The sequence below is a fragment of the Pseudomonas sp. GW821-FHT01E05 genome (genome assembly GCF_059422425.1).
Map to the genome: position 1 here is coordinate 461,374 of NZ_JBWKWW010000002.1, position 56,150 is coordinate 517,523.

The window sequence follows — 56,150 nt, forward strand, 5'->3', positions numbered from 1 at the left end:
CGCGCCTACGATGTGACCGGCGGCGAAATCCTTGGTCGGACGAATGTCAATTACCACGCCTGCGTCTTTGTTGACTAGCCCGGTCAGTTCACCGGTGCTCAGGCTGCGGCCGCCGCCTTGCATCTGATAAGCGATCAGCAACGCCAGCAGTACGACGAAGATACCGACGAGCAGATAGTGGTTAGTGGCAAATTCAATCAGGTGAGCAACCATCGAAGGAGGTTCCAGGGCGTTAAAATGTCGGCCAGTATACACAGCCGCCTTGGCCGACCACACCCCGCCCGGCGGTGACGCGGTCGGAACTTAGCTTTAAACTGCCACTCCCTTTTCCATCGCCTCTTTCAATCCAGCCACGAGTGGAATCTATGACTACCACGCCTAAACCTTTGGTCCTGATGATTCTGGATGGCTTCGGTTACAGTGAAAGCCAAGAACACAACGCCGTCTATTCGGCCAAAAAGCCAGTCCTTGACCGTCTGTGCGCCACTGTCCCGAACGGTTTGATCTCGGGCTCAGGCATGGACGTCGGCCTGCCGGACGGCCAAATGGGCAACTCGGAAGTCGGCCACATGAACCTTGGCGCCGGCCGCGTGGTGTACCAGGACTTCACCCGAGTGACCAAATCGATCCGCGACGGCGAGTTTTTCGAAAATCCGACCATCTGCGCGGCGGTAGATAAAGCCGTGGCCGCTGGCAAAGCGGTGCATCTGCTCGGCCTCTTGTCCGAAGGCGGAGTGCATAGCCATCAGGACCACCTGGTGGCCATGACCGAGCTGGCGTTCAAGCGTGGCGCGGAGAAAATCTACCTGCACGCCTTTCTCGACGGCCGTGACACTCCGCCAAAAAGCGCCCAATCGTCAATCGAACTGCTTGATGAAACCTTCAGAACCCTTGGAAAGGGCCGGATCGCCAGCATCATTGGCCGCTACTTCGCCATGGACCGCGACAACCGTTGGGACCGTGTGTCCCAGGCCTACGAGCTGATCGTCGACGGCAAGGGTGAATTCAACGCGGCCACTGCTCAGCAAGGCCTACAAGCTGCGTACGAACGCGGCGAGAGCGACGAATTCGTTAAAGCCACAACCATTGGTACGCCGGTCAAGGTCGAAGACGGCGATGCCGTGGTCTTCATGAACTTCCGCGCCGACCGCGCTCGCGAGCTCACCCGGGTGTTTGTCGAAGACGGCTTCAACGACTTCGAACGCGCCCGCCAGCCGAAACTGGCCGGTTTCGTCATGCTCACTCAATACGCGGCAAGCATTCCAGCACCGTCGGCGTTTGCGCCGGGCAGCCTGGAAAACGTGCTGGGCGATTACCTGGCAAAAAACGGCAAGACTCAGCTGCGCATTGCCGAGACCGAGAAGTACGCCCACGTGACCTTCTTCTTCTCTGGCGGCCGTGAAGAACCTTTCCCGGGCGAAGAGCGCATCCTGATCCCGTCGCCGAAAGTCGCGACTTATGACCTGCAACCTGAAATGAGCGCGCCGCAAGTCACCGACAAAATCGTCGACGCCATCGAAAACCAGCGTTACGACGTCATCATCGTCAACTATGCCAACGGCGACATGGTCGGTCACAGCGGCGTGTTCGAGGCAGCAGTGAAGGCCGTTGAATGCCTGGATCTGTGTGTTGGGCGGATTGTCGAGGCACTGGAAAAGGTCGGCGGCGAGGCACTGATCACGGCTGACCACGGCAACGTCGAGCAGATGTCGGACGAGACCACAGGTCAAGCCCATACCGCTCACACGACTGAGCCGGTACCGTTCATCTATGTCGGCAAACGCGACCTTAAAGTCCGCGAAGGCGGGGTACTGGCCGACGTGGCGCCGACCATGCTCAAACTGCTGGGTCTCAAGCAACCTGAAGAAATGACTGGCACTTCGATACTAGTCTGATAGTAAAACGACTCAATCAAAGGCCATAAACGGCTTTTTATGACGAACGCCTCAAAGCAGTTAGCTTCGGGGCGTTTTTTTTGCGGTCCGCGGCGGGCATACTAGGCTGTCCCTTTCCCTGGTGTCGCCCGCCTCTATGCTTCGCGCCCTGATTGCCCTAGCTCTGACCTGCCTGCTCCAACCGGCCTTTGCCGATGAGCGCGCGCAAACCCAACAACAGTTGGACGCCACGCGTCAGGATATTACTGAGCTGAAAAAACTCCTCGGCAAACTGCAGGAGGAAAAATCCGGCGTGCAGAAAGAACTGCGCGGCACCGAAACCGAGATGGGCAAACTGGAGAAACAGGTCGAAACCCTGCAGAAAGAGCTGAAAAAAAGCGAATCCGAGCTGCAGCGACTCGATGAAGAGAAAAAAAAACTCCAGAGCGCGCGCATTGAACAGCAACGACTGATCGCTATTCAGGCCCGAGCCGCCTACCAGAACGGCCGTCAGGAATACTTGAAGCTGCTGCTAAATCAACAAAACCCGGAAAAGTTCGCCCGGACCCTGACCTATTACGACTACCTGAGCCAGGCACGCCTGGAGCAGCTGAAGAATTTCAACGAAACCCTGCGCCAACTGGCCAACGTCGAGCAGGACATCGCCATGCAGCAAGCCCAACTGCTGGTGCAGAAAAGCAGCCTCGACAGCCAGCGCGACGAACTCGACAAAGTCCGCAAAGAACGCCAATTGGCATTGGCCAGACTCAACGACGATGTGAAGGCTCGCGACCAGAAGCTTCAAGCCCGCGAGCAGGATCAAGCGGACCTGTCTAAAGTACTCAAAACCATCGAAGAAACTCTGGCCCGTCAGGCCCGCGAGGCAGAAGAAGCGCGGCAAAAAGCGTTGATCGCCCAGCAAGAAGCCGAAAAAAAGCGCTTGCGTGAGGCCCAGGCGGCTGCCGACGAGAGCCCGCACAAACCGGCTAAAGCCGCGCCCGGCCCCTTGGTTTCCAGTGCTGGAGCCTCCTACGGCGGCCCTTTTGCGTCAGCGCGCGGCAAACTTCCATGGCCGGTTGATGGTCGACTGCTTGCGCGTTTTGGTGAAACCCGTGGCGATGATGCCCGCACCAAGTGGGACGGCGTGATGATTAGCGCCTCCGCCGGCAGCCAGGTGCACGCCGTACATGGCGGTCGCGTGGTATTCGCCGACTGGTTGCGAGGGGCCGGGTTGCTGGTCATTCTCGACCATGGCAACGGGTTTCTGAGCCTTTATGGTCACAACCAGACGCTGCTTAAAGCCGCTGGTGATGTTGTAAAAGCCGGTGAGTCGATCTCCACTGTCGGCAACAGTGGCGGGCAAGACACGCCAGCGCTGTATTTCGCTATTCGTCAGCAGGGTCACCCGAGTGATCCGGCACAATGGTGCCGTGCGCAAGGATAAGCGCGTTACCTAATCTCAGGAGTTTGTTCGACATGCTGCATTTGTCCCGCCTAACCTCGCTGGCCCTGACGATCGCCATTGTGATCGGTGCGCCTCACGCGTTTGCCGCCCAAGCCGCTGCGGTGGCAACGGCCGCGACCACCAAGGCTCCATTGCCACTCGATGAGCTGCGCACTTTCGCCGAAGTCATGGACCGGATCAAGGCCGCCTATGTCGAACCCGTAGACGACAAGACCCTGCTGGAAAACGCCATCAAGGGCATGCTCAGCAACCTTGACCCGCACTCGGCCTATCTCGGCCCGGAAGACTTCGCTGATTTGCAGGAAAGCACCAGCGGCGAATTCGGTGGCCTGGGCATCGAAGTCGGCGCCGAAGACGGCTTCATCAAGGTCGTTTCGCCGATCGACGATACTCCAGCGTCCAAAGCAGGCATTCAGGCCGGCGACTTTATCGTCAAGATCAACGGCCAGCCGACTCGCGGCCAGAGCATGACCGAAGCGGTCGACAAAATGCGTGGCAAGATCGGCCAGAAAATCACCCTGACCCTGGTTCGCGACGGCGGCACACCGTTCGACGTGACGCTGACTCGCGCCACCATTCAGGTCAAAAGCGTGAAGAGCCAATTGCTCGAGTCCGGCTACGGTTACATCCGCATCACCCAGTTCCAGGTAAAAACCGGCGAGGAGGTCTCCAAGGCCCTGGCCAAGCTGCGCAAGGATAACGGCAAGCGGCTCAGCGGTATCGTCCTGGACCTGCGCAACAACCCGGGCGGCGTGCTGCAATCGGCTGTTGAAGTGGTCGACCACTTCATCACCAAGGGCCTGATTGTCTACACCAAGGGCCGCATCGCCAACTCCGAACTGCGTTTCTCCGCGACCGGTAAAGACGAAAGCGAAGCCGTACCAATGGTGGTGTTGATCAACGGTGGCAGCGCCTCGGCTTCGGAAATTGTCGCCGGCGCCCTGCAAGATCAAAAACGTGCTGTGTTGATGGGCACCACCAGCTTCGGTAAAGGCTCGGTGCAAACCGTACTGCCGCTGAACAATGACCGCGCGCTGAAAATCACCACCGCGCTGTACTACACCCCGAACGGTCGTTCGATCCAGGCTCAAGGCATCGTGCCGGACATCGAAGTGCGCAAAGCCAAAATCACCAACGAGCAAGACGGCGAATACTTCAAGGAAGCTGATCTGCAAGGTCACCTGGGCAATGGCAACGGCGGCGCCGACAAGCCAACCCGCGCCTCCGCAAAAGCCAAGCAGCCATCGCTGCAGGACGATGACTACCAGCTGGCCCAGGCCCTGAGCCTGCTCAAAGGCCTGAGCATCACCCGCGGCCACTGAGATGCGCTTTGCGCTCATCCTCAGTCTGCTGTGGGGTCTGGCGGGTGCTGCTCATGCAGCAACCGCCGAAACGACGGCAGCTCCGCACAAGGCTTACCTGAGCCTGATCATCGACGACCTCGGGCAAAACCTGCCACGGGATCGCCGAGTGCTGGCGCTTCCAGGGCCGGTGACCACTGCGATCATGCCCGACACTCCCCATGCTGCCGAATTTGCCCGCGAAGCTCACCGCGCTGGCAAGATCGTCATGTTGCACATGCCCATGGACCCGGCCACCGGCCCGTTTGCCTGGCATCCCGACCTCCCCATAGAAGAGCTTGAAAAGCGCCTGAATGCCGCGTTCAAGGCCGTTCCCTATACCAGTGGTATCAATAACCACATGGGCAGCCGCATGACCGCAGAAACCAAGGCCATGGCCTGGCTGATGGCCGAATTGCAGCGTCGGCACAAATTCTTCGTCGACAGCCGCACCAGCGCTAAAACCGTGGCCGCCGCCGAGGCGCAGAAGATTGGACTGGCGAGCGTTTCACGAGACGTGTTTCTCGACGATGAGCGCACCGAACAAGCCATCACTACCCAGTTGCAGACAGCAATCAGCCTGGCCCGCAAACAGGGCTCGGCGGTGATGATCGGCCACCCCTACCCGCAAACCCTCGCCGTACTCGAACGCGAACTGCCCAAGCTCAAGGCTCAGGGCATCGAGTGGATCGATATCAAGTTGATGATCAGCCTGCGCGGGAACAAGGCGACGGTGGGGCATGGGAAAGATGGGGTGTATCGCTAATAGATCGTTCCCACGCTCCGCGTGGTAACGCAGCCATGGGCGCTCCGCGCCCACTGTGACGCGCAGCGTCACGGGATGCATGCCCACGCAGAGCGTGGGAACGATCAGCGTGAAGGTTAGAGATACCGCGCCATGATGTCGTCGACCACGCCTTCCTTGCGCAGCTGGTCCAACGCGGCCTGCAACTTCGCCACCACCTCATCCGGCACATTCTTGTTCAACGCCAGATAAAGCTCGGCACTGTTAAAGCGCAACACGGTCTTGAGCCCGGTCACCCCGTCTTGTCGCGCGAGGTAGCGACCGGCCGGGTCGCCGGTGGCCCAGAGGTCGATCTGGCCGTGAACCAGCTTCTTCGCGTTGTCCTGATCGCGCAGGACCAACACGGGAGCTATACCTTGCTTGGTCAGGGTCTCGGCAATCGCGTCACCCTTATAGGCGCCGATCTTGTATTTGCGCGCCTGGTTGAGCGACTCCAGGGTGATCTTGCTGTCGGCCCTGGCCAGCATGATCCAGTCGTCCGGGCCGATGGGGCCAACCCATTTGAAGAGTTTTTCGCGATCTGGCAGACGCGCCATGACGAACACGCCGTATCCCGGCTTTTCCAGAGCGAGCTTGTAGATTCGCTCCCAGGGGAAGCGCAGGGTCAGGCTGTAGTTGATTCCGGCGCGCTTGAACATTTCGCGGACGATATCCACCGCGATACCGTTAATGTTCTCGTCCTGAGCGAAGTTTTTACCGTTCTTCGCCATGTTGTACGGTGGGAAGTTTTCCGTCAGCAACACCAGAGAGGTGTCGGTATTGTCTGCTGCGTGAGCGGCGCCAGTGAGCAACACCCAAGCGCTGGCGAGTACGAGGAAAAAACGTTTAAACATGACGAGCTACCGGAATCCATGGCGTGCCCAAGAGTGCCGTGAGCCCGCCATGCTGTCCAGCTTATCGAACCACGATGCCGCGATGCGCCATGTAGGCCTTGGCTTCCGGTACGGTGTATTCACCAAAGTGGAAGATACTCGCCGCCAGTACCGCGCTGGCGTGGCCTTCAAGAATGCCATCCGCCAGATGCTGCAGGTTACCGACACCGCCGGACGCAATCACCGGGATCCCCAAGGCATCGCTGATGGCCCGGGTGACGCCCAGATCGAAGCCGTTTTTCATGCCGTCCTGATCCATGCTGGTCAGCAGGATTTCACCGGCACCGAGGCCTTCCATTTTCTTCGCCCACTCCACGGCATCCAGGCCTGTCGGCTTGCGCCCACCGTGGGTGAAGATTTCCCAGCGTGGGGTTTCGCCCGGCAATGACACCTTCTTCGCGTCGATAGCGACGACGATGCATTGCGAGCCGAAATGCTGCGCGGCCTCGCCCACAAACTCAGGATTGAATACCGCTGCAGTGTTGATCGAGACTTTGTCCGCGCCGGCATTCAGCAGGTTGCGGATGTCCTGCACGGTACGCACACCGCCACCGACGGTCAGCGGGATAAACACCTGGCTGGCCATACGCTCGACGGTATGCAACGTGGTGTCGCGACCATCGACGCTGGCGGTGATGTCGAGAAAGGTAATCTCGTCGGCACCCTGCTCATCATAGCGACGGGCGATTTCCACCGGGTCGCCGGCATCACGGATGTTCTCGAACTTGACGCCCTTGACCACACGACCGTTGTCGACGTCCAGGCAAGGGATAATGCGTTTGGCCAGCGCCATGGTGAGTCCTCAGCCTTGATAGCTGTCGCAGAAGGCTTGCGCCTCGGCAACATCGAGAGTGCCTTCGTAGATCGCCCGGCCGGTGATGGCGCCGATGATCCCCGGCGCCTTGGCATCGAGCAGCGACTTGATGTCGCCCAGATTGTGGATACCGCCGGAGGCAATCACCGGGATCCGCGTGGCCGCGGCCAGCGCTGCGGTGTACGACACGTTGCAACCCTGCATCATGCCGTCTTTGGCGATATCGGTATAAACGATGGCGGACACGCCGTCGGCCTCGAACTGCCTGGCCAGGTCGATGACCTGCACGGTGCTGATTTCAGCCCAGCCGTCGGTGGCCACGAAGCCGTCTTTGGCGTCCAGACCGACGATCACCTTGCCCGGGAAGGCGCGGCAAGCCTGGGCAACGAACGCCGGATCTTTCACGGCTTTTGTGCCGATGATCACGTAGCTCACGCCCGCCTTGACGTAGTGCTCGATGGTTTCCAGCGAGCGGATACCGCCGCCGATCTGGATCGGCAGGTTCGGGTAACGCTTGGCAATCGCGGTGACCACTTCGCCGTTGACCGGCTGGCCTTCGAAAGCGCCGTTCAGATCGACCAGATGCAGACGGCGGCAACCACCCTCCACCCACTTGGCAGCCATGCTCACCGGATCATCGGAGAACACCGTGGAGTCTTCCATGCGGCCCTGGCGCAGACGTACACAAGCACCGTCTTTGAGATCGATAGCGGGAATAATCAGCATCTGGCAAACCTTAAAATTCGATTTTTCAGCTTCGCTCGGAAATCAGCTTTTCTCGAGCGCCCACAAGTCGCTTTCGATGCTTTCGAACCTCTCTTTGAGGTGCGCCTGCACATCGAAAATCGCCCTGTTGTAATAGTGTGGCGCAATTTCGCGGGTAAACAGCTCAAGGATTTCAGCCGCTTCGAACGAACCCAGATTCAGTTCGAAGCGATCTTCCATGAAGCGCTTGATCTTGTGATTCGCCTCGTTCTCCTGTTCGGGAGTGAGGGTCAGGATCGGCGGCTTCTTCTTGACGGCCATTTACCAGCGACCATCCCACGCAGCGAAGTTCTGCAGCAGTTGCAGGCCATGAGTATGGCTCTTCTCCGGGTGGAACTGCACGGCGAAACGCGAGCCATCAGCCAGCGCTGCGGCGAAGTCGACGCCGTAGTGACCGCCACCCACCACCTGCCGCGGATTGCCGGCAGCGATGTAGTAGCTGTGCACGAAGTAGAACCGTGCCAGGTCGGGAATGTTGTGCCACAGCGGGTGATCCACCGTCTGCTGCACTTCGTTCCAGCCCATGTGCGGGACTTTCAGGTGTTCGCCATCTTCGTGCAGGCCTTTGCCGAAGAACTTCACCTGGCCTGGAAACAGACCGATGCAGTCAACGCCATCGTTCTCTTCGCTATGGTCGAGCAAGGCTTGCATGCCGACACAGATGCCGAGAAACGGACGGTCCTGGCTGACTTCGCGCACCAGCGAGTCGAAGCCCAGGCGACGGATTTCCGCCATGCAATCGCGAATCGCGCCCACGCCGGGGAATACCACCCGGTCGGCTTCACGAATCACGCTGGCATCGCTGGTGATCAGCACCTTGCCGGCACCGACGTGCTCGAGGGCCTTGGCCACCGAGTGCAGGTTGCCCATGCCGTAATCGATAACCGCGACCGTCTGCATCAGAGCACGCCCTTGGTCGAAGGCATTTGCCCGGCCATGCGCTCATCCAGCTCGACGGCCATGCGCAGCGCGCGACCGAACGCCTTGAACACGGTCTCGATCTGGTGGTGGGTGTTGTGCCCACGCAGATTGTCGATGTGCAAGGAGACATTGGCGTGGTTGACGAAGCCCTGGAAGAATTCCTGGAACAGGTCGACATCGAAGCCGCCGACGGTAGCGCGGGTATAGGGCACGTGCATCTGCAGGCCTGGACGGCCGGAGAAGTCGATCACCACGCGCGACAGCGCTTCATCGAGCGGCACGTAGGCATGGCCGTAACGACGGATGCCTTTTTTGTCGCCGATGGCTTTGCTGAAGGCCTGACCCAGAGTGATACCAACGTCTTCCACGGTGTGGTGGTCGTCGATATGCAGGTCGCCCTTGCTTTCGATATCAATGTCGATCAACCCGTGACGGGCGATCTGATCAAGCATGTGCTCAAGAAAAGGAACACCGATATCAAATCGGGCCTTTCCGGTGCCATCCAGGTTGATCGAGGCTTTGATCTGGGTTTCCAGAGTGTCGCGCTCGACGGACGCCTTACGTTCGGCCATCACCAGCTCCGCAAAATCATTGGGCGAAAAAGGCAGTCATTATAGGCTTGCGGACGCCAAACAGAAACACGAAGGACGATATCACTGACGAGCTGAAAACAGTGCTGTCAGTGATATACATGTCAGGACAAGCTGTCACTCATCGCTGAGCGAGCTTTTGTAGGAGCGAGGCTTGCCCGCGAGGCGACGCGTCTGACACACCCCGTCATCGTTCATCGCGAGCAAGCTCGGCTCCTACAGGTTGGTGTTAGTGAAACAACACCGCAGTCTTCTGCAAGGTCACCCAGACACCCCACGCCAATGGGATGCCCACCACCAGCCACGCGGCAACTGCCAACGGTACGCTGCCCGGCGAAGCTTTCCACTCCAGCACGGTGGTGCTGTTTGCGCCCTTGTCATGACCCAGCGCCTGTTCCGCGGCAAGCTCGGCGTCGGTCATGAAGTGCTTGTCGGCCACCGGACGCACCAGCAGGTTACAGAGCAAACCCAGCACCAGCAGGCCCGCGAGAATGTACAAGGTGATGTCGTAAGCCGCCGCGCGCTCGACGCCAATGCTCAGCTGATACTCACGCAGGTAGTTCACCAGAACCGGACCGAGTACGCCGGCTGCTGCCCAGGCGGTGAGCAGACGACCATGGATTGCGCCGACCATTTGCGTGCCGAACAGGTCCGCCAGATAAGCCGGAACCGTCGCAAAACCGCCGCCATACATCGACAGGATGATGCAGAACGCCGCCACAAACAGCGCAATATTGCCCAGATGACCGAGGTTCGGGATCAACGCGTACAGTGCAAAACCCAGAGCGAAGAACACAAAGTAAGTGTTTTTACGACCCAGATAGTCCGAGAAGGTCGCCCAGAAGAAACGGCCACCGATGTTGAACAGGCTCAGCAATCCGGTAAAACCAGCCGCGATGACCGCGATCTGCCCCAACTGAGCGGCGTCCAGCTGGCCAAATGCCAGGCCATTGCCGAGCAGCTGACCGGCGAAAACTTCCTGCAGCAGCGGCGAAGCCATGCCAAGGATGCCGATACCGGCGGATACGTTCAGGCACAGCACCAGCCAGACCAGAATGAACTGCGGGGTTTTCCACGCGACGCTAACGTGCACATGGCGATGGGTAATCATCGCGTTGGCCGTTTTTTTCGCCGGCGCGGTCCAGCCTTCAGGTTTCCAGCCGGTTGGCGGAACGCGATAAGACAGCGCACCGCCGATCATGAATACGAAGTAAATCGCAGCCATCACCAGAAAGCTCTGCCACACGCCGACGCCCGTTGACGAAGCGAAATGACTCATCAAGGCTGCCGCCAGCGGAGCCCCCACCATCGCGCCGCCACCGAACCCCATGATCGCCATGCCAGTCGCCATGCCGCGCTTGTCCGGGAACCACTTGATCAGCGTCGAGACAGGCGAGATATAACCCAATCCCAACCCGATACCGCCAATGACCCCGGAGCCGATCCACATCAGCCATATCTGGTGGGTATAGATACCCAACGCAGAAATCATCAGACCGCCGCACCAGCACAACGCCGAAACGACGCCAGCCTTGCGCGGGCCGGCGTGTTCCAGCCAACCGCCCCAAATAGCCGCGGAACAGCCGAGGAAGATGAAGAACAACGTGAAAATCCAGCCCAGCATAGAGATCGGCCAGTCACACTTGGCCGAAAAGACCTGTGCGATAAAACTCATGTCCGGCGCGCACGCCACCGCAGCGCTGATGCCCAAGGCTTTGGACAGCGGCAACCAGAACACCGAGAAGCCGTAGGCCATACCGATGCACAAGTGGATGGCCAACGCGGCCGGTGGTACCAGCCAGCGGTTGAAACCGGGCCTGGCAATGATGCGCTCTTTAGACAGAAACGCTGGCTGGGCGGCGAGAATGCCCGCCTCGGAGCTGGAGCTCATTTATATTTCCCCCAATGATTAATAGGGTCCGTCAGCCACCCTTCACCCACAGCCTTGGTGCACGCAGGCATGACCGTTTTATCGGGTGAAACTTCTGGAACGCGACATCAAGTCGCAGAAGGACGGACGAACTGCGAAAGGTTACCATTTGCCCATGACAGAAAAACCAAACTGACATCACCTTTTCTGCGTCATCTGCTCCTGTACTGCTCAAGGAAATCCCATGCCCATCATTGTCGAGTCGCTAAACGAAGCCACCTATCAGGATCAACAGGACCTGCAGAAGATCTATCGCGACGCCCCGGACTGGCTGTTGGCGCCGTTCCAGGACTATCTGCAACTGATCGAAAGCAACTTGCGCGATGGCACCCTGATCGTCGGGCGCTTCAATGACCGGCTGCTGGGGGCCGCGCGCCTGCAACGACAGCAAGATGTCTGGCATTTATCTCAATTGTGCGTACGAAAAATCACCCGACGTCGCGGTGTGGCCGAGCGCCTGGTGAGCGAAGCACAACGAATGGTTGAACAAACCGGTGCAAAACTGCGTCTACTGGCACCTGCGGGGCATCTGGAAGCGCAAGCGCTGGCGGCCAAGCTGCACCTGCCGCTGGATGTTCTCTAGTCGCGATCCATGACCAGTCGTCAGAATCGGAGCGCTATACTCCCCGGCTAATTTACGAATTTCGACACACTACAAGGACTCGCCCATGAAAGCGTTTGGCAAAATCCTGGGTCTGGTAATTCTCGGGCTGTTGCTGATCATTGTGGCTCTGGGCTTCGCTCTGACCCATTTCTTCGATCCCAACGACTACAAAGACGAGATTCGCCAGATTGCCCGCGATAAGGCCCATATTGAGCTGACGCTCAATGGCGATATCGGCTGGAGCCTGTTCCCCTGGCTGGGCCTGGAGCTGCACGAAGCCGGCGTCGCGACTCTGGCCAACCCGACCAAACCTTTCGCCGATCTGCAGATGCTCGGTCTGTCGGTGCGAGTGTTGCCGCTATTGCGCCGCGAAGTGCAAATGAGCGATGTCCGCGTCGAAGGTCTGAACCTGCGCCTGAGTCGCGACAAGAACGGCCACGGCAATTGGGAAGATATTGGCAAGACCGTGCCGGTCGCCACACCGGCTGACGCTGGCGCAACGACAGCCAGCGAGCCCGCGCAAGCCAAGCCTGCAACGCCCGACAAGTCTGCCCAGCCGGCTCGCCTGGATATCGACAGCCTGACCATGAACAACGCTCGCGTTGAGTACGTTGATGAGCAGAGTGGCAAACAATTCAGTGCCGAAAGTATTCAACTGAGCACCGGCGCGATCCACGATGGGACGAACATCCCGGTCAAGCTGACCGCATTTCTGGGCAGCAACCAACCTGTGTTGCGGGTCAGGACCGAACTCAATGGTGACCTGCGCTTCGACCGCGCGCTCAAGCGTTATCAGTTTGAAGACATGAAACTGTCCGGCGAAGCTTCTGGCGATCCACTGCAAGGCAAGATCGTGACCTTCGCCGCCCAGGGCCAGTTGCTGGTGGACATGGCGGCGAACATTGCCGAATGGAACGGCCTGAAGCTGTCGGCCAACCAACTGCGTGCACTGGGCGAGCTCAAGGTCAATGATCTGGACAAGACCCCGCAAATCAGCGGCGGACTGTCGATTGCCCAGTTCGACCTGGCAAAATTTGTCGACAGCATCGACCAGAAGCTTCCAGCCATGGCAGAAGGCAGCCTGAGCAAAGTCGAACTGGTCAGCCGTCTAACTGGCACGCCGACCAGTATCGCCCTCGAAGACCTGAGTCTGAAACTCGACGGCAGCACCTTCACCGGGCGCATCGCGGTCGACGATTTCGCCAAACAGTCGCTGCGCGTACAGCTCAAGGGCGATACCTTCGACGCCGATCGCTACCTGCCGCCGAAATCCGCAGAGGCCAATAGCGCCGCGGTGACCCGCCAGGCCGAAGTGAAAAGCAGCGAAGCCGCCGCCATGGCTGGCAACTCACCACTGCCCGCCGCACCGACCAAAGACGCCTGGAGCACTGAAAAACTGCTGCCGGTCGAACGCCTGAGCAAACTGGATATCGACGCTGACCTGAACTTCGGCCTGTTGACTCTCGACAAATTGCCGATCCAGAACGCAGCGCTGAAGGCTTCCGGCCAGGGCGGTCTGCTCAAACTCGAGAACCTGCGCGGCGACCTCTACAACGGCAACTTCGAAGCCGATGGCAACCTTGACGTACGTCAGCCAGTGCCGCTGTTGAGCATGCAGACACGCATCAACAAAATACCGGTCGAACGCCTCCTCGAAAGCCAGGGAAAAACAACACCGGTCAAAGGTCTGGTCACGTTGAACAGCAACCTGACTGGCAGCGGTAACAGCCAGAAGGCGCTGATCGACAGCCTCAACGGCACCACCAGCTTCCTCATCAACAATGGCGTACTGCTCAACGCCAACCTCGAGCAACAGCTCTGCCACGGCATTGCCACGCTCAATCACAAAACCCTCAGCAGTGCACCGCGGGGCAAGGACACACCGTTCCGGGAGTTCCAGGGCAGCCTGACCTTGCATAACGGCGTGGCCAGCAACCCGGACCTGAAAGTGCGCATCCCCGGCCTGACCGTCAACGGTAACGGTGACATCGATCTGCGGGTACTCGGCATGGATTACCGCGTCGGCGTCATCATCGAAGGCGACAAGAGCGACATGCCGGACCCTGCCTGCGAAGTCAATCAACGCTACGCCGGCATCGAGTGGCCACTGCGCTGCCGTGGTCCGCTGGAGCTCGGCGCCAAAGCCTGCCGCCTGGACAACGATCGCCTGGGCCAGGTCGCGAGCAAACTGGCCGGCGACAAGCTCAACGAAAAACTTGAAGAGAAATTCGGCGATAAAGTCAGTCCAGAACTGAAAGACGCCCTCAAGGGGCTATTCAAACGATGAAATCCGAGCAATTTTCAACGGCGGTACTGGACTGGTACGACCGCCACGGCCGCCACGATTTGCCTTGGCAGCAAGGCATCACCCCGTATCGGGTGTGGGTCTCGGAAATCATGTTGCAGCAGACTCAGGTCAGCACCGTGCTGAACTACTTCGACCGTTTCATGGCGTCCTTGCCAACGGTCGAAGCCCTGGCCGCCGCCCCCGAAGACGAAGTGCTGCACCTGTGGACCGGCCTGGGTTACTACACCCGCGCCCGTAATCTGCAGAAGACCGCGAAAATCATCGTTGCCGACTACGCTGGAGAGTTTCCCCGCGACGTCGAAAAGCTCATCGAGCTGCCCGGTATCGGTTTGTCTACTGCTGGCGCCATCGCCAGCCTGAGCATGGGCCTGCGCGCGCCGATCCTCGACGGCAACGTCAAACGGGTGCTGGCGCGCTTTACTGCGCAAGAGGGCTACCCGGGCGAACCCAAGGTCGCCAAACAGCTGTGGGCCAACGCTGAGCGCTTTACACCCCACACCCGGGTCAACAACTACACCCAGGCAATGATGGACCTTGGCGCGACGCTCTGTACCCGCAGCAAGCCCAGTTGCCTGCTTTGCCCGCTGGAAAGCGGCTGCCAAGCGCACATGCTTGGCCTGGAGACTCGCTACCCGGTCCCCAAGCCGCGAAAGAGCGTCCCTCAGAAGCGCACCCTGATGCCGATGCTGGCCAACCGCGAAGGTGCCATTCTGCTTTATCGGCGCCCCTCCACGGGCCTGTGGGGCGGTCTCTGGAGCTTGCCGGAGCTGGATGACCTCGGCGACCTGGAACATCTGGCGCTGCAACACTCGCTGGAACTGGGCAAGCATCACGAACTGCAGAGCCTGATTCACACCTTCAGCCATTTCCAGTTGGCTATCGAACCCTGGCTGGTTCAGGTCCATACGTTCGGCCATCACGTGGCCGAGGCCGACTGGCTCTGGTATAACCTCGCCAACCCGCCGCGCCTGGGCCTTGCCGCCCCGGTGAAAAAGCTGCTGAAACGCGCGGCCGATGTATTGAACGCAGGAGAGTTGTCATGACCCGCACCATCATGTGCCGCAAGTACAAAGAAGAACTGCCCGCCCTCGAACGCGCTCCGTTTCCAGGGGCCAAAGGTGAAGACATTTTCAACCACGTTTCCCAGAAAGCCTGGGCCGACTGGCAGAAGCACCAGACCCTGCTGATCAATGAAAAACGCCTGAACATGATGAACGCCGAAGACCGCAAATATCTGCAGGGCGAAATGGACAAGTTCTTTTCCGGCGAGGATTACGCCAAGGCCGAAGGCTACGTTCCACCCGCTGAATAAACCCGTCGCAGAAGGTTTAGGCCGTAAGCGACGGTAATAATTAAACATTTTTTCAAATCGTGCTTGACGACCCCCTGAAAAACCCGTTTAATGCGCCCCGTTGCCCAGATAGCTCAGTCGGTAGAGCAGGGGATTGAAAATCCCCGTGTCGGCGGTTCGATTCCGTCTCTGGGCACCACATTCAGCTTTCATGTGGTGTCTAAAACCACGTGACAGCCCACAAAAAACCCGCCTTGTGCGGGTTTTTTGTTGTCTGTAGTTTTTGAAGAATTACTAATGACCTTCAGGCATCAGCGACTATTTGGCATCTTTCCAGTGGAAAACCAGATCACGAACAGCCCCGCCTTTGATTTCAACGGTGCTTCGTTGTTCTTGACCATTGCGAGTGCCGACGATGACATATTTACCGGGTGATAACTGAACATAAACGATAGGGCCGACCTGACTCAGCGTCAGCATTGAATGTCCCTGCATGTTCTGAATCGCGACATCGACATCAGGGATATATTCATTGCCCGGGCCGGTGGAAAAGGTCATGTGCAGGTTGTATCCCTTGGCCTGCTGAATGGCCCGTGACTCGTCCAGACCAATACCGCCTGACAGATAGGCAATACCGTTTTGCTGTTGTTGCTCAAGTTGCACTGCCGAACTATCGATCGGCTCTGCGCTGGCAGCCAGCAATACCGTTGCAGGCAAACCCGACAGCATGACCGCAGCAGCTCCAGAAAACGCAAGTATGCGCAAGGACTTCATGACGACGACTCCCGGGTTCTTACAGAACCCATGAATGCGATGCCACCACTAAGCGCTATGCCATAAAACGGCGGCATCCCGGTTTAGTCTCCCCCTGTATTGTTGATTCGCCTGATTCTAAAAAGTTTAAATTCGGCTTATTGGGCGTGAGACTTCACAACGCCGGAGTCGATGAACCGGACAATGGCGCCGCTGAAAAAAGACTGCCGATGTTTTCAGCCGATCCTATAGTGAGCAACTTGATCGTTCTTTCGTCTCTCCTGAAAAAGAGCCAGTGCCCATGAATCTGCAGAGTCCAGCCTCGCCTTCAGCGTCGCAGTCGCCAGTTGCCAAGGCACCGGGACCGTCGGTCACAACCGGGCCCTGCGACTCCTTCAAGGAAACCGCCGCCGATGGCTTCGTGCTTGGCGGATTCACCTGGCGCCATCTTCACGCAAACGCCGAGCGCCCGGTGGTGATTATCAACGCGGCCACCTCGGTGCGCTGCCGGCATTACTTTCGCTTCGCCGATTACCTGTTTGGCCACGGCTTCGATGTCATCGTCTACGACTATCGCGGGATCGGCGAGTCACGACCGGCATCGTTACGTGGCTTCAACGCGTCATGGTCGGATTGGGGCGCGCTCGATTTCGAAGCCATATTGCAACGCGCACGCAGGGAGTTCCCCGGCCAACCCATTGATGTGGTCGGCCATAGCTTCGGCGGCTGCGCAGCCGGGCTGGGCGCTTCGGGACACCTGATCCGGCGCCTGGTGACCGTAGGCGCGCAATTCGCCTACTGGCGCGACTATGCCCCCGCCAGCCGTCGGCAGATGTTCTGCAAGTGGCATCTGCTGATGCCGCTGGTGACGATGTTCTGCGGCTACTTTCCCGGCAAGCACCTGGGCTGGCTGGAAGATACCCCCGCCGGCGTAGTCCGGGACTGGAGCACCCCGACCGCACAGTACGAGAGGCGCCCCAGCGGGCGCATGTTCGACGAATTGCCATTCTCTACGGTGACAGCCCAGACACTCGCCATCAGCCTCAGCGACGATCCCTATGGCACTGTCGCAGCCATCGAGCGACTGCTTGGCTACTTCACTGCCAGCACGAAAACGCACTTGCGAATCGCCCCAGAAGACATCGGCGAAGTGGAAGTCGGACATTTCGCCTTTTTTCGCAGCCCTTACCAAGCCACACTATGGCCCATTGCATTGTCCTGGTTGCAGAACGGCGAGCTTGCCCCCGGCACACACGGGCGGCTAATGCCACGCCACGCACCCGCTTGACCTGCCCTTTTCAACGAATTACGGAACGAAGCCCATGGCATCCGCGAACAAACAACACAAACGCGCCTCCCGCGCCAAAGCCAAGGCCAAACAGAACCGGACTCAACGCGCGGGCACCTCAGTCGAAGCGCTGGATCCGAATGACGATCGCATCGACTTTGAATCGGTTGACTTGACCGAACTGTTCAAAAAAATGCGCGCCGCCGAAACCACCAGCCAGCAAGCGATGTGCGCGGTTTTCCTGGGGGATCCGCTGCTTGAGCTGGTGTTTGAGCAAGAAGGTGAAGAAGGCGCGACCGACTTCATCCTCGCCGCACTCATCGAGTATCGCCAGTGGTCCACCGAGGCGGACGAAACAACGGCGCTTGCCTGGATCGAGAGCCCGCAATTCCAGGCCGATTACGTTGCTGCATCAGACGCATTGCTGAAGCCGTAACGCTAACGCTTTCAAATCGACAAAAAACGGCCGCCGTCTGCACTGACGGCGGCCGTTTTCGTTATGAAGGTGTCACGATGCGCTCCATTCTTCGCCAGCCACTACGTATATCCTTCGACGGAGAAAGTGTGAGCCCCGACTTTATGGCCGGTCGTGAACAACCAGCCGATCAGGAGCGCGAGTCGTTCTAATGATCAAGTTCATGCTCGATACCAACATCTGCATCTTCACCATCAAGAACAAACCACAAATCGTGCGCGAGGCTTTCAATCGTCACCATGGTCAACTGTGCATCAGCGCTGTCACGCTAATGGAGCTGATCTACGGCGCCGAAAAGTCAGCAGCACCGGAAAAGAATCTGGCGGTAATCGAAGGTTTCTCCGCCCGGCCTGACGTACTGCCCTATGACTATGAAGCAGCTGCGCATACCGGCATGATCAGGTCCGAACTTGCTGAAGCGGGAACACCGATAGGTCCGTATGACCACATGATCGCTGGCCATGCCCGCTCAAAGGGCCTGATTGTAGTGACGAACAACCTTCGAGAGTTTGAACATGTTCGCGGCTTGCGCGTTGAAGACTGGGTAAACTCCTACTGAAACCAGGCTGCCAGGGTAAGCGGTGTGACGCTAACCCTTCACCGTAACTTGCGGGCCATCGTTTTTCCTGGGCGCTCAAACTGTGACGCACTGCGTCACGAATTGAACTGACATGCGTTGCCGCAACTCAGAAGCCAGCCATCAAAAAATACGGTTTATCGGGTTTTACTCCTGCGTTTTAATAGCCACAGACCCCCTCCTTCCCCTCCTTAAAACGACCGAAACCAATGGCATCCCTGAACAAACAACAGAAACGCGCCAAACGCGCGAAGGCCAAAGCCAAGCAACTGCGCATGGGAACCAGAAAACCCATAGCAATGTACGACGATCCGACCAGCATGGACGATGAGCAAATTCCGGAAGACATCCTGAATATGTTCATCCTCATGCAGGACGCGGAAGAGACCACCAGTCGCGTAGAGATGCTGATAAGAATGCTCATCTCGCTCAGCAAGATTATCGACGAGCAGCCGGAGCTGCTGGATATGGAAAATGCCGAGAACGAGGCAATGGCCGCTACTCACCTGGCCGCAGACATGCTGATTGATTACCGCATGTGGGCCGACGGTATTGATCGCGAGCAAGCCCAGCGCTGGCTTGAAGACCCTGAAGTCATAACAGATTTCGGGACTGCGCTGGACAGCTACAAAAAAGCACTCGATGTGCTTCTGGAAACGAACGAGTAAACCCATTCGTTAAAGCACCCGGAAACAAAAACGGCCGCTGTCATCCCTGACAGCGGCCGTTTTTGTTACGCGACTGAATCAACCATCAATTCAACACCGTCGCCCCACGCTTCTCGAGCTTGCGACGACGCGCCACCAGCAGACCCGCTGCGACCACCAGAACGCTCAGCAGACCCGTGGCGAGAATTTCCACGCGATGCTCTTCCTGGAACAGCATGATGGTCAGCACGCCGACGATAAACACGATCACCGCGTAGGTCAGCCCCGGGAATAGCCACATCTTGAAGGCAATCTTCTCACCGGCGGCCATGCGCTTCTGGCGCATACGCAGCTGGGATATGGCGATAACCAGGTACACCAGCAAAGCGATGGCACCGGAGCTGGCGAGCAGGAATTCGAACACTGCAGCCGGGGCCACATAGTTGGCGAATACCGCGAGGAACGCTGCTGCGGTGGACAGCATGACCGCCCAGTAAGGCGTGCCGCTGTTGTTGGTGCGCTTGGAGACTGCCGGCGCATCGCCGCGCTTGCCCAGAGAGAAGAGCATGCGCGAAGCGGTGTACAGCGCCGAGTTCAGGCAGCTGGTTACAGCAACCAATACCACCAGATCAACGATCAGCTTGGCGTTAGGAATACCCATGCGGTCGAGCACGGTCTGGTAGGAACCGACCTGCGCCAGGCTTGCGTCATTCCATGGCACCAGCGCCACGACGATGAAGATCGACACCAGGTAGAACAAGCCAATCCGCCAGATCACCGAGTTGGTGGCCTTGGAGATTTGCTGACCCGGGTTTTTCGATTCGGCGGCGGCGATGGTGACGATTTCGGTGCCCATGAACGAGAACATCGTGGTCAGAATCGCGGCCAGAACCGCACCCATGCCGTTAGGCAGGAAGCCTTGGGTATCGAACAGGTGCGAGACGCCGCTGACCTGGCTGCCTGGCAGCAGGCCGAAAATCGCCAGCACGCCAAGGATGATAAAGCCGATGATCGCTACGACCTTGACCAGTGCGAACCAGAATTCGAACTCGCCATAATTCTTCACGCTGCACAGGTTGGTCGCCGTCAGCAGCAGCGTAATGACCAGGGTGAAAGCCCAGATCGCCATGCCGGGAAACCAGGCGTGCAGAATAGTTGCCGCAGCGTTGGCTTCCAGCGGGATCACCAACACCCAGAACCACCAGTACAGCCAGCCGATAGTGAAGCCGGCCCAGTGACCGATCGCCCGATCGGCATACGTCGAGAACGAGCCGGTGTCCGGCGAAGCAATGGCCATTTCGGCCAGCATGCGCATTACCAATACCACCAGAGTACCGGCGGCTGCATAAGCCAGCAGTACCGCAGGACCGGCGGCTGCGATGGCGTGTCCGGAGCCGACAAACAGGCCGGCGCCGATGACTCCGGCGATCGACAGCATGGTCACATGCCGCGGTTTAAGCCCCTGTTCGAGGCCATTAGAGCTTTGGGTATTGCTCATTGAAACTACCTTTGCGATGAAGAGCGATTCAGTCCACTCCGTCTGCAGACTTTCTCGTAAAAAGAATCCAACGGAGCGTTCCTTATTTTTTACGCAAGTTCTGCGCCAAAATGTTTCATTGCGCCAGTTTCTGGGGGCTGCAGAGCAATCGGACAATCATCACAACCCATTGAGATTAATGGCATTTAGCCAGAACGTTACCTGTCCACCCACTTAAAGAATGAATGGGCGCACCAAAAACACACTCTCAAAGCACGCCACGCACAATTAAGGGGCGGATGTGGGGCCGTTTGGTTGCATAGCGCTTCCAACACCCGGCCAAAGCTGGCACCATCGCGCCCTTTTTTACGCGACACCCGCCGGGATGAAGGTTCAAACGAGTGTTCGGTTGTTGATGGCGCGACAGTCTGCTGCACCGATGCGACACCTCCCCACACGCCCCCCGTTTGCGCCCCGTAGCGCTGTTGGCTGTCATTCAAACGCTATGCTAGCTTGGCCGCCTCGCCAGGACGGCCGCCTACAGCAGGAGCGCAATAGAACACATGAGGACCGCACATGGCTGAGGCCACGCCCGCGCTTGAAATCCGCAACTTGCATAAACGCTACGGTACGCTTGAGGTACTCAAAGGTATCTCGCTGACCGCACGCGACGGCGATGTGATCTCGATCCTGGGTTCCTCCGGTTCCGGCAAGTCCACGTTCCTTCGTTGCATCAACCTGCTGGAAAACCCGCACCAGGGCCAGATTCTGGTGGCTGGCGAAGAGCTCAAGCTCAAAGCCGCGAAAAACGGCGAGCTGATCGCTGCCGATGGCCGGCAGATCAACCGCATGCGCAGCGAAATCGGTTTCGTGTTCCAGAACTTCAACCTCTGGCCACACATGAGCGTGCTCGACAACATCATCGAAGCGCCGCGTCGCGTACTCGGGCAGAGCAAGGCCGAAGCCACCGAAATCGCTGAAGCCCTGCTGGCCAAGGTCGGCATCGCCGACAAACGCCACGCCTACCCCGCGCAACTCTCCGGCGGTCAGCAACAACGCGCGGCCATCGCCCGCACCCTGGCGATGCAACCCAAAGTCATTCTGTTCGATGAGCCGACTTCGGCCCTTGACCCGGAAATGGTCCAGGAAGTACTTAATGTGATCCGCGCGCTGGCCGAAGAAGGCCGCACCATGCTTCTGGTCACGCATGAAATGGGCTTTGCCCGACAGGTTTCCAGTGAAGTGGTATTCCTTCATCAGGGTCTGATCGAAGAGCAAGGATCGCCACAGCAGGTGTTCGAAAACCCGCTTTCGGCGCGCTGCAAACAATTCATGTCCAGCAACCGCTAACGGAGCAACACCCAATGCAGAGCTATAAAAAATTCCTCCTGGCCGCTGCCGTTACCCTGGCGTTCAGCGCCACCGCGGCTGCTGAAACCTTGAAGATGGGCATCGAAGCGGCCTACCCGCCGTTCAACAATAAAGATGCTAGCGGCCAGGTCGTCGGTTTCGACGTCGAAATCGGCAACGCCCTGTGCGCCAAGATGAAAGCCGAGTGCACCATCGTCACCTCCGATTGGGACGGCATCATCCCGGCCTTGAACGCAAAGAAGTTCGACTTCCTGATCTCTTCGATGTCGATCACTGAAGAACGCAAGCAAGCCGTCGACTTCAGCGATCCGTACTACTCGAACAAGCTGCAATTCATCGCGGCCAAAGATAAAACCGACTTCAAGACCGACAAAGACTCTCTGAAAGGCAAAGTCATCGGTGCCCAACGCGCGACCCTGGCCGGTACCTGGCTGGAAGACCACCTGGGTGACGCGGTCGAGATCAAACTCTACGACACCCAGGAAAACGCCTACCTGGACCTGACTTCCGGCCGCGTCGACGCGATCCTGGCAGACAAGTACGTCAACTATGAGTGGCTCAAAAGCGATGCCGGCAAGCCTTATGAGTTCAAGGGCGACCCGGTGGAAGAAAGCGACAAGATCGGTATCGCTGTACGCAAAGGCGACCCGATTCGCGAGAAGCTGAACGCTGCGCTGAAAGAAATCGTGGCTGACGGCACCTACAAGAAGATCAACGACAAGTACTTCCCGTTCAGCATCTATTGATACTGACGCGCCCGACCGGCACCGCCTCAGGCGGTTGCCGGTCCTTCGCAAAGCCTGCTGTGATTTGAATAAAAATCCATGAATATCGATCTCTACGGATTCGGCCCGGCGCTCGCCGCCGGCGCGCTGATGACCGTCAAACTGGCTCTCTCGGCATTGTGCCTGGGGCTGGTTCTCGGTCTGCTCGGCGCCCTGGCCAAGACTTCCCCGTACAAGCCGTTGCAATGGCTTGGCGGTACTTACTCGACGCTGGTTCGAGGCATCCCGGAACTGCTTTGGGTGCTGCTGATTTACTTCGGCACGGTCAACCTGATGCGGGCGCTGGGTGAGTTTTTCGGCAACCCCGATCTGGAACTCAATGCCTTCGCTGCCGGCGTGATCGCCCTTGGCTTGTGCTTTGGCGCCTATGCCACAGAAGTCTTTCGCGGTGCGATTCTGGCGATCCCCAAAGGCCATCGTGAAGCAGGCGTGGCCCTGGGCCTGTCGAAGTTCCGGATTTTCACCCGGCTGATCATGCCGCAAATGTGGCGCATTGCCCTGCCAGGGCTGGGCAACCTGTTCATGATCCTGATGAAGGACACCGCGCTGGTTTCGGTCATCGGCCTGGAAGAAATCATGCGCCACGCGCAAATCGGCGTAACCGTGTCCAAGCAGCCGTTCACCTTCTATATGGTTGCCGCCTTCATGTACCTGGGCCTGACGATTCTTGCCATGACCGGCATGCACTTTTTGGAAAAACGCGCCGCTCGCGGTTTCGCCAGGAGCACGCAATGAACTGGGAAGTGATCATCAAGTGGCTGCCGAAACTGGCGCAGGGCGCGACCCTGACCCTGGAACTGGTCGCTATCGCCGTCATCCTCGGGTTGCTGCTGGCTATTCCGCTGGGTATCGCCCGCTCGTCGCGGAGCAGGTACGTACGCGCCCTGCCTTACGCCTACATTTTCTTCTTCCGTGGTACGCCGCTGCTGGTGCAGTTGTTCCTGGTCTACTACGGCCTGGCGCAGTTCGACGCGGTGCGTGAAAGCGCCATGTGGCCTTACCTGCGCAATCCGTTCTGGTGCGCCACCGCCACCATGACCCTGCACACGGCGGCCTACATCGCCGAGATCCTGCGCGGCGCGATCCAGGCCATTCCACCCGGCGAAATCGAAGCGGCGCGTGCTCTGGGCATGTCGCGCCCCAAGGCGCTGTTCTACATCATGCTGCCGCGTGCAGCGCGGATCGGTTTACCGGCCTACAGCAACGAAGTGATCCTGATGCTCAAGGCCAGCGCGCTGGCCAGCACCGTGACCTTGCTGGAACTGACCGGCATGGCCCGAACCATCATTGCGCGGACTTATCTGCCAGTGGAGATTTTCTTCGCTGCAGGGATGTTCTACCTGCTGATGGCCTATGTGCTGGTGCGCGGCTTCAAGCTGCTGGAGCGCTGGTTGCGCGTCGATGCCTCTCAGGGACGCTGATCTGCCGCCGCTGCTTACGGGCGAGCAACTGCTCGCCCGTTTCAAGGCACTGGACGCGTTTCTGATCGAGCATCAGGCGCTGTGGCGACCGCGTCCTTTTACCCATCGGCAGCTGCCGTGGGAAGCGCAGCATCCCGAGCTGGCCAACTGGCTACGGCAACGTTCGCTGGACGACGCCGAAGCCAGCCACAACCAGCCACAACACCTCGATGCCCCCGCTCCGTTTTCAGCGCTGGCCGCCACGTCCGCCGCACTCAGCGCTGTCGGTGAGCTGCCCAGCCATCCGCTCGATCCTGCCGCCCGACGCTTGAACGTCGATGTTCCCGGACGCAAGTGGCAGCAGATCGAAGCCTTTGCCCAGTGCCTGCAATTTGCCGAGGAGCCCAGACACTGGCTCGACTGGTGCTCGGGTAAAGGCCATTTGGGGCGCCGCCTGCTGCACGCCGGACAACAGCTGACCTGCCTGGAATACGACCCGGAGCTGATCGATGCCGGTGAACAGCTCAGCCAGCGACATCAGCTACCGGTTACCCATGTCCAGCAAGACGTCCTGGCAACGGACGCTGCTGCTCGCCTGACCGCCGAACACACCCCGGTCGCGCTGCATGCCTGCGGTGACCTGCACGTGCGTCTGATGCAACTGGCCAGCGGAGCGGGCTGCAAGCAACTGGCAATCGCGCCTTGCTGCTACAACCGCATCCAGAGCAGCGAGTACCAGGCACTTTCAGTCGCGGCCAAGGCATCCGGCCTACAGCTATCGCTCGATGATCTGGCGCTGCCCCTCAGCGAAACCGTCACTGCTGGCGCTCGCATACGGCGCCAGCGTGACACCTCGATGGCCCGACGGCTGGCCTTCGATCTGCTGCAACGGCAACTGCGCGGGTGCGACGAGTATCTGCCAACACCCTCATTGCCCAGTGCCTGGCTGGACAAGCCGTTCGCCGACTACTGTCGTGATCTCGCCGCACTCAAAGATTTATCCACCGTCGAGCAGGATTGGTCGGCACTGGAAACCGCTGGCTGGCAACGCCTGGCGCAGGTGCGCAACCTGGAGTTGCTACGCGGCCTGTTTCGTCGGCCACTGGAACTCTGGCTGGTGCTTGATCGGGCACTTTTTCTGCAAGAGCAAAACTACCGCGTGCGCCTCGGAGTGTTCTGCGAAACCCCACTGACACCCCGCAACCTGATGCTGCTGGCCGAACGCAAATAGCCCCCTTTTTACTCCCCAGCCTGTGGATAACTCTGTTGATGAAACTTTCGCGGATCCAATTCCAGAGCCATTTCAGAGCTGAAACAACAACTGTTCAATTTTCGTTCAGCCAATAAAAAACCGAAAAAACAGCCAGTTGCGCACAAATGAGAACCAGATCACAAAATGGCGCATTGTCCAGACTTGCAACCACTCAGTTGTGCATAAACGTTCAAGCCAAAGGGCATAAACGCGCTCGAAAAGCTGAGCTATCGTCTTCAAACGCCAGAATGGTCTGGCGAGAGGACAGCAAGGAGCTCGCACACCATGAGCACAGTGAACAGTGCGCAGGAAGCTGTAGATACCGTCGCCGATCAGGCCATTCTCGCCGCCATGCAGAAAACCTTCGCCGTCGGTGGCGCCATCATCGATAACGCCACCGGCGAGGTCATCGCCGCACTACACAACAACGTACTGATGCCTTTCCCGGGCAGCGGCACCACCTACTTCCTGCCTCACGACCCGACCGCCCACGGCGAGCGGCAGCTGGTCGACTGGTACTACGAAAACGTCGCGGCGCTGAACCTTCCCACGCCCGGCCAACTGACCATCGTCACCACCCTGGACCCTTGCGCCATGTGTGCCGGCGCCCTGCTCACTGCCGGTTTCAACGTCGCCGTCAGCGCGATCGATACCTATGCCGGGGTCAACTACAACAGCGAGTTCAACTTCCCGTCCCTGCCGCCGCAGATTCGTCAGCAGGCGCAAGACACCTGGGGCTATTACGCCGTCGGCGATCCGGTCAATCGTGCCTATCAAGGATCAAAAAGCCCGGTGTTCGCCGGCCAGACCATCAATTCGCGAGCCTATTACCTCACCGGCTCGATCTTCGACGCCAGCGTCAACACAGTGCGCGAAGCGAGCAACAACAGTGGCGTGGAACCTTCAAAGCTGAAGAACCCCGCGACACTCCCGGCCAACAGCCCGGTGCGCAAGGCGCTGTCCAGGCTGAGCCCGTACGCCTTGACCGTTCAATCGGCCAACCCGCGAGACCCCGGTGCCGAACTGGCGCCGCCACTGCTCAAGACCGCACAGCAAGCCGACGTCTTCAACTCCGTGGCCCTGCTCGACCCCTTCGGCAACTTGCTGGTGTGCCTGGGCGGGGTAGAGAACGAGTCACCGATTAGAACCGCGTTCATGGAAACCACCCGCGGCTACGCCGTCATGCGCTGGACCTTGATGAATGACCCGGACCCACTGGTACGCGAACAAGCCGAGCAATACCTGACGCACCCAAAATACGGCACCTTCGTGTTCCTCTACGCTCCCGACCCCACCACCGCGCAAGCGGTGATGACCCTCGGTGCCTACGGTTCGACCATGGAAGGCCCGGTTCCCCAGAGTTACCCGTCGAACCTGCAATACGTACTGCTGCCGGGTAATGTCACGCCTCAGGCGCTGTCGATACTGGCCCAGGACCTTCCACCGTTCTACACCCAAAGCGTGCAAGTGGCTCCGGCCCAGGTCCTGAGCCAGGACTTGATCAATGCGGTCAAGAACGGCGTGTAGCACGCTGAAGTAACCTGCAAAGGCCAGGCCCGTTGAGCGATCAACGGGCCTGCGGCCCCGCACCCGTATTTGGCCGCTTCGCCACCACACGTTCCGCCTCAAGATAGCTAAACTCTGACATCGGGCCTGCAACACAGGCACTGAAGCGATTGGCGCGCGCGCCACCATCCCAACGCAGTTCGGACTATCAGGAAGAGACAGTGACGTTCATTTCTTACGCACAAAATTTCGAAGATATACGGTTGTGGCGCGCGCTGAAGTACATCGAAAACGGTTTCTACATCGACGTCGGGGCCAATGATCCGACCCTGGACTCGGTCACCCGGGCGTTCTACGACCACGGCTGGAACGGCATCAACATCGAGCCGCTCCAGGGCTACTATGACGCCCTTTGCCAGCAACGGCCCTTGGACACAAACCTTCAATGCGTGGCCGGAGAAACCGTACAAGACCTCACCTTCTACGGGATCGCCGGCACCGGGCTTTCGACCCTGGATGCAAACATCGCCAGGCAACACAAAGACGCCGGCATGGACGTGCGCAGCCAAACCGTCCAGTCGCGGACCTTGGCCTCGATCTGCGAAGAACACGTAAACGGCCCGATCCACTTTCTGAAAATCGACGTCGAAGGCCATGAAGAAACCGTCCTGCGCGGCATGGACTTCAACAAATGGCGGCCCTGGATCATCCTCATCGAAACCCCATGGAACCGCGACCAGACCTGGGAAAAAATCGTCACCGACGCCCGCTACCACCCCGTGCAATTCGACGGCATCAACACCTTCTACCTGGCCGAAGAACACCTGGACCTCAAACCGGCATTCGACATCCCGCCATGCAACCTGGACGACTTCCAGTTTTGCTACGGGCATAAATTCAGCCACCCCGTATCCGGCACCGAAAAAGACCTGATCGCCGAACGGCGCCGGGCCGAAAAAGCCGAGGCAGAACTGCACGCCATGAGAAACAGCCGGTCATGGCGAGCCATTCAAAAACTCAAGAATGTGCTGGTTCGTAGCCGCGCTTGAGCCGCGCCACAAAATCAGCCGCAAAATCCTCCGGCGAGCAATCCATTGTGCATAAACCTTCAAGCGAAAAGGCATAACACCCCTTCAGGGATGAGGCACTTGGGCTCCACTCTTCTAGACTCAACCGGTAGTCGCAGAAAGAACCAAACACGTCGCTTTGGTGCAGATGAATCAAAGGCAGCGTGGCAAGCTGCCTGTTATGCCCTGAACAGGTGCGGCGAAGATCGCACCGGGCCCAACAAGATGCCCGCTCAGGGTGCCTGGCCAACGGCCTGAAAATGCCACGATACCGTGACGTGGTGTGAGTGCCGCAGCCGACACTTTCGGACAACCGACAACCGCCTGGTTTGCCCGTGACCGTGAGGAATGCTGTATGCCTGATGAGATGTTGCACCTGCCTATGGTCAACAGCCTGCTGGAGCGCCACAAGGGCTCCCCCGGCGCACTGTTGCCGATCCTTCATGAGATTCAGGAGGGCATCGGTTACATCCCCGATGCCGCCGTCCCCGAGATTGCCCATGCCCTCAACCTGAGTCAGGCCGAGGTTCGCGGGGTGATCAGCTTCTACCATGACTTCCGCACCGCGCCCCCGGCGCGGCATATCCTGCGTCTGTGCCGGGCCGAGTCCTGCCAGAGCCGCGGCGCCGAGCAGCTCGCAGCGCAATTGCGTGAACGCCTGCAACTGGACGACCACGGCAGCAGTGCCGACGGCAACATCAGTCTGCGCCCGGTGTATTGCCTCGGCGCCTGCGCCTGTTCGCCCGCCCTGGAGCTGGATGGTCAGGTGCATGCGCGGCTCAGCGCCGAGCGCCTGGATGCCCTGCTCGACACTTGCCTGGAGGACGCATGATGCCGAGTCTCTATCTGCCCTGTGACTCTCTTGCCCGTGCCGTGGGTGCCGATGAGGTGGCCGTGGCCCTTGCCACTCAGGCCCGGGAACGCAATCTGCCGCTGGACCTGCAACGCACCAGCTCTCGCGGCCTGTACTGGCTGGAACCGCTGCTGGAAGTGGACAGCCCGCAAGGCCGTATCGGCTTCGGCCCGCTGACCGCTGCCGATGTGCCGTCGCTGCTCGATGCGTTGCAAGGCGAGCCGTCCGCTCATCCATTGGCCTTGGGCCTGGTGGAGCAGCTACCTTATCTGAAGACGCAACAACGCCTGCTGTTCGCCCGCGCCGGCATTACCCGGCCGCTGTCCCTGGAGGATTACCGGGCCCACGGCGGCTTTGAGGGCTTGACCCGGGCCATCGCCCTGGGCGGCGAGCAGACCGCGACCGCCGTGTTCGATTCGGGCCTGCGTGGCCGTGGCGGCGCGGCCTTCCCGGCCGGGATCAAATGGCGCACGGTGCGCGGCACTCAGGCTGCGCAGAAATACATTGTGTGCAACGCCGACGAAGGCGACTCCGGCACTTTCGCCGACCGCATGTTGATGGAAGGCGACCCCTTCCTGCTGATCGAAGGCATGGCCATTGCCGGAATCACCGTCGGGGCCAGCTACGGCTACATCTATGTGCGCTCGGAATATCCACAGGCCGTGGCCACCCTGCGCGAGGCGCTGGAGATCGCCCGGTCCGCCGGTTACCTCGGCGCCAATGTCGGCGGCAGCGGCCAGGCCTTCGACATGGAAGTGCGAGTCGGTGCCGGTGCTTATATCTGCGGTGAGGAAACCGCGCTGCTGGACTCTCTCGAAGGCAAACGCGGGATCGTCCGCGCCAAGCCACCCATCCCGGCCTTGCAGGGCCTGTTCGGCCTGCCGACCCTGGTGCACAACGTGCTGACGCTGGCCTCGGTGCCGCTGATTCTGGCCAAGGGCGCGCAGTTCTATCGCGATTACGGCATGGGCCGCTCGCTGGGCACCATGCCCTTCCAACTGGCGGGCAATGTTCGTCACGGCGGCCTGGTGGAACGGGCCTTTGGCCTGACCCTGCGGGAACTGGTGGAAGACTACGGCGGCGGTACCGCCAGTGGCCGACCGCTGAAAGCCGCGCAGGTTGGCGGCCCCCTCGGCGCTTGGGTGCCACCGGGGCAATTCGACACGCCGCTGGATTACGAAGCGTTCGCCGCCATCGGCGCCATGCTCGGTCACGGTGGTGTAGTGGTGGCTGACGACAGCCTGGACATGGCCCGCATGGCGCGTTTCGCCATGCAGTTCTGCGCCGAGGAATCCTGTGGCAAATGCACCCCCTGCCGCATCGGCTCGACCCGGGGCGTGGAGGTAATCGACCGCCTGCTGGCCGCACCTGACCAGAGCGGTCGTGATGAACAGGTGATCATCCTCAAGGACCTGTGCGACACCCTGCAATACGGTTCGCTGTGCGCGTTGGGCGGCATGGTCTCCTATCCGGTAGCCAGCGCCCTCAAGCACTTCCCCGCCGACTTCGGTCTGCAGCCTTCGGAGGCTGAGCAATGATCACTCTCTTCGACCCGAACACCGATATCGATCTGGGCACCCCTGCTCGCAACAGCGAGGTCCAAGTCACCCTGAACATCGACGGCCGCAGTATCAGCGTGCCCGAAGGGACCTCGGTGATGCGCGCCGCCGCGCTGCTGGGCACCACCATTCCCAAACTGTGTGCCACCGACAGCCTGGAAGCCTTCGGCTCCTGTCGCATGTGCCTGGTGGAGATCGACGGCATGCGCGGCTACCCGGCGTCCTGCACCACGCCGGTCAGCGAAGGCATGAGCGTGCACACCCAGACGCCGAAGCTCGCCACCCTGCGCCGCAACGTCATGGAGCTGTACATCTCCGATCACCCGCTGGACTGCCTGACCTGCTCGGCCAACGGCAACTGCGAGCTGCAAACCGTGGCCGGCCAGGTCGGCCTGCGGGAGGTGCGTTACGGCTATGAAGGCGACAACCATCTGGCCGACCAGAAGGACACCTCCAACCCCTACTTCGACTATGACCCGAGCAAGTGCATCGTCTGCAACCGCTGCGTGCGCGCCTGCGAAGAAACCCAGGGCACCTTTGCCCTGACCATTACCGGGCGCGGTTTCGAATCCCGGGTCGCGGCCGCCGGTGGCGAGGACTTCCTCGATTCGGAATGCGTGTCCTGCGGCGCCTGTGTGCAAGCCTGCCCTACCGCGACCCTGATGGAAAAAAGCGTGGTCGAACTGGGTCAGCCCGAACGCAGCGTGATCACCACCTGTGCCTATTGCGGCGTGGGCTGCTCGTTCCGCGCCGAGATGAAAGGCGACCAGCTGGTGCGCATGGTTCCAGACAAGAACGGCCAGGCCAACCACGGCCACTCCTGCGTCAAAGGGCGCTTTGCCTGGGGCTACGCCACCCACCCGGATCGCATCACCAAGCCGATGATCCGCAAGCACATCAACGACCCTTGGCAGGAAGTCAGCTGGGATGAAGCGGTGACCTACGCCGCCAGCGAATTCCGCCGGCTGCAGCAAAAATACGGCCGCGACTCCATTGGTGGCATCACCTCCAGCCGCTGCACCAACGAAGAAACCTACCTGGTGCAAAAGCTGGTGCGCGCCGCCTTCGGCAACAACAACGTCGACACCTGTGCGCGGGTCTGCCACTCGCCGACCGGCTATGGCCTGAAACAAACCCTGGGCGAGTCCGCCGGCACCCAGAGTTTCGACTCGGTGATGCAGGCCGACGTGATCCTGGTAATGGGCGCCAACCCCAGCGACGCCCACCCGGTGTTTGCCTCCCAGCTCAAACGCCGCCTGCGTGAAGGCGCGCGGCTGATCGTCATCGACCCACGACGCATTGATCTGGTGGACACGGTGCATGCCCGTGCCGAACTGCACCTGGCCCTGCGCCCGGGCACCAACGTCGCCATGCTCAACGCCCTGGCCCACGTCATCGTCACCGAAGGCCTGCTTAACCAGGCCTTTATCGACGCCCGTTGCGAGGACAGCGATTTCGCCCACTGGCGCGAGTTCGTCAGCCGCGCGGAAAACTCGCCAGAAGTCCTTGGCACCATCTGCGGCGTAGCCGCTGCCGACATCCGTGCCGCCGCCCGTCTGTATGCCACCGGCGGCAATGCGGCGATCTACTACGGCCTGGGCGTCACCGAGCACAGCCAGGGCAGCACCGCGGTCATGGGCATCGCCAACCTGGCCATGGCCACCGGCAACATCGGCCGCGAAGGCGTGGGCGTGAACCCGCTGCGTGGGCAGAACAACGTTCAGGGCTCCTGCGACATGGGCTCCTTCCCCCACGAGCTGCCCGGCTACCGACACATCTCCAACGAGGTGGTACGGGCGCAATTCGAACAGGCCTGGAACGTCACCCTGCAACCCGACCCGGGCCTGCGCATCCCCAACATGTTCGAGGCAGCCCTGGGCGGCAGCTTCAAGGGCCTGTATTGCCAGGGCGAAGACATCGCCCAGAGCGACCCCAATACCCAGCACGTCACCGCAGCGCTGTCGGCCATGGAATGCATTGTGGTGCAGGACATTTTCCTCAACGAAACCGCCAAGTTCGCCCATGTGTTCCTGCCAGGCTGCTCGTTCCTGGAAAAAGACGGCACCTTCACCAACGCCGAGCGGCGCATCTCCCGGGTGCGCAAGGTCATGGAGCCACTGGGCGGCAAGGCCGACTGGGAAGGCACAGTGGCCCTGGCCAACGCCCTGGGTTACCCCATGAACTACCAGCACCCGTCAGAAATCATGGATGAAATCGCCAGCCTGACGCCAACCTTCAGCAACGTCAGCTACGCCTCACTGGAGCGCCACGGCAGCCTGCAATGGCCGTGCAACGCCGCGGCACCGGACGGCACACCGACCATGCACATCGAGGAATTCGTGCGCGGCAAGGGGCGCTTCATGCTCACCGGCTACGTGCCCACCGAGGAAAAGGTCAACAGTCGCTATCCCCTTCTGCTGACCACCGGGCGCATCCTCAGCCAGTACAACGTCGGCGCCCAGACCCGGCGTACCGAGAACGTCGCCTGGCACGACGAAGACCGCCTGGAAATCCACCCGACCGACGCCGAGAGCCGTGGCATCAATGAAGGTGACTGGGTCGGTATCGGCAGCCGCGCCGGACAGACCGTACTGCGTGCGCGGGTCAGCGAACGGGTAGCCCCAGGCGTGGTGTACACCACCTTCCACTTCCCGGAATCGGGGGCCAACGTCATCACCACCGACAACTCCGACTGGGCCACCAACTGTCCGGAGTACAAGGTCACCGCCGTGGAAGTCAGCCGCGTCTACCACCCTTCCGAGTGGCAAAAACGCTACCAGGCATTCAGCGACGATCAACAACGCCTGCTCGACGAACGCCGCCAGGCACGCACCGCCGGAACAAAAGCCGAGGTACGCCGATGAGCACCGCCAACCTGATCAAAATGGCCAACCAGATCGCCCAGTACTTCGCCGGCGAACCGGACCAGCAACAGGCCGTGCTCGGCGTGCGTAATCACCTGCAGATGTACTGGACGCCCGGCATGCGCAAGGAGTTGCTGGCCTGGCAGACGGAGCATCAGGGGGCAGACTTGCACCCACTGGCGCAGGCGGCGGTCAGTGGGGCGGGCTGGGAGGCTTAGGTTCACACGAACCCCTGGCCTGTGAAGACAGGCCAAGGGGCGTTCCAGAGGCTTTTAAAGTCGACTATTCGAGGGCGCGGAGAACCCACACACACCCAAGCACAAAGCGTCAGCACGCCCCACGCAAAAATAGTCAGATTTCAGGGGTTTACAGAACCAAACCAATCGCTATAATCGTCGCCCAACACGCCGGTATAGCTCAGTTGGTAGAGCAACTGACTTGTAATCAGTAGGTCCCGGGTTCGACTCCTGGTGCCGGCACCATACGCAGTATCGAAAAAGGCTCACCGAAAGGTGGGCCTTTTTTGTTTCCAGGTCGGGGAAATCCTGGCCTAGCCTCTTGAGTGCTTCTCTTCGCTGCCATTGATGATGGCCGATAGGCTTCCAAGCCCTGGAAGTGGACGTTTTTGGTCTGCCGCTGGCGTTGAATCCTTTGGTTGCAAAACCGGTACTTTGGCCGGTTTCAGATGCCATGGGGCTCGCCTATAGTCCTTGGGTCGCCGCCAAATCGGCGACGGGCTTTAGCCGGCCGAATATAAACGACAAGCACAAGCGCTCATCCAATATGATGTGGCGCTTTTTGCTGCACAGCATCTCTACGCTTATGGCAGCTGTGCGCGGGACACCTTCGGGTGTGCCGGGGTCGTCAGTTTCCCCGGTCGGCTAACCCGCGTACATCTGCCACCCAACTTGTTTAGCCGCAAGCGGTGGTAGTCCCAAAACTGAACATGGACTATCCCGATGCCTGAATTCAAACCGCTACAAAGCAACCTCTGCGAGGCCCCGGTTTTCTACTTCAACGCCGACGCCCCGCTGGCCGATCTACACGCCTGCGCCGTCCAACGCTGCAAGGCCGCCCGCGACCTGATGCATAGCATCACCTGCCTGAGCATCAGCCAAACCGACGACAAAGACCTGAGCCACTTCGCCACGGCGACATGGCTGCTGCTTCAGGATGGGTGTGATGTGTTGGATGCAATTGCCTGGAAGATGGGCCGAGTAGAGGCGCTGTAAGGTAAGAGCTGAACCGCTTGCTTCCACGGGACTCTCCAGACCTGTGGGAGTAAGGCCTGTCGCTTGAAAAACTGCCAGGATTCGAACCCGAGACCTACTGATTAAAAGTCAGTTGCTCCATCGGCTGGAGTGACATCCGGTTCTCGGTAGTATCCAAACGACTCGCAGCATTTTTCATAGAGCTGACGGCGGTGAAAATAAATCCGTCCCCTTTTCCCCGGTCCCTTTTCCCCGGTCCCTTTTCCCCGGTCCCCTTTTCCCCGACGCCGTTGGTTCTTGCCGATCGGCAGCATCGAGTGCCGTCAGGTAACGGTTGATGCTCGATTCAATTTCTTCCATGCGCCGCTTCAGTTTGGCGCTGGTGAAATTGCGGTCGCGGTTATTGACGGCCTTGAATTTACTGCCGTCGATGGCGACCAGATGTTCTCCGAACAGTCCCAACTGCTGACACAGCACAACGAACTGCCGACAGACGCCTCGGATGGCCTTGCTGTTGTCTTTTCGGAAGTTGGCGATGGTCTTGAAATCCGGCATCAAACGCCCGGTCAGCCACATCAACTCGACATTGCGTTGGGCTTCTCGCTCCAAACGTCGGCTCGACTGGATGCGGTTGAGATAGCCGTAGATGTAGATCTTCAGCAGGATCGCTGGGTGGTAAGCAGGCCGGCCAGTATCGGCTGGAATGGCACCTTCAAAACCCAGAGTGACCAGGTCGAGTTCGTCGACGAAGACGTCGACTACGCGCACCGGATTGGTATCGCTGACGTAGTCGTCGAGGCTCTCGGGAAGTAAGGTACTTTGGCCTCGATGTTCACCTTGGATAAAGCGCTTCATGGGCGATCCCTACGATGAAATCCTCAGAAATCATAGCAAGTGTTCGCGAAGGCGTTTTTACACACTCTGGGCCAAAAGCAGACGTTCATCCACGTTGAATGAAATACTGTTCTAATCTTTCCTTTGGCTTCCAAGTATGAAGTTACATAATGACTGGCGGAGTCTCAGCTCGCCATTTTGTACTTTCTGTTGCTCAGATATGAATAGAGTCGTCACATCAATAAGATACAAGTAATTACCACTATAATGGAAGACTATCTTTGATGTGTCGGTCGTTTATCAACGTGGTTAAAAACAGTCAGGAACGAATTTTCTTGCCCATTGATTAGGTTTGTGAAATCAAAATAATTGACATTTATATTGGATAGCAGCCATTGCGATTTTAAGTAGTCTCTAAAAGCATGTGTCTTTGTATACCTATCGTTTATAGAAAACGAAGGCGCAAGCCTGCAAACGATCTCCCTTGCTTTCTCGTCAAATATGGGAGTGTCCGTTGACATCGCATCTAAAAATGCAAATGAGCCTGCCCAATGACGCACGTGATAGATTCCAACCGATGTAGCTCGATAGTGAAGTTGATCAGTACGCTCATGCTCTGGGACCTGTATTTCTCGATAATGAGCATATGGAGTTTCAATGAGCCTTTTTGCAGCCAAAAATTTCAAAGCTCTGCTGATTTGATCTTCAATGTAGCCGTGCACCATTAATTCTGTAATTATATTTCTACCACTCACAAAACCGTCATTATCCACCACTCCTGTGTTAGAGCTTAGATACGCCACCACTAGACATGATAAAAAATGTTCGCGTGGATCAGCCGCGCTAACTACATCATATATATTGCAGGCCACTAGTGATGACTGAGAGTTGAAGTATGCATATTCGCCTAGTAGACTATGCTTCGTAAATTCGTGCAGCGGTATCCTATACCCACCTCTTTCATCTTCAATTTTTACTATCTTCTTTGAGTCAACATTAGGACTGCCAAAAAAACCAGTTATCAATTCGATGACTGAGCGGGTATTTCCTCCCGTTACATTACTCAAGAACTGTTTAATTGAATCGCTCGTCCTTATTGATCTTAAAGTGACATTAAGGAAAAGTACTACGTTTTTCAAGTTTAACCTAATATCCTGCAATGCGGCGGGAGCAACCTTGCCCTCAGCCACTCGAACAGCAAATATTAGCCGCTTTTGAATCACCTCGTCCGCTGGTGGTGGCGATATAGTGAGCACTTTATTTTGATATGCCGAGAGCGCCCCTGTAGTTTTGGAAAGATAAAATGTGCTAGGTCTTAGTGCTACGAATACAGATAAATTCCTGGATGCCGCAAACTCCTGCGCAATGAGAAATGTCTCTTGTTGCACTTCAAATGAACGCTGGTCGGCATTATCTAGCACCATTATAATTTGTTTGCTTCTGCCTCGGCAAAGATGACCTAACGCTGCCTGTAGATGCATATCTTTTTGATCAATTTTAGCTGATAGGAATTTAGCTCTCTCAAGACTGTACTGCTGCGGGTTAGAATCCTTGAGATTACCGTTGACAGTTGTATCAAAATCTACCAAATCCTTATGATAAATGGCATTTGCAAAAGCGGCAGTATTTATATCGATGCTGTATTTTGCTTTTAGTATTCTCGGCACCTCGCTTAATATATAGGTTTTAATATCATGGCTTAATGTTGCCTTTACCCCAAGGTTGATATTTAGAAAATAGGTATTAGCCTGATCTGTGCTTGATAGACTTTCGAATAAATTTTCAAAAAAAGAAGATTTTCCGACACCTACGTCTCCAATTACAACAATGGGGCGCGAACCCATCTTCCCAAGGAGAGACGGATCGCTAATTTGTAAGTTTCCGTTCCGATCAATCCCGGTGATTTCGTCCAGAGCCGAGGGCGCGACTCCTTGCTCTCCTGCGCGCCGGTAACGAGCGGTAATTATATTTTTGCTTAGGAGAAGATGCCTGTTGTTTGCCTCAATGCCAATATAGCATTCTTTGTAAAAATCCGATTTAAGGTCCGGATTATCTTCTATTTCCTCAAGAAGCAGAGACGATAATGACCTGAGATTTTCTTGAAAGTCATTCCTGTAGCGATATTTAAAAGGTTCCGCAATGACCGTAGAGCCTTTGGGAGGTATTCTGGGGTTACGATAAAGTGCCAAGTCCCGATTAGCATGATTCTCTTCTATCCCCTCTGGAGACAGCAATTTCCATAAAAGAGGAAAATGGTCAATATACGACTGGAATCCATTAAAAAAATAGCATTCACCTTCAAGTGGAGGAAAACCCGGAGTTATAGCTTGAAAGATCGCAGTCTGCGGACCGTTACAGATGATCGCTATTTGTGCGCCATTTATTGCGCAGTAAGGGATAACTTGAGTGATTGAGTCTTTAAAGTTCCTGGAGGCGACAATCAAGGGTTGAAGCTTGCGCAGTATAATGGTTGAGCTGGAAGGGGGGATGTCAAATAGAATAGCCTCTTTTTTTGCTTCGAGAATTGCTTTAACTGGAAGGCCTAGCGCATAGTCTGCCCTTCCATTCAGCTCATCTGTCAGCTCAACACGTATATCAGGTTTTGCCCAACCCAAACACTCCGTCAACAGTCTGTCAACAAACTGGAATCGATTCTGCGCCTCGTTCCAATGCTCACTTCCAATTGGGTAGCTTTCTAGAATTTTGCGAAGACGCACCAGCCCTTCAGTCATCTCGAACGGTGCTCGCATATCCTTTCTTCCTAATGAATTGATAGTCTAAATTACTGTAGATCAAAACACGCAAAAGAAAAGCTAATGGATAACAAGTTTATGAAGATGTTGTAGTGCGGAAGAATTTCAAGGTAGAGCCGAACTTTGTGTGCTCCAGGCCTCAGCGGACGTCCCTTTTGACCGGTTGCGGTCCCTAGTCAGTATCAGCTTTTCGCGGATTCCTGCCTATTCTCTACGGAAGGGATGATCGACAACGTTTGAATTCAGGAGGTGTACCATTCGTATGCGGCTCTGAATTACTTACCGACCGACAATGTGCTGACATCTAAAAAATCCCGAATTCGATTCCACCGAACGCCATAACTAGCTGATTTATTTATAGTTACTAGTTGGGGTACGTCGAATTTTCCAACGAACTCCAGACGCCCGAAAAACCTCGTCTCGCCGAAACATACCGTTCGTCTGGTGCCACCATACAAAACGAAGGCCCGCAGAAATGCGGGCCTTTGTTGTTTCTGGCATTCAGAAATCCAACTGCCCCCCCGTAAGAGGCGCTGAAGGCTGCGATCTTTTGATCTTCAGATTTCGACCCCAACGCGGATGCGGTTGCCTACCTGGAAAAGATCGCAGGCTGCGCCCGCTGCTACGCCGACCGGGTGCACTCATTGCAGCCAGAATCAGTCCCCTCTTCTCTTAGTCCCCTTTTCTCTAGAGGGAACGCCCCGATAAGGCTATGTGGTGATTTAATTTAGATTAATCACTACGACCCCTTTGGTCGGACTTTCCGCAGATACCGGAGGCGGTATGAAAATGTTATTTCTCATTCGCCATGCCAAGTCGAGTTGGGATGACGCTGCGCAGCCCGACAAAGACCGCCCATTGAACGATCGCGGAAGACGCGACGCGCCCAAGATCGGTGAGCGCTTGGCCAAGCGCGATCTGAGGCCCGATCTGATCCTGTCGAGCCCGGCCGTGCGTGCGCTTGAGACGGCGGAGATCATCGCCAGGAAACTCGATTACCGGCGCAAGGACATCATCGTGGACGATCGGCTGTATGCCGCCGAGGCGAATGACTTGCTCGAGGTCATCCGCACCCTGGGCGACCGGCTGAAGTCAGTGATGATCTTTGGTCATAACCCCGCGTTGGTCGAACTCGCGCAGCGGCTCTCCAGCGAGATCACCGACATGCCAACGTGCGCCGTCGCCGAGTTCAGATTCAAAGCCAAGTCATGGTCAGAAATCGGCGAGATCGAGCCCGCACAAGTGGTGCTCGACTATCCAAAAAAATCCTAGGGGAATTCTTATATGGACGGAAGATCGGGGGGCGTAGTGATTTAATTTGGATAATCACTCCAGCCCCGTTAGTTCCCTCATATACGCATTGTTAGAGGACATTAACAGCCTGCAAATGGGTGCGCGAGCCGCTGGAGGGGCTGTTCCCACGCCCCCCTATTAACAAAAAGCCCGACACTTGGCCGGGCTCAGAGAGAACGCAATGGGCAGCACGTTGCATCGCTCAATTAGCGAAATTCTCGATAACGTGTCGCCGTTTTTAACTTTTTGCGAGACGTTATCGAGAACATGTCGCTGGCGACGACACGTTGGCAATACGTGTTCCCGAAATTGAATTTTTGCGACATATCACCGCGTGCCGCTTGGACAATAATTATCGCCCTGCCATAAAAATCACTAGAACCGCCACCTACGCCACCACCTCGCCACCACCTCGCCACGATTGCACCGCTTGCCCCCGCACGCTACCTTTCAGCCGTCGCTGCCAATTCAGCGACCGGGCCTGAGAACCTGGGTAATATGTAGGCGCACCAACGCCCCACATCACGATTGCAGGCGTTTTTTTATGCCCGTATTTCCGTGCAATGGCGGCTGTGCGTGGGAGACCTTCGGGTCTGCCGGGTCCTGCATACCGGTTTCTCAGCCTGCGCATAGCTGCCACCCATTCGCCTGAGAACGAACGTGGCAGCTCTCACTCTATGTAGGAGTTTTGCTAATGCCCGCCATCAATTCGTCCAACGTTCGCGCTTCTGCTCCGCCAGTCATCACCTCCCACCCCTCGGAGGTGCGCAATGACTAACCCCCAAGACCTCAAAACCGCTGGCCTCACACCCTTCTCCATCCATTCGGATCAGGCCCTGTTCTGCGTCAACGGCGGCGTACCGATTCGAGAAGCCCTGTCCCACGTGTCCGACTTGCTCCATGTCGCGAAGATGCTGGCGGAGGATGCGGCGATGGAGCGGGGTTCGGACCGCTATGCCTGGGCGTCGCATTATTTGCAGGAGATGAGCAAGGCGGTGATCGATGACGTGGTGAAGGTGCTCAGCCTTCCGCTCGCACCCGCGCAAAAGAAATGCAGTTAGTCGTTCCCACGCAGTGGAATTGGCGCTGAACGGCATGCAGCTTCGTTGTTGACAGCGGATGCAAAGGCTCGCAGAAATGCGAGGCCTTTGTTGTCTCTATTGGCTGGAAAATTTGTGCTCGCCAGATCCTGCGTCCCATAAAAAACCTCGAACAAGTCGCAATGCTGTTCAGTTAAGGAATTTCTGGCTCCGCACATTCCCCGTAGCAGCTGCCAAAGGCTGCGTTCGGCTGCGTAGCGGTCGTAAAATCAGGCACTGTGGTGTTACAGGTTGACCGTGGTTGCATGATTTGCGACTGCTGCGCAGCCGAACGCAGGCTTCGCCAGCTGCTACTGATCGCGTCGTCGCCTTAACTGAACGGCATTACGAACAAGTCGAGGTTTTTTTCAGACTGAAATCGATACCATCTATTTGTAAGTGCGTCATAACCCCACCTACCGATAGATGGGGTTTATAGCGAGCTTACAATAATGCTTCCCTGTTCCAATCTCACAGCGCGTGTAAGTCACGCAATGCTTCAGGATGTTGGCTTGCCACGCGCAGCAGCGTCTGCGCAGCTCCAGTAGGTTGTCGACGCCCTTGCTCCCAGTCCTGCAACGTACGCAAACTGACTCCAAGCAGCTTGGCGAACGCATTTTGAGATACGCCTACTTTGGCCCGCGCTTCGGCAGCAGCTGACAGCTGCACTTCCGTTACGCGAGCGCCTTTACCGGCTTTTGACGCACAGAGTCCAGCAAGTCCTTTTGGAACTGTTCCAGTTCATTGTCCATTGTTGATTTCCTCCTTCAGCTGCTTGAGGAAGGCTGCGGGTAAATTGTCGAACTTCGCCTTGGTATAGGCGATTAGCAACCAGATAGAGCCTTCAGAAAGCGTGTTGTAGTAAATGACACGTGTACCACCTCGCCATGATTGAGGAAATCCCCACCATCGGCGTCTGAATCATCAAGCGGCAGCGTTTTCGATCAGTCGAAATCCGTCGATTCCGAGAGGTGTTCCCAGGCGTCGATTTCCGCCTGAAGACCCGCGATTTTTTCGCGCACCAGCCTCACCGCATCTTTGCCGAGCAACAGATGAACGGGTGGCTTTTCAGCGGCGACCAGGGTCAACAACGCCTGCGCCGCCTTGTGCGGATCGCCGGCCTGCTTGCCGCTCTTCTCTTCACGCGCCTTGCGGACCGGATCGAAAACCGGGTCGTAGTCACTCAAGGTGCGAGCCGAACGGATCATTGAGCGACCCGCCCATTCGGTACGAAACGAGCCAGGTGCCATGGCGGTCACCTTGATACCCAAAACTTCCACTTCTTTGGCCAGCGCTTCGCTGACGCCTTCGAGGGCGAATTTACTGCCGCAGTAGTAAGCGATGCCTGGCAAGGTGATGAAGCCGGCCATGGAGGTGATATTGACGATATGCCCGCTGCGCCGCTCACGCATGCCGGGCAGTACTGCCTTGATCATTGCCACCGCGCCAAACACATTGACGTCGAACTGGCGCTGTATGTCAGTCAGCGGCGACTCCTCAAGAATGCCCTCATGACCATAGCCGGCGTTGTTCACCAACACGTCGATCCGCCCCACATCACGCAGGATTTCGGCCACCAGCGGCTCGATCGCCGGATAATCGGTGACGTCGAGCACGAACGCTTTGGCGCGATGGGCGTGCAGCGCTTCGAACGCGCTACGCTCGGCCTCGCGCCGCACCGTGCCAACCACTGTATGCCCCGCCGCCAGCGCCGCTTGCGAAAAGGCAAGGCCCAAGCCCGAACTGACGCCGGTGATCAGGAAAACCTTGTGTACTAGAGTGTTCATGGTGCGCGCTCCACTATCGCGGCGCCGTCGATGTTCATCGACGACGCTGCGCACAGGTCTTAGTGACCGGCGCTCTGACCGCCATCGACGTGCAGGATTTCGCCAGTAACGAATCCGGCAGAGTCCAGATACACCACGGCCTGGGCGATATCGCTGATCTCACCCATGTGCCCGACCGGGTGCAAATTCCCCAGCGCTTCATGGGTTTCTTCGCCATGCATCGGAGTTTTGATGATGCCGGGGCTGACCGCGTTCACACGGATGCCACGCTTGGCGTATTCGATGGCCAGGGATTTGGTCGCCGCGTTGAGGCCCCCTTTGGTCAACGACGCCAGTACCGAAGGCACGCCGTCGATGGCGTGATCCGTCAGACTGGTGGTGATGTTGACGACGTGGCCGCTGCCTTGTTTTTCCATCTCGGTGATGGCGAGTTGGGTGATGTAGAAGAAACCATTCAGGTTCACCGACAGCACAGCGGCGTAGTCTTCGTGGGTGTAGCTGGTGAACGGCTTGGCGACGAAGATCCCGGCGTTGTTGACCAGGGTGTCGATACGGCCAAAACGTGCGACCGCTTCACGAATCACGCGCTCGGCGATCGCCGGGTCGCCGATGTCGCCCGCCACGGTGAGGATGTCCGGGTCGGTGGACGGTTTGATCGAACGCGAAGTGGCAACCACCCGGTAATCGAGATCACGGAAGGCCTTGACCATACCTGCGCCGAGACCTTGGGATGCGCCAGTAATAACAATGACTTTTTTCGAATTGCTCATGATGAACCTCTACTAAATATTGGGGTTTGAAAAGTGATCAATCAGGCTTCGGCGGGTGCCTTCGCCATTTGTCTCAACATTTGTTCGTAGTACTCGACCGACTGCGAACCGGACACCAGGTGACGACCGTTGAGGATCATGGCCGGGACCGAATTGATGCCGCGTTCGCGGTAGAACTCTTCAAGTTCACGTACCTCCCTGGCAAACTCTCCGGACACCAGCACCTCACGCGCACGGGCCGAATCCAACCCCGCTTCAGCGGCCAGGCGCACCAGCGTCTCCTGATCGCTTGGGTTTTGGCCGTCGGTGAAATAAGCGCGCAGCAAGCCTTTCTTGAGTGCGACCTGCCGCCCTTCCTGCAACGCCCACAACAGCAGACGGTGAGCATCAAAGGTGTTGTAGAAGTGGCTGCGTTTCTCCAGATCGAACTTGAAACCGATGGCTTGACCACGGGCGATCTGCATCGCTTTGCCGGCGGCGATTTCCTCGGTGCTGCGCCCGTATTTGCGCATCAAGTGCTTGACCGCGTTCTCGCCGACCGCCGGCATGTCCGGGTTCAATTCGAAGGGCTTGAAGGTCAGTGCGACCGAGACTTCACCGGCCAGGATGTCGATGGCTTGCTCCAGAGCCGTCACGCCCAAGGCGCACCACGGGCACACCACATCGGAGACGAAATCGATGGTGATGGACTGGGTCATGACTGACCTTCCGCGAGTTGTTTGCGGTACTTGGTAGTGGTCATCCCGGCATAGCCCCAGTTATCGGTGTCGACTTCCTCGATCACGATGTGGGTCAGGTCCGGGCGTTTGTGGAGGACGCGCTCCAGGGTTTCAGTGATTTCAGCGATCACCTGAGCTTTCTGCTCCGAAGTGACGCCATCGCGGGTAATGCGCACGCTGACGAAAGGCATGACAACTCTCCTGTGACCTCCCTTCGATATGACGGGTAGGTAGTGGAGGTCAATGTAGGACGTTGGTCTGGAGGGATAAAGATAGGTAAAAGCACATCACTTGTGACGTGATGTAATGAGTTCGACCGGTTCACCCGATCAGGTTTAGCGAGGAAAACACCCTGCCGTTAATAAAGCAGGGTGGGTAGGCTTTGGATCTTGACGCAGGACCGGCTAACGGGTGTCCCCCATTTTCTCATTTCGCGCCGAACAGCATCGTCCAATAGACGCCCTCGTCGCTACGCGAGTTCGCGGCATAGGCCGCGCCAACCTGGGTAAACATCGGGTTCATCAGGTTGGCGCAATGCCCGGGGCTGGCCAGCCAGCCTTCCATAGCCTTGCCCGGCGAACTCTGCCCGGCGGCGATGTTCTCTCCGATCTGCCGGCCACCGTAGCCGGCGGCCTTCGCTCGGTCCCACGGCATATCACCGTTTGGGTCCTGGTGCGCGAAGTAATTGTCGTTGGCCATCGCCCGGCTGTGCCCCTGCGCCGCTGTCCCCAGGGCGGCATTCCAGGTCAGCGGCGGTGCAGCGGCGAAGCGCTGACGACCACACAGGCGCGGTTTCGCCCGTGCCGCGTTGACTTGTGCCAGCAACGTCTTGCCCGCCGCTCGCGGATCGTCCAGATGCCCATCGAGCAAGGGCCGCGCCAGCACCACCTGCCATTCACTCTCGTCGCGATACACGCCAATATCGGCGAACTGGGTATCGAGCAAGGCCCCACAGTAGCTGCTCTGGAGCATGTCAAAGGCCTCCTCGGCATCTTCAGCGCCGACCAGATGGATAGTCCGCACAGACACCGCCTGATAGCCGGAATCCTTCAACGTCTCCCGCGAAACGCCTCCATAGCCGATCGGCAAGGCCAGGCTCGATTTCAGAGCCAGCGGCGTCAAGGCTTGGACCGTGCGCCCCGCGCAGCGCTGCGGCTGGGCGCGGTAGTCGTTGATGTCCTCCACCAGTTGCCTTTCCCCGCCGGCATGGGCGGGACTGGCGAACAGGGGGAGCAAAGGAATAAGGCAGAGCGAGAAAACGCGGGAGGAGCGAACGGTCTGGCGCATGAGGCGGGCAGCTCTGATGGGATGACGGCGGTAATGGCGATAGTGGGCTGAGGAATGACCGCAGAGCGCTTCGCTGTATTGGCTCGCAAATGGATTCCAAGGCTGGGCTAAGACTGTGGGCCTCAACACAAGTTTCACGAGCAAAGGGGGGAAATTTATTGTTGGCGCGGATGAGTAACTACATCAGTTTCGGATGGGGTCATTTCGTATATATTTTGAAGCAGAAGAGAGGCTTCAACTCATGTCGCTAGTGGGGCATTAACGTGTCGCTGCTTTTAATTTTTTGCGACACGTCTTGAGAACATGTCGCTGTCGACGACACGATTGCAGGTGTTTTTTATGCCCGCGCACAGCTGCCACCCATTCGCCTGAGGTGTTTCCACACAGTAGCGTCAGCGCCAAACAGCGCACAGCCACCGAAGCAAACGTTGGCTGAATGGGTGTTCAGCAGAAACAAGGACGTCGCTGGGTTTACGCCCGCCGGACTTCTCGGTTTAAACCTCGTTGATCTCGAACACAAACGAGATTTTTCGGCTGCTGGCATTCCAGACGTAGCGAATATGCTTGCCTGGCAGCGGGATCGACACCGCGGGTGGGCGCAAGGCGGCGATGCATTCATGGCCGTTTAGCCTTCAGCCCGCGATAGCCTATTGAGTGGGTTCAGTGTGCACAACCATCCAGACCACAGGCCTGAATGCTCGATGAGGATTCGACCGCCGCAGTACCGACCGACTCGCTCAGCCAGGTGGCAAAGGCTTCGGGTTTGCCGAGCCAGGGGCCGATGTCGATCAGCGTGAACGTGCCTTCGTGCTCCAGCACCAATGTCGGGAAACCCTGGCCACCGACCTGCGCCAACAGTGCGCGACTTTCCTTGATATGGTTCTGGGTTGCGCTCGCAGCGGCCTCCTCGAACGCTATATCGAAGGCTTGAGGCTCGAAACCGATAGTCCTGGCGAGCTCCAGCAAAACGTCTTTATCGGCAATGCGTCGACCTTCGACGTAATGCGCCGTCTGCAAACGCCCTAGCAACTCAAGACCACGCCCGGCCAGTTGCTCGGCAGCCAGGACAGCTGCAATCGGCGGCGCCGAATCGAAGACCGCCGAATGATCGCGCAGCAAGCCTTCGAAATACGCCTCGCCAAACGGCTGCCCGGTGTATTCGGCGATGCGCCGGTCATGGGGCATCACGTAATCGCGCAGCTGTGGCGAAACGCTCTGACGGTTATTGCCCGTCATCATGCCGCCGCCATGGGCGATGACCGGCAAGACAGCCTGCGCCGCTTGCACCAGGGGTTTGGCGCCATAGCACCAGCCGCACAGAGGGTCGTAGATATAGTGAAGGGTTGCAGCAGACATGATCGGCTCCAGCTGAAGTCGTGAAAATTCGATGTCGGCAGCCTAATCCCTTGCTCGCCAGTGAAAAACGCTGGAATGGCTTTTAGTTTGTTTCGCGAATCGGTCGAATGCCGCGCAGAGCCAATGTATTTGGACATATGCATAATCCGCGTAGCAGCTGCCGAAGGCTGCGTTCGGGCCGGGGTCGCGCTCGACCGTAGTCCTCGCAAAACCAGGCACCTCGGTATACCTGAAAAACCGCGGGGCCAGGTTTACGACTGCTATGCAGCCGAACGCAGCCTTCGGCAGTTGCTACGGGGGGAGCTTACGCCAGACAAAAAAAACGCCGCCTTCCAGGCAGCGCTTTTACCAATCCGTTGTTTTCTTATCCTTCGATCACATCCCACAACGCATCCAGTTCCGCCTCGCTGAATAAACCAGCGGGGTAGCGCTCGATCATCATCCGGCGCGGATCAGAGTTTCTGATCTGACGCGTTCCATTGGACTTCAACCAGTGCACCAGAACCTGGAGCGATTCGCTATTTATTGCCAAGGGATGGGATGCCCGCTCGCTGACCACGTTCATTTCGGCGTTCATTTCAGCGCTCTCTCCCGGTTTGTGAGCGGCTAACTTATCCAAGGTTTATGACAGAACATCGCAGTTCTTCACGTCCGTGAATGACACTCAAACAGATACAAGAGCTATGCCAATGTGTCCGTTTGTTTGAACGCGGGTACAAAAAAGCCCGCAGTCCTGACGGGCTGCGGGCTTGAGGCGGGTCGTGCGATTGAATTTACCGCTGATATCGTCCCTCAGACGAGGCCAGCTGTTACAACCTCACTCAACTTTTGTGCGGCGCCGGTTGTTGTTGGGTAAGGCAATGGATATTACCGCCACCCAGTAACAGTTCACGGCCGGGCACCATGACCACTTCGTGCTGCGGGAACAGGCTCTGGAGAATCTCCTTGGCCTGGTTATCCAGTGGATCGTCGAAGCTTGGCGCGATAATGCCGCCGTTGACGATCAGGAAGTTGACGTAGGAACCCGCCAGGCGCACCGAAGGATTACGCTCTTGAGTGCCGTCCACTGGATCGACACCGGCACACTCTTCCTCGGTCGCATACAGCGGCCCAGGAATAGGCATTTTATGCACTGTAAAGGTGCGACCCTTGGCGTCGCGGCTGCTTTCCAACACGTTCATCGCCGCGTGGCATCGCGAGTAGTTCGGGTCCTGCGGGTCATCGGTCCAGGCCAACAGCACTTCACCCGGACGCACATAGCAGCAGAAGTTATCCACATGGCCGTCGGTTTCGTCGTTGTACAAACCGTCCGGCAACCAGATGATCTTATCCACAGCCAGTTGCGCGCTAAGTACCGCTTCGATCTCGGCACGGTTCAGGTGCGAGTTGCGATTGCGGTTAAGCAGGCATTCTTCGGTAGTGATCAGCGTGCCTTCGCCGTCGACGTGAATCGAACCGCCTTCAAGCACGAAGCCTTCGGTGCAGTAACGGTGGCAACGCTCGATCTCCAGCACTTTGCCGGCAATCTGCTCGTCACGGTTCCACGGCGAATACAAACCGCCGTCGAAGCCGCCCCAGGAGTTGAATCCCCAGTCGACGCCACGAACTTCGCCGCTGTTGTTAATGACGAAAGTTGGACCGGTATCACGGACCCAGGCATCGTCGCTGGACATCTCGACCAGGCGAATATTCGGCACATCCAGCAGACGCGCCCGAGCATTCTCGTACTGCGCAGCGGACACCGCTACGGTCACCGGTTCAAAACGGGCGATGGCCTTGGCCACCGCCGTGTGTGCGGCCTGTGCCGGCTTGCCGCCCAGGCGCCAGTTGTCCGGGCGCTCAGGCCAGATCATCCAGGTCTGAGTCTGCGGCGCCCACTCGGCCGGCATGTAAAAGCCGTCGGCGCGAGGCGTGCTTTGCAAAGTGCTCATGGCGATCAGGACTCCAGCGAACCGTCGAGGGTCTTGATCGCGCCGTACAGGTTCGGGCGACGGTCACGGAACGAACCCCAGGCACTGCGGGTGTGTTCCAGCTCGTCGAGGTCGAAGCTGTGGACCAGCACGCCTTCTTCGGTTTCGTTGAGCTCCTGGACTTTCTCGCCGAACTGGTTGGCGATGAACGACGAGCCGTAGAAGGTGATGTCGTAACCGTCCTGTTCTTCATTGCCGATGCGGTTGCTGGCAATCAGCGGCATCAGGTTGGCGCCGGCATGGCCTTGCTGCACACGCTGCCAATGGTCGCGGGACGAGATGGTCTTGTCGTGCGGTTCGCTGCCGATGGCGGTTGGGTAGAACAGAATTTCCGCGCCTTGCAACGCCATGCTACGGGCGCATTCCGGGAACCACTGGTCCCAGCAGATGCCGACACCGATCTTCGCGTAACGGGTATTCCAGACTTTGAAGCCGGTATCGCCCGGGTTGAAGTAGTACTTTTCGTGGTAGCCAGGGCCATCCGGGATGTGGCTTTTACGATAAATCCCGAGGTTGCTGCCGTCGGCATCGATGATCGCGATGCTGTTGAAGCGTGCACGGCCAGCCAGTTCGAAGAAGCTGATCGGCAATACAACCTGCAGCTCCTTGGCGACTTTCTGGAAGTGCGCGATGGCGACGTTGGTCTCAACCGGAGTGGCCAACTGCAAGTAGTCCGGATTCGGCTTCTGGCAGAAATACGGGCTCTCGAACAGTTCCTGAATCAGGATGATCTGCGCGCCTTTGGCAGCGGCCTCACGGACCAGTTTCTCAGCGGTCTCGATGTTGGCTTCAAGGTCCCAGGAACAGGCCATCTGGGTGGCGGCGACGGTAACAATACGGCTCATGAATCATCTCCTGGGCAGGTGCAGAGGGTCGATATTGGCATCGACCGATGACAGAAATGGGAACAGTGAGGCGTGGATTACCCACACCTTGGGTTATGGCGACTTTATAGCCGATAAAAATCGGCTTTAACAGTATTTATATCTCCACCCATCGAAAATATTTCAAATATTCCCGATAACAATCGAACTTAAACGCAATCCCTGTGGGAGCGAGCTTGCTCGCGATGGCGATCTGATAGTCAACATTGATATCGGATGTACCGGCCTCATCGCGAGCAAGCTCGCTCCCACAGGGGGTATTTGATCGTTCCCACACTCTGCGTGGGAATGCAGCCCGTGACGCTCCGCGTCACAAAGGCAGACGCAGAGCGTCCGGTGAGGCATTCCCACGCGCGAGCGTGGGAATGATCTTTGTTCAGCGTTTTTATAACCCTTCTTCCAACACCTTCGACAAGGTATCGACAAAGAAATCCACGCTTTGCCGCGTGGTGCACATCGGCGGTTTGATCTTGAGGATGTTCAGGTAGTCGCCGGTCGGCTGCATGAAGATTCCCAGCTCACGCAAGCGATCGCACAGCGCGGTGGTTTCTTCGGTGGCCGGCTCAAGAGTTTCGCGGTTGCGGATCAGCTCCACTCCCAGATAGAAGCCTGAACCATGGACCGCGCCGACCAGCGGATGACGGTCGATCAGCGCTTCAAGACGCTCCTTGAAATGTCCGCCAACAATCTGCGCGTTTTCCCACAGTTTCTCTTCCTCCATCACATCCAGCACCGCCATGCCGATCCGGCAACTGACCGGGCTGCCGCCTGCCGATGAGAAGAAGTAGCCCTCAGCCTCCAGCGCTTCAGCGATTTCCCGACGAGTGATCACCGCACCCAATGGCTGACCGTTGCCCATACCTTTGGCCATGGTGATGATGTCCGGCACCACGCCCTGCTCTTCGAAGCCCCAGAAGAACTTGCCCATCCGGCCATAGCCGACCTGCACTTCGTCAGCGATACACACACCGCCCTGCGCGCGAACCAGTGCATACACCTGTTGCAGGTAGCCGGGCGGCAACGAAATCCCCCCGGCATTGCCATACACCGGTTCGCAGATGAAACCGGCCAGCTGGCGATTCTGCCCGGCCAGTTTGGCCAGATTATGTTCGACGCTGCGCACGTAGTCCGGCGCACTGTCGAGGCCGCGAAACTCACCACGATAAGTGTTCGGTGCGGTCACCGGATGCACCCAGTCCGGACGGGTGCTGAGGGCTTTCGGGTTGTCGGCGATCGAGGTGGAAATTGCATCGGTGGCCACCGACCAGCCGTGATAGGCCTCCAGCACGCTGAGCATGTCACGCCCACCGCTGTAGGCCCAGGCCAGACGGATCGCCAGGTCATTGGCCTCGGTGCCGCTGTTGACCAGGAACACCCGGTCCATGGAATCCGGCGCCAGCGCCAGCAAGCGCTCGGAGAACTCGGCGATTGCCGCGTAATGGAAACGCGAGTTGGTGTTGAGCAGCGACCACTGTCGGCTGGCTTCAGCGGCCATGCGCGGATGACCATGGCCGAGTACCGCGACATTGTTGAGCATGTCCAGGTAGGAGCGGCCCTGCATGTCGATCAGGTGATTGCGCCAGCCACGTTCGATGCGCGGCGGGTCGACGTAATAGTGTTTTTGCGAACGGGCAAAACTGGCGTCGCGGCGGGCCAGCAGGGTTTGCGGGTCGAGTTCGGGATCAGCATCGCAGGCCAGCCCCAACAGTGCCGACGGAGAGGGGCACAATGCCTGCCACGCGGGTACCCGTGAAGGTGTGCAGAACAACGGCGGGCTGAGCTCAAGGCCTCGGCACAATTGCACCCGCAATGCACCCTCGACCTCGCCCAGCACTTGGCCTTTGACCAGCGCGGCTCCCGAATGCAGCGAAGGGCTGACGCCCCACAAGCGCACGCTCAACTGCGCACTATCGAGCCGCAACGCACCATCGGCCGCCACGTGTAAAACACCGGCAAACGGCGCCTCCACGGCGGTGCCTCGCGGTACCTGCAATTGCACATGCAGCGGGCAGGTGTCCGGTTCAGTGGCACTGTCCGGGCGAGTCCGGGACAAACGGTATTGCCCATAACGACTGGCCGCCAGGCCGTGAGTCGCGGCGGCTTGAGCCAGCAAACGCTCGTCTATCCCCTCCTGCTCCCAGTTGCCAGCTTCGAAATGCGGGCTGAGCACGCCAAGGTCAATCAAGGCGAATTCGCGTCCCACCAGGCTCGGCAGCAACGGCGCAAAACCTTCGCTGGCAATCAGTGGCAGCGAATGCCCTACCGCCGTGAGGATCGCCGCCTCCATTAGTTCGAACGAAACCGACGTGGCTACGCGGAAAATTTCCCACTCGTGAGTGAGGTTGTCGCGGCTGTATTGGTTCTGCGGATCGATGCTGACCTGCTGTTCCCCGCTGAGCACCAGTACCGCCGCACGGGCGACGATCAACGGCCAGAGCGCCAGCAACTCTTCATGCTGCAACGGATTGACCGCGTGATACGCCTGGATCGCTGGAAGAATGCAGAATGGATCACCGTCGGCATGGTGCAGCAGAGCAGCGCAAGTCACCGACAGATCGGTAATGCGCCAGGTGCGAATCAAGTCGCCGAAATCGATCACGCCCTGCAGCTGCCAGTGGCGCTGCTGGTCCCGTTGCCAGACCACGTTGTCATCGGTGATGTCCATATGGATCGCCTGCACCGGCAGCTTCGCCACCAGCGGTTGCAAACGACGCTCGGCGTGCAGCGCGGCCTCGGCAATCAACGCGCGCTGGTGTTCATGGGTGATCACCGGCAATAGATGGGTGATCAGTGCGTTGGCGTGACGGGCATCCCATTGCAGTGCGCGTTCCAGCCCCGGGTGCTGGAAGCTGGCCAGGGCCAGATCCATCTTTCCACAGAGTTGCCCCAGGCCGGACACCAGCTCATGCCCCAAGTGCTTGAGGTGGGTCAGCGACTGGCCTTCGATGTAATCGAGCAACCGCACGTGCACCGCTTGCCCGGCCACGTCCAGAGAAAGCAGGTCTTCACCGTTGTTTGCCGCAATCACCCGTGGCACATGAAGCTCGGGGTGCGCGCCCAGATGATTGAGAGCCGCGTGCTGGGCCTCAAGCTCAATCCTCGCGTAGTCGCCGCGACAGATTTTCAGGACGAAACGACCCTGGTCGCTGTCGACCCGAAAGTTGAGATCCTGCTGGCTGCCCAGCGAGTGCAGCGTTGCGCTCAGACCGTAATGCACCTGCAGCAGTTGCAGCGCTTGCTGCGCAGTGACCTGCGGACTCGGCAAACTGGCGCGATGAATCAACGTGGCGAGCGACATACAACGACCTCTGGAATTTTTATAAGGCGTCTATATCGCCACTGCGACCGCCGATACGCAACCCCCTTTGATGCAGGTCAGTCCTCGGAGCTGGATGAGTGTTTGAGTGCGCCAGCCATTCAAAGACCTTTCCTACGCCATGCGTCGAATGGCAGGAATGTTCGGCCTTTACCCATGCCCATAGGCTGACTTCCTTGGACAGGGAAGCCAGTCACTCATGCCAGAACGCTCATACCCACTGACCTACAAAGATCAACTGCGCCGCCGCATCCTGACACCGCAGCCGTCGGCAGAACTGTATCCCCCCATTGCCGAGCTCTTCGAGAACACGCCATCTGATCCTGAGCCTGTAACACCACTGGGCTGCGTCTTCGCCAAGTCCTGCAATCTGCCGGACGGCATCATCAGCTATGCCAATCCCTCCGGTTTCGTCCCCCTGGATGCGTTGAAGGATTACGGCCACTTCGCATTATTGGGCGCACGTGAGGCCGACAGCTGCGGCGCCGTCCCGCTAAAGAAAATCAGTGGCAGTGCATTACCGGTCGGCCTGGGTGGTCTTGCTCTGGCCGGATCATCGGTCAGCAGTGTCACAGTAGCAGCCGGCGGCACCGTCGCCGCCGGCCTGCTGACCGGCCTGGTCGCCCTGCTCTGGCCCTCCGAACTCGGCGACAGCGCCCTCTACAACGAAGAACAGCTGCGCTCGCTCAAGCAAGCCAACTCACGGGTGCGCCTGCACGTCGAACAACAAGCCGACGGCACGCTCAAGGGCTACGGCTTCTACACCGGCAAAAACGCCGACTGGCAGATGATCGATGTTATCCAGTTCCAGCCCCGCGGCAGCCAACAAGTAGCGGTGTTCGGCGACGGCCTGGAATTGATCTGGACCCCAGCCCTCAACCCCGCCGACACCCTCGGCATCCCGGCACTGGAAGCCGCGCCACAAGCACCGAACATCTGGGTCTATCCTCCGACAGAGGCCAGCAACGACATATTGGTCAACCCGATCTACCCGCCGGAGTATCAGGATTTCATCCTGGTGTTCCCGGCGGATTCGGGGGTTAGGCCGCTTTATGTGGTGGTGAGTGTTCGGGCTGGTGATCACCAGTACCACCAGAAACCTACATTTCTGCCTGCTTTTCCTAACGCAGTTCGCAAGCCACCTAAAACACCGATTCGAGGTGGCGGCGGGCTTCGACCACGCTGGAAGGAACCCAATAGCTATATCTACGAGTGGGACTTTGAAAGAGGCAAAGTAGAGAAATACACCAAACGTGGAAAGCACCTTGGTGAGTTCGACCACATTACCGGTGAGCGTACCAAAGATGCCGACCCAACAAGATGGATAGAGCCATGAAACATTTAATTCTAGTGGTGCCGTACGGTAGCGATTCAATTTCGGAAGAAATCGAGCTTAACGTAACAGCAACTGAGCTCCAGCCCGTTATGGGTTGGGAAAATGAGAACGACTGCATCTATGATTACAAACTTACTGCTCAACAAATAAGCGACATTGAGAGGCTTATCTCACAGTCCCTGCCAACAAATGTTGACCTCTATCTTTCTTGCGACGCGTAAAGACCGCTTACCGGACCTGTGACGGTAGCCATATAGGGGCATTCGACCACGTCACTGGCGAGCGACTTAAACCGGCAAAAAAAGGCCGGAACATAAAAAATATAGGTAAGAACAGCACTATGGGTTTGAGACTGAAGCTGCACTGGTTCAACAAAATCACGGAGTTCTGTGAAGGAGAAGTCTATTCACAGGACTTCGGGGACGATGGGGCGGTTATCGAGTCATTGGGTTTGAAACCATACGATACTGTAAACCAAGGGGTATTTGATGTACCTGCGGAATGGGTAGCACTCATTCAGCCTTACTTTAGCCATACCATCGATATAAGTGCTCACGACTATCAATTGGGATTCGCCTATAGGGATCAATGGTGACAGCCCAGATGAAAGAGAACCTCTTACACATGCTCATGGGTGTTCAGCGTGGTGAAGACTTCCCATGCTTTGAAAAAAATCTGCCCATTTCGACAATCGATCTCGTACCCATCATGGGCTGGCAAACAGACAATTATTGCGCCTTCGATTATCACCTAACCGAACAACAGATCAGCGATATAGAAAAAGCCTGTTCATTGGAGTTACCCAAGAATCTAGAGCTTTTTTTAACCAGCTACGCATAAATCCAACTAGACCACGACATAGAACACTACTTATGCGCCGAATTGCACTTTCAGACAAAAAAGTACGCAACATCCCAAGACGCCTCAGGGCGTTGATCCGGTGGGCAGCCAATCACCGACAAAAGCCTCGCCGCAGACTGGGGTTTAACCCTTCCTGCCGGGATGAATGAAGCAGGGTTTCACTTTATTCACGAGGATGAAGATGGGCAACGGTTTGAGTCCGAGCATTGGTACTTTGGCGAGGTCGATGAAGCCGATGATGGCTCCGAGGAGGAACGTTGGAGGCACAAGACCTTTAAAACCTTCCGTGCAGAAAATCCGATGTTTTTCAGCCAGGAACAATAAGCACTGGGTAAGCCCAGCATCAAGGTGGTAGCACTATCGCCATCGCGGGCAAGTCGGATCGCCGCACCGCTCGCTCCTACAAAAGCGCCACCGTCCCCTGTAGGAGCGTGGCTTGCCCGCGAAAGCGTCCTCCCAAACGACCTCAATCCCGAACCTTCTCCAAAATCTGACCAACGCCCCTCTTGCACCGCCCCTCACCTGCCGACAAGCTATGCCCCATTCGCTCTATACCCGTCTTACGGAAGAAGGCTCCTGACATGCGCATTCTCATTACCGGCGGCGCCGGTTTTATTGGTTCGGCCTTGATCCGCCATCTGATTCAGCACACCGAACACGAAGTGCTCAACCTGGATAAGCTGACCTACGCCGGCAATCTGGAGTCGCTGACCAGCATCGCCACCGACACCCGCTATGAGTTCGTACAGGCCGACATCGTCGACCAGGCCGCCGTCAGCGCCATGCTGGCACGGTTTCAGCCCCATGCCATCATGCATTTGGCGGCCGAATCCCATGTCGATCGCTCCATCGACGGTCCGTCGGATTTTATCCAGACCAACATCGTCGGCACCTACAGCCTGCTGGAGGCTACTCGTGCCTATTGGCTGACATTGGCCGAGCCCGAGAAAGCCGCCTTTCGTTTTCACCATATCTCCACCGACGAGGTCTACGGTGACCTGCATGGCGTCGATGACCTGTTCACCGAAACCACGCCTTACGCGCCCAGCTCTCCCTATTCAGCCAGCAAAGCCGCGTCCGACCACCTGGTTCGCGCCTGGCAGCGCACCTACGGTTTGCCTGTGCTGTTGACCAACTGCTCGAACAATTACGGGCCGTTCCATTTCCCCGAGAAGCTGATCCCGCTGGTTATCCTCAACGCGCTGGCAGGCAAACCACTGCCGGTGTACGGTAACGGTCTG

General features: G+C 58.0%; 53 protein-coding genes, 2 tRNA genes and 5 pseudogenes (2 of these 60 only partly in view). 35 read left to right on the top strand and 25 right to left on the bottom strand.

Annotated elements, in window-relative coordinates; all coding sequences use genetic code 11:
- On the bottom strand, positions 1 to 213 hold the 5' portion of the coding sequence (locus AC07W5_RS05545; protein ID WP_494994347.1) for a rhodanese-like domain-containing protein. Its footprint begins 201 nt before the window's first position; only the first 213 of its 414 coding nucleotides appear in the window; its start codon is at positions 211 to 213; its stop codon lies off the left edge, out of view.
- Between the two features lie 152 nt (positions 214 to 365).
- On the opposite strand from AC07W5_RS05545, the gene gpmI reads away from it, so the two are divergent.
- The 4 genes from gpmI (at position 366) to AC07W5_RS05565 (ending at position 5,445) form a co-directional block, all read left to right on the top strand.
- A complete protein-coding gene (gpmI, locus tag AC07W5_RS05550) occupies positions 366 to 1,895 on the top strand; it encodes a 2,3-bisphosphoglycerate-independent phosphoglycerate mutase (RefSeq protein ID WP_495022920.1) in 1,530 nt (509 codons plus the stop codon).
- A gap of 136 nt (positions 1,896 to 2,031) precedes the next feature.
- Positions 2,032 to 3,318, top strand: a complete 1,287-nt coding sequence (locus AC07W5_RS05555) for a murein hydrolase activator EnvC family protein (RefSeq protein ID WP_494994349.1) — start codon at positions 2,032 to 2,034, stop codon at positions 3,316 to 3,318.
- A gap of 32 nt (positions 3,319 to 3,350) precedes the next feature.
- Positions 3,351 to 4,661: a S41 family peptidase gene (locus AC07W5_RS05560; protein WP_494994350.1), complete on the top strand. Its 1,311-nt coding sequence runs from the start codon at positions 3,351 to 3,353 to the stop codon at positions 4,659 to 4,661.
- A 1-nt stretch (position 4,662) separates the two neighbouring features.
- Positions 4,663 to 5,445: a divergent polysaccharide deacetylase family protein gene (locus AC07W5_RS05565; RefSeq protein WP_495011030.1), complete on the top strand. Its 783-nt coding sequence runs from the start codon at positions 4,663 to 4,665 to the stop codon at positions 5,443 to 5,445.
- 116 nt (positions 5,446 to 5,561) lie between these two features.
- Here the strand turns inward: AC07W5_RS05565 and AC07W5_RS05570 are convergent, their stop codons facing one another.
- From AC07W5_RS05570 to AC07W5_RS05600, 7 genes are all read right to left on the bottom strand, one after another.
- Positions 5,562 to 6,317 (bottom strand): substrate-binding periplasmic protein, encoded by a 756-nt coding sequence (locus AC07W5_RS05570; RefSeq protein WP_495011029.1) that lies wholly within the window; start codon positions 6,315 to 6,317, stop codon positions 5,562 to 5,564.
- A 61-nt stretch (positions 6,318 to 6,378) separates the two neighbouring features.
- Positions 6,379 to 7,149: an imidazole glycerol phosphate synthase subunit HisF gene (gene hisF / locus AC07W5_RS05575; protein ID WP_489375885.1), complete on the bottom strand. Its 771-nt coding sequence runs from the start codon at positions 7,147 to 7,149 to the stop codon at positions 6,379 to 6,381.
- Between the two features lie 9 nt (positions 7,150 to 7,158).
- Positions 7,159 to 7,896, bottom strand: coding sequence for a 1-(5-phosphoribosyl)-5-[(5-phosphoribosylamino)methylideneamino]imidazole-4-carboxamide isomerase (gene hisA / locus AC07W5_RS05580; RefSeq protein ID WP_494994354.1), 738 nt, complete (start codon positions 7,894 to 7,896; stop codon positions 7,159 to 7,161).
- Between the two features lie 42 nt (positions 7,897 to 7,938).
- Positions 7,939 to 8,196 (bottom strand): DUF2164 domain-containing protein, encoded by a 258-nt coding sequence (locus AC07W5_RS05585; protein WP_494994355.1) that lies wholly within the window; start codon positions 8,194 to 8,196, stop codon positions 7,939 to 7,941.
- Entirely contained in the window at positions 8,197 to 8,835 is a 639-nt protein-coding gene (hisH, locus tag AC07W5_RS05590; protein WP_494994356.1) for an imidazole glycerol phosphate synthase subunit HisH, read from the bottom strand.
- The gene (gene hisB, locus AC07W5_RS05595) at positions 8,835 to 9,428 is read right to left on the bottom strand and encodes an imidazoleglycerol-phosphate dehydratase HisB (RefSeq protein WP_494994357.1); all 594 of its coding nucleotides are present in this window, start codon (positions 9,426 to 9,428) and stop codon (positions 8,835 to 8,837) included. The genes hisH and hisB overlap by 1 nt, the downstream gene beginning before the upstream one ends.
- A 247-nt stretch (positions 9,429 to 9,675) precedes the next feature.
- Positions 9,676 to 11,337, bottom strand: coding sequence for an OFA family MFS transporter (locus tag AC07W5_RS05600; protein ID WP_494994358.1), 1,662 nt, complete (start codon positions 11,335 to 11,337; stop codon positions 9,676 to 9,678).
- A gap of 223 nt (positions 11,338 to 11,560) precedes the next feature.
- On the opposite strand from AC07W5_RS05600, the gene AC07W5_RS05605 reads away from it, so the two are divergent.
- From AC07W5_RS05605 to AC07W5_RS05625, 5 genes are all read left to right on the top strand, one after another.
- Positions 11,561 to 11,959 (top strand): acetyl-CoA sensor PanZ family protein, encoded by a 399-nt coding sequence (locus AC07W5_RS05605; RefSeq protein WP_494994359.1) that lies wholly within the window; start codon positions 11,561 to 11,563, stop codon positions 11,957 to 11,959.
- A gap of 85 nt (positions 11,960 to 12,044) precedes the next feature.
- Positions 12,045 to 14,267, top strand: a complete 2,223-nt coding sequence (locus tag AC07W5_RS05610) for an AsmA family protein (protein WP_495022921.1) — start codon at positions 12,045 to 12,047, stop codon at positions 14,265 to 14,267.
- Complete coding sequence (gene mutY, locus AC07W5_RS05615) at positions 14,264 to 15,331, top strand: A/G-specific adenine glycosylase (protein ID WP_494994361.1); 1,068 nt, start codon at positions 14,264 to 14,266, stop codon at positions 15,329 to 15,331. The genes AC07W5_RS05610 and mutY overlap by 4 nt, the downstream gene beginning before the upstream one ends.
- Complete coding sequence (locus AC07W5_RS05620; RefSeq protein ID WP_494994362.1) at positions 15,328 to 15,600, top strand: oxidative damage protection protein; 273 nt, start codon at positions 15,328 to 15,330, stop codon at positions 15,598 to 15,600. Before mutY ends, AC07W5_RS05620 begins: the two co-directional genes overlap by 4 nt.
- 102 nt (positions 15,601 to 15,702) lie before the next feature.
- Positions 15,703 to 15,778: transfer RNA gene (locus AC07W5_RS05625), tRNA-Phe, on the top strand.
- A 119-nt stretch (positions 15,779 to 15,897) separates the two neighbouring features.
- On the opposite strand, the gene AC07W5_RS05630 is transcribed toward AC07W5_RS05625, so the two are convergent.
- A complete protein-coding gene (locus tag AC07W5_RS05630; RefSeq protein WP_495011025.1) occupies positions 15,898 to 16,353 on the bottom strand; it encodes a carboxypeptidase regulatory-like domain-containing protein in 456 nt (151 codons plus the stop codon).
- A 280-nt stretch (positions 16,354 to 16,633) separates the two neighbouring features.
- On the opposite strand from AC07W5_RS05630, the gene AC07W5_RS05635 reads away from it, so the two are divergent.
- The 5 genes and pseudogenes from AC07W5_RS05635 (at position 16,634) to AC07W5_RS05655 (ending at position 19,340) form a co-directional block, all read left to right on the top strand.
- Positions 16,634 to 17,620, top strand: a complete 987-nt coding sequence (locus tag AC07W5_RS05635; protein WP_495022922.1) for an alpha/beta hydrolase family protein — start codon at positions 16,634 to 16,636, stop codon at positions 17,618 to 17,620.
- A gap of 34 nt (positions 17,621 to 17,654) precedes the next feature.
- Positions 17,655 to 18,056, top strand: a complete 402-nt coding sequence (locus AC07W5_RS05640) for a hypothetical protein (protein ID WP_495011023.1) — start codon at positions 17,655 to 17,657, stop codon at positions 18,054 to 18,056.
- Positions 18,057 to 18,169: 113 nt separating this feature from the next.
- A pseudogene (locus AC07W5_RS05645) lies at positions 18,170 to 18,247 on the top strand (AbrB/MazE/SpoVT family DNA-binding domain-containing protein); the annotation flags it as partial.
- Entirely contained in the window at positions 18,247 to 18,654 is a 408-nt protein-coding gene (gene vapC, locus AC07W5_RS05650; protein WP_495022923.1) for a type II toxin-antitoxin system tRNA(fMet)-specific endonuclease VapC, read from the top strand. The pseudogene AC07W5_RS05645 and the gene vapC, both read left to right, overlap by 1 nt.
- A gap of 227 nt (positions 18,655 to 18,881) precedes the next feature.
- Positions 18,882 to 19,340, top strand: coding sequence for a hypothetical protein (locus AC07W5_RS05655; protein WP_495011020.1), 459 nt, complete (start codon positions 18,882 to 18,884; stop codon positions 19,338 to 19,340).
- 85 nt (positions 19,341 to 19,425) lie between these two features.
- Here AC07W5_RS05655 and gabP read toward each other — a convergent pair whose 3' ends face one another.
- Positions 19,426 to 20,817 (bottom strand): GABA permease, encoded by a 1,392-nt coding sequence (gene gabP, locus AC07W5_RS05660; RefSeq protein ID WP_495011019.1) that lies wholly within the window; start codon positions 20,815 to 20,817, stop codon positions 19,426 to 19,428.
- Positions 20,818 to 21,372: 555 nt separating this feature from the next.
- Here gabP and AC07W5_RS05665 point away from each other — a divergent pair.
- The 13 genes from AC07W5_RS05665 to AC07W5_RS05725 all read left to right on the top strand — a co-directional run bounded on the left by AC07W5_RS05665 (position 21,373) and on the right by AC07W5_RS05725 (position 34,685).
- Positions 21,373 to 22,146: an ABC transporter ATP-binding protein gene (locus tag AC07W5_RS05665; RefSeq protein ID WP_494994370.1), complete on the top strand. Its 774-nt coding sequence runs from the start codon at positions 21,373 to 21,375 to the stop codon at positions 22,144 to 22,146.
- A gap of 14 nt (positions 22,147 to 22,160) precedes the next feature.
- Complete coding sequence (locus AC07W5_RS05670) at positions 22,161 to 22,913, top strand: ABC transporter substrate-binding protein (protein ID WP_494994371.1); 753 nt, start codon at positions 22,161 to 22,163, stop codon at positions 22,911 to 22,913.
- Positions 22,914 to 22,991: 78 nt separating this feature from the next.
- Positions 22,992 to 23,687, top strand: a complete 696-nt coding sequence (locus tag AC07W5_RS05675; RefSeq protein ID WP_494994372.1) for an ABC transporter permease — start codon at positions 22,992 to 22,994, stop codon at positions 23,685 to 23,687.
- On the top strand, positions 23,684 to 24,373 hold the full coding sequence (locus tag AC07W5_RS05680) for an ABC transporter permease (protein WP_494994373.1): 690 nt from the start codon (positions 23,684 to 23,686) through the stop codon (positions 24,371 to 24,373). The genes AC07W5_RS05675 and AC07W5_RS05680 overlap by 4 nt, the downstream gene beginning before the upstream one ends.
- Complete coding sequence (locus tag AC07W5_RS05685; protein WP_495022924.1) at positions 24,354 to 25,583, top strand: methyltransferase; 1,230 nt, start codon at positions 24,354 to 24,356, stop codon at positions 25,581 to 25,583. Before AC07W5_RS05680 ends, AC07W5_RS05685 begins: the two co-directional genes overlap by 20 nt.
- Before the next feature lie 306 nt (positions 25,584 to 25,889).
- Positions 25,890 to 27,131, top strand: a complete 1,242-nt coding sequence (locus AC07W5_RS05690) for a nucleoside deaminase (protein ID WP_495011016.1) — start codon at positions 25,890 to 25,892, stop codon at positions 27,129 to 27,131.
- 200 nt (positions 27,132 to 27,331) lie between these two features.
- A complete protein-coding gene (locus AC07W5_RS05695) occupies positions 27,332 to 28,159 on the top strand; it encodes an FkbM family methyltransferase (protein WP_495011015.1) in 828 nt (275 codons plus the stop codon).
- Between the two features lie 373 nt (positions 28,160 to 28,532).
- Positions 28,533 to 29,009, top strand: a complete 477-nt coding sequence (locus AC07W5_RS05700; protein ID WP_495022925.1) for a formate dehydrogenase subunit gamma — start codon at positions 28,533 to 28,535, stop codon at positions 29,007 to 29,009.
- Positions 29,006 to 30,568, top strand: coding sequence for a formate dehydrogenase beta subunit (locus AC07W5_RS05705; protein WP_495022926.1), 1,563 nt, complete (start codon positions 29,006 to 29,008; stop codon positions 30,566 to 30,568). The genes AC07W5_RS05700 and AC07W5_RS05705 overlap by 4 nt, the downstream gene beginning before the upstream one ends.
- Positions 30,565 to 33,453: a formate dehydrogenase subunit alpha gene (fdhF, locus tag AC07W5_RS05710; protein ID WP_495022927.1), complete on the top strand. Its 2,889-nt coding sequence runs from the start codon at positions 30,565 to 30,567 to the stop codon at positions 33,451 to 33,453. The genes AC07W5_RS05705 and fdhF overlap by 4 nt, the downstream gene beginning before the upstream one ends.
- Entirely contained in the window at positions 33,450 to 33,671 is a 222-nt protein-coding gene (locus AC07W5_RS05715) for a formate dehydrogenase subunit delta (protein WP_494994383.1), read from the top strand. The genes fdhF and AC07W5_RS05715 overlap by 4 nt, the downstream gene beginning before the upstream one ends.
- A gap of 188 nt (positions 33,672 to 33,859) precedes the next feature.
- Positions 33,860 to 33,935 (top strand) — tRNA-Thr (locus AC07W5_RS05720).
- A gap of 477 nt (positions 33,936 to 34,412) precedes the next feature.
- Positions 34,413 to 34,685, top strand: a complete 273-nt coding sequence (locus AC07W5_RS05725) for a hypothetical protein (protein ID WP_495022928.1) — start codon at positions 34,413 to 34,415, stop codon at positions 34,683 to 34,685.
- Positions 34,686 to 34,946: 261 nt separating this feature from the next.
- Here the strand turns inward: AC07W5_RS05725 and AC07W5_RS05730 are convergent.
- Both AC07W5_RS05730 and AC07W5_RS05735 read right to left on the bottom strand, forming a co-directional pair.
- Positions 34,947 to 35,519, bottom strand: a pseudogene (locus AC07W5_RS05730) (transposase); the annotation flags it as partial.
- 254 nt (positions 35,520 to 35,773) lie between these two features.
- On the bottom strand, positions 35,774 to 38,248 hold the full coding sequence (locus AC07W5_RS05735; protein WP_495022929.1) for a hypothetical protein: 2,475 nt from the start codon (positions 38,246 to 38,248) through the stop codon (positions 35,774 to 35,776).
- A gap of 786 nt (positions 38,249 to 39,034) precedes the next feature.
- On the opposite strand from AC07W5_RS05735, the gene AC07W5_RS05740 reads away from it, so the two are divergent.
- Positions 39,035 to 39,523: a SixA phosphatase family protein gene (locus AC07W5_RS05740; protein ID WP_495022930.1), complete on the top strand. Its 489-nt coding sequence runs from the start codon at positions 39,035 to 39,037 to the stop codon at positions 39,521 to 39,523.
- A gap of 791 nt (positions 39,524 to 40,314) precedes the next feature.
- Entirely contained in the window at positions 40,315 to 40,605 is a 291-nt protein-coding gene (locus tag AC07W5_RS05745; RefSeq protein ID WP_495022931.1) for a DUF3077 domain-containing protein, read from the top strand.
- Between the two features lie 489 nt (positions 40,606 to 41,094).
- Here the strand turns inward: AC07W5_RS05745 and AC07W5_RS05750 are convergent.
- The 13 genes and pseudogenes from AC07W5_RS05750 to AC07W5_RS05810 form a co-directional block, all read right to left on the bottom strand.
- Positions 41,095 to 41,375, bottom strand: a pseudogene (locus tag AC07W5_RS05750) (helix-turn-helix domain-containing protein).
- Positions 41,365 to 41,511, bottom strand: a pseudogene (locus AC07W5_RS05755) (transcriptional regulator); the annotation flags it as partial. The pseudogenes AC07W5_RS05755 and AC07W5_RS05750, both read right to left, overlap by 11 nt.
- A 56-nt stretch (positions 41,512 to 41,567) precedes the next feature.
- Positions 41,568 to 42,410, bottom strand: coding sequence for an oxidoreductase (locus AC07W5_RS05760; RefSeq protein ID WP_495022932.1), 843 nt, complete (start codon positions 42,408 to 42,410; stop codon positions 41,568 to 41,570).
- Between the two features lie 59 nt (positions 42,411 to 42,469).
- A complete protein-coding gene (locus AC07W5_RS05765) occupies positions 42,470 to 43,180 on the bottom strand; it encodes an SDR family NAD(P)-dependent oxidoreductase (protein WP_494994391.1) in 711 nt (236 codons plus the stop codon).
- Positions 43,181 to 43,221: 41 nt separating this feature from the next.
- Positions 43,222 to 43,878 carry a DsbA family oxidoreductase gene (locus AC07W5_RS05770; protein WP_495022933.1) on the bottom strand — a complete coding sequence of 219 codons (657 nt, stop codon included), beginning with the start codon at positions 43,876 to 43,878 and terminating at the stop codon, positions 43,222 to 43,224.
- Positions 43,875 to 44,090 carry a tautomerase family protein gene (locus AC07W5_RS05775; RefSeq protein ID WP_494994393.1) on the bottom strand — a complete coding sequence of 72 codons (216 nt, stop codon included), beginning with the start codon at positions 44,088 to 44,090 and terminating at the stop codon, positions 43,875 to 43,877. Before AC07W5_RS05775 ends, AC07W5_RS05770 begins: the two co-directional genes overlap by 4 nt.
- A 235-nt stretch (positions 44,091 to 44,325) precedes the next feature.
- On the bottom strand, positions 44,326 to 45,186 hold the full coding sequence (locus tag AC07W5_RS05780; RefSeq protein ID WP_495011003.1) for a CAP domain-containing protein: 861 nt from the start codon (positions 45,184 to 45,186) through the stop codon (positions 44,326 to 44,328).
- 494 nt (positions 45,187 to 45,680) lie between these two features.
- A pseudogene (locus AC07W5_RS05785) lies at positions 45,681 to 45,818 on the bottom strand (RES domain-containing protein); the annotation flags it as partial.
- Positions 45,819 to 45,846: 28 nt separating this feature from the next.
- The gene (locus AC07W5_RS05790) at positions 45,847 to 46,542 is read right to left on the bottom strand and encodes a DsbA family protein (protein ID WP_495022934.1); all 696 of its coding nucleotides are present in this window, start codon (positions 46,540 to 46,542) and stop codon (positions 45,847 to 45,849) included.
- A gap of 364 nt (positions 46,543 to 46,906) precedes the next feature.
- Entirely contained in the window at positions 46,907 to 47,119 is a 213-nt protein-coding gene (locus AC07W5_RS05795) for a hypothetical protein (protein WP_494994396.1), read from the bottom strand.
- A 244-nt stretch (positions 47,120 to 47,363) separates the two neighbouring features.
- Positions 47,364 to 48,473, bottom strand: coding sequence for an agmatine deiminase (gene aguA / locus AC07W5_RS05800; protein WP_495022935.1), 1,110 nt, complete (start codon positions 48,471 to 48,473; stop codon positions 47,364 to 47,366).
- 5 nt (positions 48,474 to 48,478) lie between these two features.
- Positions 48,479 to 49,357 (bottom strand): N-carbamoylputrescine amidase, encoded by an 879-nt coding sequence (gene aguB / locus AC07W5_RS05805; RefSeq protein WP_494994398.1) that lies wholly within the window; start codon positions 49,355 to 49,357, stop codon positions 48,479 to 48,481.
- Positions 49,358 to 49,781: 424 nt separating this feature from the next.
- Entirely contained in the window at positions 49,782 to 52,694 is a 2,913-nt protein-coding gene (locus AC07W5_RS05810) for an aminotransferase (protein WP_495022936.1), read from the bottom strand.
- A 217-nt stretch (positions 52,695 to 52,911) separates the two neighbouring features.
- Here AC07W5_RS05810 and AC07W5_RS05815 point away from each other — a divergent pair, with 217 nt between their 5' ends.
- The 6 genes from AC07W5_RS05815 to rfbB form a co-directional block, all read left to right on the top strand.
- Positions 52,912 to 54,048: an S-type pyocin domain-containing protein gene (locus tag AC07W5_RS05815; RefSeq protein WP_495022937.1), complete on the top strand. Its 1,137-nt coding sequence runs from the start codon at positions 52,912 to 52,914 to the stop codon at positions 54,046 to 54,048.
- The gene (locus tag AC07W5_RS05820; protein ID WP_495022938.1) at positions 54,045 to 54,269 is read left to right on the top strand and encodes a DUF7683 domain-containing protein; all 225 of its coding nucleotides are present in this window, start codon (positions 54,045 to 54,047) and stop codon (positions 54,267 to 54,269) included. Before AC07W5_RS05815 ends, AC07W5_RS05820 begins: the two co-directional genes overlap by 4 nt.
- 119 nt (positions 54,270 to 54,388) lie before the next feature.
- Positions 54,389 to 54,643 (top strand): colicin E3-like toxin immunity protein, encoded by a 255-nt coding sequence (locus AC07W5_RS05825; RefSeq protein ID WP_495010998.1) that lies wholly within the window; start codon positions 54,389 to 54,391, stop codon positions 54,641 to 54,643.
- An 8-nt stretch (positions 54,644 to 54,651) separates the two neighbouring features.
- A complete protein-coding gene (locus AC07W5_RS05830) occupies positions 54,652 to 54,888 on the top strand; it encodes a DUF7683 domain-containing protein (RefSeq protein WP_495022939.1) in 237 nt (78 codons plus the stop codon).
- A gap of 162 nt (positions 54,889 to 55,050) precedes the next feature.
- A complete protein-coding gene (locus AC07W5_RS05835; RefSeq protein ID WP_495022940.1) occupies positions 55,051 to 55,233 on the top strand; it encodes a hypothetical protein in 183 nt (60 codons plus the stop codon).
- A gap of 257 nt (positions 55,234 to 55,490) precedes the next feature.
- On the top strand, positions 55,491 to 56,150 hold the 5' portion of the coding sequence (gene rfbB / locus AC07W5_RS05840; RefSeq protein ID WP_495022941.1) for a dTDP-glucose 4,6-dehydratase. Its footprint extends 423 nt past the window's final position; only the first 660 of its 1,083 coding nucleotides appear in the window; it begins with the start codon at positions 55,491 to 55,493; its stop codon lies off the right edge, out of view.

What these genes read in the sequence shown, in the direction of transcription:
- mutY (WP_494994361.1), top strand. Translation starts at nt 14,264, where the DNA reads ATGAAATCCGAGCAATTTTCAACGGCGGTACTGGACTGGTACGACCGC.
- AC07W5_RS05600 (WP_494994358.1), bottom strand. Translation starts at nt 11,337, where the DNA reads ATGAGCTCCAGCTCCGAGGCGGGCATTCTCGCCGCCCAGCCAGCGTTT.
- gabP (WP_495011019.1), bottom strand. Translation starts at nt 20,817, where the DNA reads ATGAGCAATACCCAAAGCTCTAATGGCCTCGAACAGGGGCTTAAACCG.
- AC07W5_RS05820 (WP_495022938.1), top strand. Translation starts at nt 54,045, where the DNA reads ATGAAACATTTAATTCTAGTGGTGCCGTACGGTAGCGATTCAATTTCG.
- AC07W5_RS05675 (WP_494994372.1), top strand. Translation starts at nt 22,992, where the DNA reads ATGAATATCGATCTCTACGGATTCGGCCCGGCGCTCGCCGCCGGCGCG.
- AC07W5_RS05670 (WP_494994371.1), top strand. Translation starts at nt 22,161, where the DNA reads ATGCAGAGCTATAAAAAATTCCTCCTGGCCGCTGCCGTTACCCTGGCG.
- AC07W5_RS05700 (WP_495022925.1), top strand. Translation starts at nt 28,533, where the DNA reads ATGCCTGATGAGATGTTGCACCTGCCTATGGTCAACAGCCTGCTGGAG.
- AC07W5_RS05640 (WP_495011023.1), top strand. Translation starts at nt 17,655, where the DNA reads ATGGCATCCGCGAACAAACAACACAAACGCGCCTCCCGCGCCAAAGCC.
- AC07W5_RS05770 (WP_495022933.1), bottom strand. Translation starts at nt 43,878, where the DNA reads ATGACCCAGTCCATCACCATCGATTTCGTCTCCGATGTGGTGTGCCCG.
- AC07W5_RS05790 (WP_495022934.1), bottom strand. Translation starts at nt 46,542, where the DNA reads ATGTCTGCTGCAACCCTTCACTATATCTACGACCCTCTGTGCGGCTGG.
- AC07W5_RS05655 (WP_495011020.1), top strand. Translation starts at nt 18,882, where the DNA reads ATGGCATCCCTGAACAAACAACAGAAACGCGCCAAACGCGCGAAGGCC.
- AC07W5_RS05715 (WP_494994383.1), top strand. Translation starts at nt 33,450, where the DNA reads ATGAGCACCGCCAACCTGATCAAAATGGCCAACCAGATCGCCCAGTAC.
- AC07W5_RS05725 (WP_495022928.1), top strand. Translation starts at nt 34,413, where the DNA reads ATGCCTGAATTCAAACCGCTACAAAGCAACCTCTGCGAGGCCCCGGTT.
- AC07W5_RS05630 (WP_495011025.1), bottom strand. Translation starts at nt 16,353, where the DNA reads ATGAAGTCCTTGCGCATACTTGCGTTTTCTGGAGCTGCTGCGGTCATG.
- AC07W5_RS05620 (WP_494994362.1), top strand. Translation starts at nt 15,328, where the DNA reads ATGACCCGCACCATCATGTGCCGCAAGTACAAAGAAGAACTGCCCGCC.
- AC07W5_RS05685 (WP_495022924.1), top strand. Translation starts at nt 24,354, where the DNA reads ATGCCTCTCAGGGACGCTGATCTGCCGCCGCTGCTTACGGGCGAGCAA.
- AC07W5_RS05830 (WP_495022939.1), top strand. Translation starts at nt 54,652, where the DNA reads ATGAAAGAGAACCTCTTACACATGCTCATGGGTGTTCAGCGTGGTGAA.
- AC07W5_RS05585 (WP_494994355.1), bottom strand. Translation starts at nt 8,196, where the DNA reads ATGGCCGTCAAGAAGAAGCCGCCGATCCTGACCCTCACTCCCGAACAG.
- AC07W5_RS05735 (WP_495022929.1), bottom strand. Translation starts at nt 38,248, where the DNA reads ATGCGAGCACCGTTCGAGATGACTGAAGGGCTGGTGCGTCTTCGCAAA.
- hisA (WP_494994354.1), bottom strand. Translation starts at nt 7,896, where the DNA reads ATGCTGATTATTCCCGCTATCGATCTCAAAGACGGTGCTTGTGTACGT.
- vapC (WP_495022923.1), top strand. Translation starts at nt 18,247, where the DNA reads ATGATCAAGTTCATGCTCGATACCAACATCTGCATCTTCACCATCAAG.
- AC07W5_RS05745 (WP_495022931.1), top strand. Translation starts at nt 40,315, where the DNA reads ATGACTAACCCCCAAGACCTCAAAACCGCTGGCCTCACACCCTTCTCC.
- AC07W5_RS05705 (WP_495022926.1), top strand. Translation starts at nt 29,006, where the DNA reads ATGATGCCGAGTCTCTATCTGCCCTGTGACTCTCTTGCCCGTGCCGTG.
- aguA (WP_495022935.1), bottom strand. Translation starts at nt 48,473, where the DNA reads ATGAGCACTTTGCAAAGCACGCCTCGCGCCGACGGCTTTTACATGCCG.
- AC07W5_RS05635 (WP_495022922.1), top strand. Translation starts at nt 16,634, where the DNA reads ATGAATCTGCAGAGTCCAGCCTCGCCTTCAGCGTCGCAGTCGCCAGTT.
- AC07W5_RS05570 (WP_495011029.1), bottom strand. Translation starts at nt 6,317, where the DNA reads ATGTTTAAACGTTTTTTCCTCGTACTCGCCAGCGCTTGGGTGTTGCTC.
- AC07W5_RS05775 (WP_494994393.1), bottom strand. Translation starts at nt 44,090, where the DNA reads ATGCCTTTCGTCAGCGTGCGCATTACCCGCGATGGCGTCACTTCGGAG.
- AC07W5_RS05825 (WP_495010998.1), top strand. Translation starts at nt 54,389, where the DNA reads ATGGGTTTGAGACTGAAGCTGCACTGGTTCAACAAAATCACGGAGTTC.
- AC07W5_RS05665 (WP_494994370.1), top strand. Translation starts at nt 21,373, where the DNA reads ATGGCTGAGGCCACGCCCGCGCTTGAAATCCGCAACTTGCATAAACGC.
- AC07W5_RS05780 (WP_495011003.1), bottom strand. Translation starts at nt 45,186, where the DNA reads ATGCGCCAGACCGTTCGCTCCTCCCGCGTTTTCTCGCTCTGCCTTATT.
- AC07W5_RS05740 (WP_495022930.1), top strand. Translation starts at nt 39,035, where the DNA reads ATGAAAATGTTATTTCTCATTCGCCATGCCAAGTCGAGTTGGGATGAC.
- AC07W5_RS05815 (WP_495022937.1), top strand. Translation starts at nt 52,912, where the DNA reads ATGCCAGAACGCTCATACCCACTGACCTACAAAGATCAACTGCGCCGC.
- hisF (WP_489375885.1), bottom strand. Translation starts at nt 7,149, where the DNA reads ATGGCGCTGGCCAAACGCATTATCCCTTGCCTGGACGTCGACAACGGT.
- fdhF (WP_495022927.1), top strand. Translation starts at nt 30,565, where the DNA reads ATGATCACTCTCTTCGACCCGAACACCGATATCGATCTGGGCACCCCT.
- AC07W5_RS05555 (WP_494994349.1), top strand. Translation starts at nt 2,032, where the DNA reads ATGCTTCGCGCCCTGATTGCCCTAGCTCTGACCTGCCTGCTCCAACCG.
- AC07W5_RS05810 (WP_495022936.1), bottom strand. Translation starts at nt 52,694, where the DNA reads ATGTCGCTCGCCACGTTGATTCATCGCGCCAGTTTGCCGAGTCCGCAG.
- aguB (WP_494994398.1), bottom strand. Translation starts at nt 49,357, where the DNA reads ATGAGCCGTATTGTTACCGTCGCCGCCACCCAGATGGCCTGTTCCTGG.
- AC07W5_RS05765 (WP_494994391.1), bottom strand. Translation starts at nt 43,180, where the DNA reads ATGAGCAATTCGAAAAAAGTCATTGTTATTACTGGCGCATCCCAAGGT.
- hisB (WP_494994357.1), bottom strand. Translation starts at nt 9,428, where the DNA reads ATGGCCGAACGTAAGGCGTCCGTCGAGCGCGACACTCTGGAAACCCAG.
- AC07W5_RS05795 (WP_494994396.1), bottom strand. Translation starts at nt 47,119, where the DNA reads ATGAACGCCGAAATGAACGTGGTCAGCGAGCGGGCATCCCATCCCTTG.
- AC07W5_RS05565 (WP_495011030.1), top strand. Translation starts at nt 4,663, where the DNA reads ATGCGCTTTGCGCTCATCCTCAGTCTGCTGTGGGGTCTGGCGGGTGCT.
- hisH (WP_494994356.1), bottom strand. Translation starts at nt 8,835, where the DNA reads ATGCAGACGGTCGCGGTTATCGATTACGGCATGGGCAACCTGCACTCG.
- AC07W5_RS05760 (WP_495022932.1), bottom strand. Translation starts at nt 42,410, where the DNA reads ATGAACACTCTAGTACACAAGGTTTTCCTGATCACCGGCGTCAGTTCG.
- AC07W5_RS05560 (WP_494994350.1), top strand. Translation starts at nt 3,351, where the DNA reads ATGCTGCATTTGTCCCGCCTAACCTCGCTGGCCCTGACGATCGCCATT.
- AC07W5_RS05610 (WP_495022921.1), top strand. Translation starts at nt 12,045, where the DNA reads ATGAAAGCGTTTGGCAAAATCCTGGGTCTGGTAATTCTCGGGCTGTTG.
- AC07W5_RS05835 (WP_495022940.1), top strand. Translation starts at nt 55,051, where the DNA reads ATGAATGAAGCAGGGTTTCACTTTATTCACGAGGATGAAGATGGGCAA.
- AC07W5_RS05690 (WP_495011016.1), top strand. Translation starts at nt 25,890, where the DNA reads ATGAGCACAGTGAACAGTGCGCAGGAAGCTGTAGATACCGTCGCCGAT.
- AC07W5_RS05605 (WP_494994359.1), top strand. Translation starts at nt 11,561, where the DNA reads ATGCCCATCATTGTCGAGTCGCTAAACGAAGCCACCTATCAGGATCAA.
- gpmI (WP_495022920.1), top strand. Translation starts at nt 366, where the DNA reads ATGACTACCACGCCTAAACCTTTGGTCCTGATGATTCTGGATGGCTTC.
- AC07W5_RS05680 (WP_494994373.1), top strand. Translation starts at nt 23,684, where the DNA reads ATGAACTGGGAAGTGATCATCAAGTGGCTGCCGAAACTGGCGCAGGGC.